Annotated in this window: 46 protein-coding genes and 1 pseudogene; 17 read left to right on the top strand and 30 right to left on the bottom strand. The window is 72.5% G+C overall.

Annotation, left to right across the window (positions count from 1 at the left end):
* Both AB0D67_RS32475 and AB0D67_RS32470 read right to left on the bottom strand, forming a co-directional pair.
* The coding region (locus tag AB0D67_RS32475) for a pyridoxamine 5'-phosphate oxidase family protein (RefSeq protein ID WP_362944502.1) at nucleotides 1–411 on the bottom strand (411 nt) is incomplete at its 3' end.
* 52 nt (nucleotides 412–463) lie between these two features.
* A complete protein-coding gene (locus tag AB0D67_RS32470; protein WP_179828590.1) occupies nucleotides 464–1,105 on the bottom strand; it encodes a response regulator transcription factor in 642 nt (213 codons plus the stop codon).
* 203 nt (nucleotides 1,106–1,308) lie between these two features.
* Between AB0D67_RS32470 and AB0D67_RS32465 the strand changes: the two genes are divergently transcribed.
* The 3 genes from AB0D67_RS32465 to AB0D67_RS32455 all read left to right on the top strand — a co-directional run bounded on the left by AB0D67_RS32465 (nucleotide 1,309) and on the right by AB0D67_RS32455 (nucleotide 3,531).
* Nucleotides 1,309–1,899: a hypothetical protein gene (locus tag AB0D67_RS32465; protein WP_362944500.1), complete on the top strand. Its 591-nt coding sequence runs from the start codon at nucleotides 1,309–1,311 to the stop codon at nucleotides 1,897–1,899.
* Between the two features lie 99 nt (nucleotides 1,900–1,998).
* Nucleotides 1,999–2,214, top strand: a complete 216-nt coding sequence (locus tag AB0D67_RS32460; RefSeq protein ID WP_362944498.1) for a DUF1918 domain-containing protein — start codon at nucleotides 1,999–2,001, stop codon at nucleotides 2,212–2,214.
* 180 nt (nucleotides 2,215–2,394) lie between these two features.
* Nucleotides 2,395–3,531, top strand: coding sequence for a site-2 protease family protein (locus tag AB0D67_RS32455; RefSeq protein WP_362944496.1), 1,137 nt, complete (start codon nucleotides 2,395–2,397; stop codon nucleotides 3,529–3,531).
* A 39-nt stretch (nucleotides 3,532–3,570) separates the two neighbouring features.
* On the opposite strand, the gene AB0D67_RS32450 is transcribed toward AB0D67_RS32455, so the two are convergent.
* Together AB0D67_RS32450 and AB0D67_RS32445 are read right to left on the bottom strand one after the other, a co-directional pair.
* On the bottom strand, nucleotides 3,571–4,230 hold the full coding sequence (locus AB0D67_RS32450) for a response regulator transcription factor (protein ID WP_362944494.1): 660 nt from the start codon (nucleotides 4,228–4,230) through the stop codon (nucleotides 3,571–3,573).
* On the bottom strand, nucleotides 4,227–5,381 hold the full coding sequence (locus AB0D67_RS32445) for a histidine kinase (RefSeq protein WP_362944492.1): 1,155 nt from the start codon (nucleotides 5,379–5,381) through the stop codon (nucleotides 4,227–4,229). The genes AB0D67_RS32450 and AB0D67_RS32445 overlap by 4 nt, the downstream gene beginning before the upstream one ends.
* Nucleotides 5,382–5,589: 208 nt before the next feature.
* Between AB0D67_RS32445 and AB0D67_RS32440 the strand changes: the two genes are divergently transcribed.
* On the top strand, nucleotides 5,590–6,504 hold the full coding sequence (locus AB0D67_RS32440; RefSeq protein WP_362944490.1) for an alpha/beta hydrolase: 915 nt from the start codon (nucleotides 5,590–5,592) through the stop codon (nucleotides 6,502–6,504).
* Between the two features lie 27 nt (nucleotides 6,505–6,531).
* Here AB0D67_RS32440 and AB0D67_RS32435 read toward each other — a convergent pair whose 3' ends face one another.
* On the bottom strand, nucleotides 6,532–9,357 hold the full coding sequence (locus AB0D67_RS32435; protein WP_362944488.1) for an HAD-IC family P-type ATPase: 2,826 nt from the start codon (nucleotides 9,355–9,357) through the stop codon (nucleotides 6,532–6,534).
* A 192-nt stretch (nucleotides 9,358–9,549) separates the two neighbouring features.
* On the opposite strand from AB0D67_RS32435, the gene AB0D67_RS32430 reads away from it, so the two are divergent.
* The gene (locus AB0D67_RS32430; RefSeq protein WP_362944486.1) at nucleotides 9,550–10,038 is read left to right on the top strand and encodes a MarR family transcriptional regulator; all 489 of its coding nucleotides are present in this window, start codon (nucleotides 9,550–9,552) and stop codon (nucleotides 10,036–10,038) included.
* Nucleotides 10,035–11,306, top strand: a complete 1,272-nt coding sequence (locus AB0D67_RS32425; protein WP_362944484.1) for an MFS transporter — start codon at nucleotides 10,035–10,037, stop codon at nucleotides 11,304–11,306. The genes AB0D67_RS32430 and AB0D67_RS32425 overlap by 4 nt, the downstream gene beginning before the upstream one ends.
* Before the next feature lie 82 nt (nucleotides 11,307–11,388).
* Here the strand turns inward: AB0D67_RS32425 and AB0D67_RS32420 are convergent, their stop codons facing one another.
* Complete coding sequence (locus AB0D67_RS32420; RefSeq protein ID WP_362944482.1) at nucleotides 11,389–11,988, bottom strand: YdeI/OmpD-associated family protein; 600 nt, start codon at nucleotides 11,986–11,988, stop codon at nucleotides 11,389–11,391.
* Nucleotides 11,989–12,165: 177 nt separating this feature from the next.
* Nucleotides 12,166–12,615: a carboxymuconolactone decarboxylase family protein gene (locus AB0D67_RS32415; RefSeq protein WP_362944480.1), complete on the bottom strand. Its 450-nt coding sequence runs from the start codon at nucleotides 12,613–12,615 to the stop codon at nucleotides 12,166–12,168.
* A 172-nt stretch (nucleotides 12,616–12,787) separates the two neighbouring features.
* On the opposite strand from AB0D67_RS32415, the gene AB0D67_RS32410 reads away from it, so the two are divergent.
* The 5 genes from AB0D67_RS32410 (at nucleotide 12,788) to AB0D67_RS32390 (ending at nucleotide 17,961) form a co-directional block, all read left to right on the top strand.
* The gene (locus AB0D67_RS32410) at nucleotides 12,788–13,873 is read left to right on the top strand and encodes a YafY family protein (protein ID WP_362944478.1); all 1,086 of its coding nucleotides are present in this window, start codon (nucleotides 12,788–12,790) and stop codon (nucleotides 13,871–13,873) included.
* A 271-nt stretch (nucleotides 13,874–14,144) separates the two neighbouring features.
* Nucleotides 14,145–14,660, top strand: a complete 516-nt coding sequence (locus tag AB0D67_RS32405; protein WP_362944476.1) for an SRPBCC domain-containing protein — start codon at nucleotides 14,145–14,147, stop codon at nucleotides 14,658–14,660.
* A complete protein-coding gene (locus tag AB0D67_RS32400) occupies nucleotides 14,657–16,249 on the top strand; it encodes an MFS transporter (RefSeq protein WP_362944474.1) in 1,593 nt (530 codons plus the stop codon). The genes AB0D67_RS32405 and AB0D67_RS32400 overlap by 4 nt, the downstream gene beginning before the upstream one ends.
* A gap of 119 nt (nucleotides 16,250–16,368) precedes the next feature.
* Nucleotides 16,369–16,719: a YciI family protein gene (locus AB0D67_RS32395; RefSeq protein WP_362944471.1), complete on the top strand. Its 351-nt coding sequence runs from the start codon at nucleotides 16,369–16,371 to the stop codon at nucleotides 16,717–16,719.
* Between the two features lie 6 nt (nucleotides 16,720–16,725).
* On the top strand, nucleotides 16,726–17,961 hold the full coding sequence (locus tag AB0D67_RS32390; protein ID WP_362944469.1) for a sigma-70 family RNA polymerase sigma factor: 1,236 nt from the start codon (nucleotides 16,726–16,728) through the stop codon (nucleotides 17,959–17,961).
* 118 nt (nucleotides 17,962–18,079) lie between these two features.
* On the opposite strand, the gene AB0D67_RS32385 is transcribed toward AB0D67_RS32390, so the two are convergent.
* The 20 genes and pseudogenes from AB0D67_RS32385 to AB0D67_RS32290 all read right to left on the bottom strand — a co-directional run bounded on the left by AB0D67_RS32385 (nucleotide 18,080) and on the right by AB0D67_RS32290 (nucleotide 39,505).
* The gene (locus AB0D67_RS32385) at nucleotides 18,080–18,355 is read right to left on the bottom strand and encodes a helix-turn-helix transcriptional regulator (protein WP_362944467.1); all 276 of its coding nucleotides are present in this window, start codon (nucleotides 18,353–18,355) and stop codon (nucleotides 18,080–18,082) included.
* Nucleotides 18,356–18,503: 148 nt separating this feature from the next.
* Nucleotides 18,504–19,175 carry a pyridoxamine 5'-phosphate oxidase family protein gene (locus AB0D67_RS32380; protein ID WP_362944465.1) on the bottom strand — a complete coding sequence of 224 codons (672 nt, stop codon included), beginning with the start codon at nucleotides 19,173–19,175 and terminating at the stop codon, nucleotides 18,504–18,506.
* A 239-nt stretch (nucleotides 19,176–19,414) separates the two neighbouring features.
* Nucleotides 19,415–19,870 carry an Hsp20/alpha crystallin family protein gene (locus AB0D67_RS32375; RefSeq protein ID WP_362944463.1) on the bottom strand — a complete coding sequence of 152 codons (456 nt, stop codon included), beginning with the start codon at nucleotides 19,868–19,870 and terminating at the stop codon, nucleotides 19,415–19,417.
* A 212-nt stretch (nucleotides 19,871–20,082) separates the two neighbouring features.
* Complete coding sequence (locus AB0D67_RS32370; protein ID WP_362944460.1) at nucleotides 20,083–21,264, bottom strand: site-specific integrase; 1,182 nt, start codon at nucleotides 21,262–21,264, stop codon at nucleotides 20,083–20,085.
* A 162-nt stretch (nucleotides 21,265–21,426) separates the two neighbouring features.
* Nucleotides 21,427–21,666, bottom strand: coding sequence for a hypothetical protein (locus AB0D67_RS32365; protein ID WP_362944458.1), 240 nt, complete (start codon nucleotides 21,664–21,666; stop codon nucleotides 21,427–21,429).
* Nucleotides 21,663–21,959: a type II toxin-antitoxin system Phd/YefM family antitoxin gene (locus tag AB0D67_RS32360; RefSeq protein WP_362944456.1), complete on the bottom strand. Its 297-nt coding sequence runs from the start codon at nucleotides 21,957–21,959 to the stop codon at nucleotides 21,663–21,665. The genes AB0D67_RS32365 and AB0D67_RS32360 overlap by 4 nt, the downstream gene beginning before the upstream one ends.
* A 144-nt stretch (nucleotides 21,960–22,103) precedes the next feature.
* Nucleotides 22,104–22,766, bottom strand: coding sequence for a TrkA family potassium uptake protein (locus tag AB0D67_RS32355; RefSeq protein WP_362944454.1), 663 nt, complete (start codon nucleotides 22,764–22,766; stop codon nucleotides 22,104–22,106).
* Nucleotides 22,759–24,117, bottom strand: a complete 1,359-nt coding sequence (locus tag AB0D67_RS32350; RefSeq protein WP_362944508.1) for a potassium transporter TrkG — start codon at nucleotides 24,115–24,117, stop codon at nucleotides 22,759–22,761. The genes AB0D67_RS32355 and AB0D67_RS32350 overlap by 8 nt, the downstream gene beginning before the upstream one ends.
* Nucleotides 24,114–25,340: a cation:proton antiporter gene (locus AB0D67_RS32345; RefSeq protein WP_362944452.1), complete on the bottom strand. Its 1,227-nt coding sequence runs from the start codon at nucleotides 25,338–25,340 to the stop codon at nucleotides 24,114–24,116. Before AB0D67_RS32345 ends, AB0D67_RS32350 begins: the two co-directional genes overlap by 4 nt.
* Before the next feature lie 406 nt (nucleotides 25,341–25,746).
* Nucleotides 25,747–26,454 (bottom strand): annotated as a pseudogene (efeU, locus tag AB0D67_RS32340) (iron uptake transporter permease EfeU); the annotation flags it as partial.
* A gap of 142 nt (nucleotides 26,455–26,596) precedes the next feature.
* Nucleotides 26,597–28,030 carry an NAD-dependent succinate-semialdehyde dehydrogenase gene (locus AB0D67_RS32335; RefSeq protein ID WP_362944450.1) on the bottom strand — a complete coding sequence of 478 codons (1,434 nt, stop codon included), beginning with the start codon at nucleotides 28,028–28,030 and terminating at the stop codon, nucleotides 26,597–26,599.
* A complete protein-coding gene (locus AB0D67_RS32330; RefSeq protein WP_362944447.1) occupies nucleotides 28,027–30,945 on the bottom strand; it encodes an FAD-binding and (Fe-S)-binding domain-containing protein in 2,919 nt (972 codons plus the stop codon). Before AB0D67_RS32330 ends, AB0D67_RS32335 begins: the two co-directional genes overlap by 4 nt.
* Complete coding sequence (locus AB0D67_RS32325; protein ID WP_362944445.1) at nucleotides 30,942–31,937, bottom strand: hypothetical protein; 996 nt, start codon at nucleotides 31,935–31,937, stop codon at nucleotides 30,942–30,944. The genes AB0D67_RS32330 and AB0D67_RS32325 overlap by 4 nt, the downstream gene beginning before the upstream one ends.
* A gap of 45 nt (nucleotides 31,938–31,982) precedes the next feature.
* Nucleotides 31,983–33,272, bottom strand: coding sequence for an MFS transporter (locus tag AB0D67_RS32320; RefSeq protein WP_362944443.1), 1,290 nt, complete (start codon nucleotides 33,270–33,272; stop codon nucleotides 31,983–31,985).
* A 15-nt stretch (nucleotides 33,273–33,287) separates the two neighbouring features.
* A complete protein-coding gene (locus AB0D67_RS32315; RefSeq protein ID WP_362944441.1) occupies nucleotides 33,288–34,103 on the bottom strand; it encodes an NAD(P)-dependent oxidoreductase in 816 nt (271 codons plus the stop codon).
* Nucleotides 34,100–35,287: a Xaa-Pro peptidase family protein gene (locus AB0D67_RS32310; protein WP_362944439.1), complete on the bottom strand. Its 1,188-nt coding sequence runs from the start codon at nucleotides 35,285–35,287 to the stop codon at nucleotides 34,100–34,102. Before AB0D67_RS32310 ends, AB0D67_RS32315 begins: the two co-directional genes overlap by 4 nt.
* 26 nt (nucleotides 35,288–35,313) lie before the next feature.
* Nucleotides 35,314–36,393: a threonine aldolase family protein gene (locus tag AB0D67_RS32305; RefSeq protein ID WP_362944437.1), complete on the bottom strand. Its 1,080-nt coding sequence runs from the start codon at nucleotides 36,391–36,393 to the stop codon at nucleotides 35,314–35,316.
* Between the two features lie 11 nt (nucleotides 36,394–36,404).
* The gene (locus tag AB0D67_RS32300) at nucleotides 36,405–37,052 is read right to left on the bottom strand and encodes a GntR family transcriptional regulator (protein WP_362944506.1); all 648 of its coding nucleotides are present in this window, start codon (nucleotides 37,050–37,052) and stop codon (nucleotides 36,405–36,407) included.
* Between the two features lie 780 nt (nucleotides 37,053–37,832).
* Entirely contained in the window at nucleotides 37,833–38,465 is a 633-nt protein-coding gene (locus AB0D67_RS32295) for a Tn3 family transposase (RefSeq protein ID WP_362944504.1), read from the bottom strand.
* A gap of 2 nt (nucleotides 38,466–38,467) precedes the next feature.
* Entirely contained in the window at nucleotides 38,468–39,505 is a 1,038-nt protein-coding gene (locus tag AB0D67_RS32290) for a DUF4158 domain-containing protein (RefSeq protein WP_362944435.1), read from the bottom strand.
* 396 nt (nucleotides 39,506–39,901) lie between these two features.
* Here AB0D67_RS32290 and AB0D67_RS32285 point away from each other — a divergent pair, with 396 nt between their 5' ends.
* From AB0D67_RS32285 to AB0D67_RS32265, 5 genes are all read left to right on the top strand, one after another.
* Entirely contained in the window at nucleotides 39,902–40,714 is an 813-nt protein-coding gene (locus tag AB0D67_RS32285; protein WP_362944433.1) for a putative protein N(5)-glutamine methyltransferase, read from the top strand.
* Nucleotides 40,715–40,869: 155 nt separating this feature from the next.
* Nucleotides 40,870–42,066: a cytochrome P450 gene (locus AB0D67_RS32280; RefSeq protein WP_362944431.1), complete on the top strand. Its 1,197-nt coding sequence runs from the start codon at nucleotides 40,870–40,872 to the stop codon at nucleotides 42,064–42,066.
* Complete coding sequence (locus tag AB0D67_RS32275) at nucleotides 42,063–42,278, top strand: (4Fe-4S)-binding protein (protein WP_362944429.1); 216 nt, start codon at nucleotides 42,063–42,065, stop codon at nucleotides 42,276–42,278. The genes AB0D67_RS32280 and AB0D67_RS32275 overlap by 4 nt, the downstream gene beginning before the upstream one ends.
* Nucleotides 42,279–42,369: 91 nt before the next feature.
* Nucleotides 42,370–42,999 (top strand): helix-turn-helix domain-containing protein, encoded by a 630-nt coding sequence (locus AB0D67_RS32270; RefSeq protein WP_362944427.1) that lies wholly within the window; start codon nucleotides 42,370–42,372, stop codon nucleotides 42,997–42,999.
* A gap of 111 nt (nucleotides 43,000–43,110) precedes the next feature.
* Nucleotides 43,111–43,425 carry a DUF6247 family protein gene (locus tag AB0D67_RS32265; protein WP_362944425.1) on the top strand — a complete coding sequence of 105 codons (315 nt, stop codon included), beginning with the start codon at nucleotides 43,111–43,113 and terminating at the stop codon, nucleotides 43,423–43,425.
* Nucleotides 43,426–43,946: 521 nt separating this feature from the next.
* Here the strand turns inward: AB0D67_RS32265 and AB0D67_RS32260 are convergent.
* Nucleotides 43,947–44,834, bottom strand: coding sequence for a hypothetical protein (locus tag AB0D67_RS32260; RefSeq protein WP_362944423.1), 888 nt, complete (start codon nucleotides 44,832–44,834; stop codon nucleotides 43,947–43,949).
* 137 nt (nucleotides 44,835–44,971) lie between these two features.
* Nucleotides 44,972–45,520: a GNAT family N-acetyltransferase gene (locus tag AB0D67_RS32255; protein ID WP_362944421.1), complete on the bottom strand. Its 549-nt coding sequence runs from the start codon at nucleotides 45,518–45,520 to the stop codon at nucleotides 44,972–44,974.
* Nucleotides 45,521–45,873: 353 nt separating this feature from the next.
* On the opposite strand from AB0D67_RS32255, the gene AB0D67_RS32250 reads away from it, so the two are divergent.
* A complete protein-coding gene (locus tag AB0D67_RS32250) occupies nucleotides 45,874–46,440 on the top strand; it encodes a hypothetical protein (protein WP_362944419.1) in 567 nt (188 codons plus the stop codon).
* Nucleotides 46,441–46,464: 24 nt separating this feature from the next.
* Here AB0D67_RS32250 and AB0D67_RS32245 read toward each other — a convergent pair whose 3' ends face one another.
* Nucleotides 46,465–46,896 carry a hypothetical protein gene (locus AB0D67_RS32245; RefSeq protein WP_362944417.1) on the bottom strand — a complete coding sequence of 144 codons (432 nt, stop codon included), beginning with the start codon at nucleotides 46,894–46,896 and terminating at the stop codon, nucleotides 46,465–46,467.
* Nucleotides 46,897–47,178: the final 282 nt, after the last annotated feature.

The following is a 47,178-nucleotide window of genomic DNA, read 5'->3' as shown; positions in this document are numbered from 1 at the left end:
TTCGACCATCTCGGCGTGAACCGCGTCCTGCTCAAGACCGACATCATGAACACCCAGCTCGCGCTGTCCGGGTGCCCAGGGGGTGAGGGGCAGGGCGGCCAGGTGGGTGATCTCGTCGGGGTCGCGGGCGGCGCGGGCGCGGCCGACGGCGGTGACGGACCAGCCGGTGCGGGTGCGGGGGTCGAAGTCGTCGGCTTCGAAGGCGACGACGGTGTGGCGGGTGGCGGCGGCGAGTTTGGAGCCGGCGTTGGTGCGGATGACGATGTCGCCGTGGTGGAGGCAGAAGTTGACGGGCTGGACGGCGGGCAGGGCGCGGTCGGTGAAGACGATCCGGCCGATGGGGGTGGTTGACAGCAGTCGCATGCACTCCTGGCGGGAGAGTACGTGCAGGCCGGCGGAGTCGACTGTCATGGGGTCCAGGGTGCCGATCGTGTGGGGTGTGGAGTAAGGGGCGAAGGTCCTGTCATTCGTGATGGTCGGCCTTGAGGCGGGCGGCGAGGGCGGCGGCCTGGGTGCGGCGTTGCATGTTGAGTTTGGCCAGGAGGTTGGAGACGTAGTTCTTGACGGTCTTCTCGGCGAGGTAGAGGCGTTCTCCGATCTGGCGGTTGGTCATTCCTTCGCCGATGAGTTCGAGGATGTGGCGTTCCTGGTCGGACAGGGCGGCGAGGGGGTCTTTGCGGGCGGCCTGGTCGCGCAGGCGGGCGAGCATGGAGGCGGTGGTCTGGGGGTCGAGGAGGGATTGGCCGGCGGCGACGGTGCGGACGGCGCCGACGAGGTCGGAGCCGTGGATCTGTTTGAGGACGTATCCGGCGGCGCCGGCCATGACGGCGGTGAAGAGGGCTTCGTCGTCGGCGAAGGAGGTGAGCATGAGGCAGGCGAGGTCGGGCATCTTGGAGCGGACTTCGCGGCAGACGTCGATGCCGCTGCCGTCGGGCAGGCGGACGTCGAGGACGGCGACGTCGGGTTTGAGGGCGGGGATGCGGGCGATGGCGGATTCGGCGGTTCCGGCTTCGCCGATCACGTCGATGTCGCCTTCGGATTCGAGCAGGGCGGCGACGCCCCGGCGTACGACTTCGTGGTCGTCTACGAGGAACACGCGGATCATAGGTGCACGGTAGCGGCCGGGCGGCGGGGGTGGTAGGGACGAAGGTCCCGGGTTGGGTGTGGGTGGGGCGGGGGTTGGTCTGGGGGGTCTAAGGTCCCGGGCGGGGGCGTCAAAAGACCCTGGCAGGTGGGGTGTGGCGCACCGAACGCTGGAAATGGGGCGAATGCTGGGGATTGTGAATGTCGGCCGCGGGAGGTGGCCCGATGCGCTGCGTTACTCGGTGGGCGAGGTGTCACCTGAACCTGCACCGGTTCGACGGCAATCCGCTGCGCAGGGGTTCGGACCGGCTGGAGACGGTGGCGTTGCTGGTGGCCGTCGCGTTGTTCGTGGCGTGCCTGTGGCCGGCGATGGCGCTGGGCCGGCAGGTGTACGCCGGGGGGATGCGGGCGGAGCTGAGCGGTCCGGGGCATCGGGTGCCGGTGAGCGCGCAGGTGGTGGATGGGCCTAAGGCGCCGGAGACGGGGCCGCAGTGGCGGTTGCGGACGGTGCGCTGGAGCACGGCCGAGGGGGTGGTGCGCACGGCGCGGGTGACGTTGCCGCCGGATGTGCGGGCCGGGGCGGGCACCCGGGTGTGGCTGGATGCCTCGGGGCGGCCGACGTCGGCGCCGCAGAGTCACGTCAAGACGGTCCTGGACACGGTGTTCGCGGTGGTGACCTTGGTGGGGTGGGCCGCGGCGCTTCTGCTCCTGGGGCTCGCGGGGGCGCGGGGGCTGTTGAACCGGCACCGGGCGGCCGAGTGGGAGCGGGCGTGGGCGTTGGCCGACCAGCGCTGGCGCCGCAGGCGGCAGGCGTGAGGTGCGCGGGGGCGGTGTGGTTCTTCCCGGCCGCCGGCCGGGTTGGCGAGGAGGGGGATCGCCCTTTTCGTGAGGGGGCGCGAGTGGAAAGGGTGTGCGATGAAGGCTCAGGTGGGGGACCGGCTCATCGTTGAGGGGGCCCATACGGGTGAGGGGCGGCGGATCGGGGTGATCGTGGAGTTGCGTCATCCCGGTGGGGAGCCGCCGTATGTGGTGCGCTGGGAGGGCGCCGAGCACGAGAGTCTGGTGTTCCCCGGTCCGGACGCGCATGTGGAGGCCGGGCGGGGACGTGAGGCCGTACTTCCGGCGCCGTGACCGGTGCGCCGGCCGGCGCCGCCTCCTTCGCTCCGTGGGTGGGGTGGCGTCGGCCGGTGGGTTTTCCCCGGGGCGGGGTGGTCCGTCCGCGCGGTGGATGGCGGGTACGGCCCGAAGGTCCCGGTGGGCGGGGGGCGAAGGTCTCTGGACCGGGGCGCGGCGACGGTTCAGGCTTGAGGGGTGAATCCGACGCTGCGTCTGGGACGCGTGGCGGGGGTGCCGGTGGGGGTCCACTGGTCCGCGCTGCTGATCGTCGCGCTGATCGCGATGATCCTGGGTACGGCGGTGCTGCCCGTCTCGGCGCCGGGGCTGGCGCCGCAGCTGTACTGGGTGGCCGCCGCGGTGACGTCGCCGGTGTTCTTCGCCTCGTTGCTGGCGCATGAGCTGGCGCACGCCCTGGTGGCCCGCCGGGCGGGGGTGAGCGTGAAGTCGATCACGCTGTGGCTGCTGGGCGGGGTGACGGAGTTCGAGGGCGAGGTGGGCTCGCCGCGAGCGGAGCTGCGCATCAGCCTGGCGGGGCCGGTGACGAGCGCGGTGGTGGCGCTGGCGGCGCTGGCGGTGTCGGCGGCGGCGCGGGGGGTGCCGCTGGTGTGGTCGGCGCTGGTGTGGCTGGCGACGGTCAACGGGGTGCTGGCGGTCTTCAACATGCTGCCGGGTGCGCCGCTGGACGGTGGCAGGGTGCTGCACGCGGTGCTGTGGCGGCGTTTCGGGGACCGGGGGCGGGCCGACCGGGTGGCGGCGCGGGCCGGGCAGTCGCTGGGTATGGCGCTGATCGCCGCGGGGGTGGTGCAGACGCTGGTGTGGTCGCCGGTCGGCGGGTTGTGGACGGCGCTGGTCGGCTGGTTCCTGTCGGGCAGCGCCCGCGGTGAGGGGATGGCCCGGGCGGCGCAGGCGGGTCTTGAGGGGCTGAGCGTGCGGGAGGTGATGACCGCCGGGGTGGATCAGGCTCCGGCGTGGCTGGAGGTGGGCGCCTTCGCCGAGTCGGTGGCGCTGCGGTCGGCGCAGAGCGTCTTTCCTGTGGTGGACTTCTCCGGCGCGCCGGTCGGCACGGTGTCGCTGGCGGCGTTGTGTGCGGTGCCGGTGGAGCGGCGCGGTGAGGTGCGTGTCTCGCAGGTCATGCGGCCGTTGCCGGCGGGGCGGGTGCTGCAGGCGCAGGATCCGGCGGCGGGTGTGCTGTCGGCCGGTGGTGGGGAGGTGGCCGCGGTGGTGTGCGAGGGTGGGCGGGTGGTCGGCATGGTCACCGCGGCGGACGTGGCGAGGATCATGCTTCAGGCGTCGTTGCGTGCCGGGACGAAGGTGCCGGGCCGTCCTGGTTAGGCGCGTCCCGCCGGTCCGCCACCGGCCGGGCGGGGCGGCTCAGGTCACCAGGCCCCTGCGGTGGGCGTAGACCACCGCCTGCACGCGGTCGCGCAGGTCGAGTTTGGTGAGGATGCGCGACACGTACGTCTTGACGGTCTCCTGGCTGATCACCAGGGTGGCTGCGATCTCGCCGTTGGACAGGCCTTCGGCGATGAGGCGCAGCACCTCCAGCTCGCGCGGGGTCAGCGGGAGGTCGTCCGCCGCGCCCTCGGCGGGGCGGATGCGGGCCGCGTACCGGCCGACGAGCCGGCGGGTCACCTCCGGGGCCAGCAGCGCGGCGCCGGCGGCGACGGTGCGGATGCCGTGCAGGAGTTGCGCGGGCGGGGCGTCTTTGAGCAGGAAGCCGCTCGCTCCGGCGCGCAGCGCCTCGTAGACGTACTCGTCCAGGTTGAACGTCGTCACCACGAGCACCTTGACGGGGTCGGCCACTCCGGCGCCGGCCAGCAGGCGGGTGGCCTCGATGCCGTCGAGCACCGGCATCCGTACGTCCATCACGACCATGTCGGGGTTCAGCCGACGGGCCAGGTCGACCGCGGCGCGGCCGTCGCCGCACTCGCCCACCACCTCCATGTCGGGCTGCGCGCCGATGATCGTCGCGAAGCCGGTGCGGATCAGCGCCTGGTCATCGCAGACCAGGACTCGGACCGGCGTGGTCACGACGGGTCTCCCGCGGGGATGCGGGCCCGTACGGCGAAGCCGCCGTCCGCCCGCCGGGTCGTGCCGAACTCGCCGCCCAGGGCGTCCACCCGCTCGCGGAGCCCGGTCAGGCCCCGTCCGCTCCCGCCGGGGGAGCCGGTCCGCGAGCCGGAGCCGTCGGTGCTCACCGCCACGCTGATCTCCTTGTCCCCGTAGCGCACCTGGACCACGGTGCGGCTGCCGTAGGCGTGTTTGAGCGCGTTCGTCAGGGCTTCCTGCACGACTCTATAGGTCACGAGTTCGGCGCTGCCCGCCGATTCCGCCGGGCCGCCCTCCTCGGTGAACTCCACCGGTTGCCCGGCCTGGCGGGTCTGTTCCACGAGTGTGTGGAGGCCGCCGGCGGAGGACACGCCCGCATCGGGGTCGTGGTCGGCTTTGAGCAGGTCGAGCATGTGCCGCAGGTCGGCGATGGCCCGCCGGCCGGTGCTGGTGACGGCGCTCAGCGTCGCGTCGAGGCGGTCGGGGGAGGCGGTCAGGTAGCGTGCGGCCTCGGCCTGTACGACCATCGCCGTCACGTGGTGCGTCACGACGTCGTGGAGCTCGCGGGCGATGCGGGTGCGTTCGGCGGCGCGGGTGGCCTCGGCGACGTGGCGGCGGTGTTCCGCCTCGGCGGCGCGGGCGGAGCGCAGCCGGGCCCCGACGCCCCACGCCAGGGCCAGGGCCAGGTAGAAGACCACGTATCCTTCCACCCGTTCGGCCGCGCCGAGCCGGTCGAGGGCGAACGCCAGTGCCGCGTACGCCGCCGAGAGCAGGATCGCGGTGAGGCGCCGGTGGCGCTCCAGATGGGCGCCCGCGCTGATGAGCGCGATGGGCATCACGTTGCTCGCGAGCACGTGGTAGGCGCGTAGCTGGTCGAGGGCGAAGCCGAGTGACACCAGGGCCAGGCACACGGCCGGCCACCGCCGGCGCACGGCGAGCGGGAGGCACTCCAGGGCGATCACGGCGAACGCCGCCGCGTCGAAGGGGCGGGCCGGCAGATCGCCGACCTGCGTCCCCTTGCCGTGGAGCGCCGGCAGGAGCGACGCGACGGCCACCAGCACCCCGAACGGCAGGTCCCGGATCACGACGTCGCGCCGCCGCCACAGATCCGTGACCCGCCGCAGTTCGATCATTGGGGGAGCGTAGGGGATCCGGTGGTCCGGGCCCATCCCCCGTGCGAGCTACCTGCGGATGTCCACCGCGCGGGGACGACTCCGGGCCGCCGGATCCCTAGCGTTGCGGCACGGCCACGGCCACGGCGTCGCGTCCGCTTTCGCCGCCGCACCGCCGTACCGCCGTGTGTGTGCCGTCCCGGCGTCGATCCCCTCACTGGAGGACCTCATGCTGTGCAGGACCAAGTCATCCGTTGCGGCCGTGCTGGGCTGCGTCGTGCTCGGCGTGGGGGCCGCCGGCTGCGACGGTGAGGAGCTGGAGAACTGGGATCCCCTCGCCTCCGCCACGCGGACGGCCGGTCCCGCCCCGATCTCCGGGCCCGGGAAGATCACTGTCGGGGGCCGGTCGGTGAACGTGTCCTGTTCGGGTGACCCGGAGGAAGACGGCCCGGTCGTCATCCTGCTGCTCGGGGCGGGCGACGGCCTGGGCAAGATGGCCGCGCTCCAGAGGACGCTGAGCGAGCACGACCGGGTCTGTTCCTACGACCGGCCGGGCTCGGGCGTGAGCGACCGGCCGCAGGGCCCGCAGGACCTCTCCGGCGTCGGTGACACTCTGACCGGGGTGATCGGCCGTGTCGCCGGTGACCGGCCGGTCGTCCTGGCCGGGCACTCACTGGGCGGGCTGATCGCCGCCCGGTACGCCCCCGGCCACCGCGACAGGGTCAAGGGGCTGGTCCTGATGGACGCCACCCTTTCCACCATGGTGGAGGACATCACGAAGGCGATCCCCGCTTCCGCCACCGGTCCGGCGGCCGAGCTGCGCGCGCAGAACCTCGCGGTGTTCAAGGGGGAGAACCCGGAGAGGCTCGTCATCAGCGATGGGAAGGTCCGTTCCGCCGGGAACATTCCGGTGGAGGTGATCCAGCACGGGAAGCGGTACCTCGCGGCCGTTCCCGGATACGGGCCGCGCCTGGAGAAGGCGTGGGCCGCGGGCCAGCGCGGGTGGCTCGCGCTGTCGGGCGCCGCCACGCTGAGCACGGCCGCCGGCAGCGGCCACTACATCTACCTCGACCGGCCTGATGTCGCCGTCCAGGCCGTCGAACGCGTCATCGCGCAGGCCGCACGCCGGGCGGACGGTGAGTGATCGGCCGGGCCGGGCGGCCGTGACGCCTCAGGCCGCCGGCCTCGGTGAGGGATCCGGCGGGGCCGAAGCGGCCGGGGTGGCCGGGGTGGCCCGTGGAGGGACGCGGCGGGGCGGGAGGGCGGCGGTGCTGAATCGGCTGGCACGGCGGTGGACGCGGTGGCCGGGGACGCGGCGGCGCCCGGGGGGCGCCGCCGGCGCCGTGCGGTAGAAGCGGCGTTTGGCCAGCTCGATGAGCGTCAGGTAGGCGGCCGTCATCAGGGCGAGGGCCAGGAAGAACGGCCCCGGCAACGGCTGGAATCCCAGGAGGGCGGCCAGCGGGGTCGCCGGCAGCAGCGCCCCGGCGGTCACCACGCCCAGGGCGGCCAGCAGCAGCGGCACGCTGGGGTGGCTGCGGAAGAACGGGACGCGGCGGGTGCGGACGGCGAAGATCACCAAAGTCTGGGTGGCGAGGGACTCCACGAACCAGCCGGTGCGGAACAGCGGGGGGCCGGCGTGGAAGAGGCCCAGCATCACGGTGAAGGTGACGGCGTCGAAGATCGAGCTGATCGGGCCGAAGAACAGCATGAAACGCCGGATCAGCGGCACGTCCCAGCGGGCGGGCCGCTCCAGCTGCTCGGCGTCGACGTCGTCGGTGGGGATGGCCAGCTGGCTGGTGTCGTACAGCAGGTTGTTGAGCAGGATCTGCGAGGGCAGCATCGGCAGGAAGCCCAGCAGCAGCGAGGCGGCGGCGGCGCTGAACATGTTGCCGAAGTTGCTGGAGGTGCCCATCAGGACGTACTTCATGGTGTTGGCGAAGATGCGGCGGCCCTGCAGCACGCCGTCGGCCAGGATTCCCAGGTCTTTTTCCAGGAGCAGCACGTCGGCGGCGTCTTTGGCGACGTCGGTGGCGGAGTCGACGGAGATGCCGACGTCGGCGGCGTGCAGGGCGGCGGCGTCGTTGACGCCGTCGCCGAGGAAGGCCACGTCCAGGCCGCCGCCGCGGGCCAGGCGCACGATGCGGGACTTGTGCTCGGGGCTGACGCGGGCGAAGACGGTCGTCTGCGTGATCAGGGCGGCCAGGCGGGCGTCGCCGGAGGCGTCGACGTCGGCGCCGGTCAGCACCGGCCCGGCCGCGAGGCCCAGGTCGGCGCAGACCTTGGCGGCCACGACGGGGTTGTCGCCGGTGAGGACCTTGACGGTGACGCCGAGGCCGGCCAGGCGCCGTAGGGCCTGGCCGGCGCCGGCCTTGGGCGGGTCGAGGAACACCAGCAGCCCGGCGAAGGTCAGGTCGCGTTCGTCGGCGGGGGTCAGGGCGGTGGCGGCGGGCGCGTCGCGGACGGCGACCGCGACGACGCGGTTGCCGGCGGTGAACTCCGCCTCCAGTGCGGCGCGGGCCTGCTCGCCGATGGGGGCGCAGCGGAGCAGCACCGCCTCCGGCGCCCCCTTGGTGATGACCGTACGGTGGCCGTCGTGTTCGACCAGGACCGAGGCGGTGCGGCGCCGGTGGTCGAACGGCAGGGTGGCCAGGCGGCGGTGGCCGGCCAGGCGGGCGCGGGCGGGCGCGGCGGCCGGGGAGCGCCACAGCGCGGCGTCCAGGGGGTTGCCGCCCGCGACGTCCGCGCCGGGCCTGGCAGGGTCGGCGGGGTCGGCGGGGGAGCCGGAGGCGGCGGGGCCGGCGGGGGCCGCAGGGGGGGCCGCAGGGGGGGCCGCAGGGGGCGAGGGGGAGGCGGGGGAGTCGACGACGGCCTCGTTGCACAGCAGGCCCAGCTCCAGCGGGCCGGTGGCGGGGCGGCCGTCGGGACCCAGGGCGCGCATGAAGCTGAGACGGCCCTCGGTGAGGGTGCCGGTCTTGTCGGTGAACAGCACCTCGATGTCACCCAGGTCCTCGATGCACACCAGGCGTTTTACCAGGACCTTGCAGCGGGCCAGCCGGGAGGCGCCGGCGGCCAGGCCGGTGGTGACGACGGCCGGCAGCAGCTGCGGGGAGATGCCGACCGCGATCGCCAGGGAGAACAGCAGGGCGTCGATGACGGGCCGGTGCAGCGCCACGTTCACGATGAAGATCACCGCGGTGAGCGCGGCGGCGACGCGGACCAGCAGCATGGAGAACCGGCGCAGCCCCGCCTGGAAGGCGGTCTCGGGGTGGGCGTGGCCCAGTTCCAGGGCGATGCGGCCGAAGCGGGTCCGGCCGCCGGTGGCCACGACCAGGCCGGTGCCCGAGCCGGCGTGCACCACGGTGCCCATCAGCGCGCAGCAGGCCAGCTCGGCCGGCGCCGTTCCGGGCGGGAGGGGGCCGGTGGACTTGGCCACCGGCAGCGACTCGCCGGTCAGGGCCGACTCCTCGCACTCCAGGCCGGTGACGGTGACCAGCCGCAGGTCGGCCGGGACCACCTCGCCCAGCCGGATCTCCACCAGGTCGCCCGGGACCAGTTCGGTCACCTCGGCGAGGCGGGGGTGGCCGTCGCGCCAGACGGTGCAGCGGTGGCGGATCTGCGCGTGCAGCGTCTCGGCGGCCTTCTCGGCGCGGTACTCGTTGGCGAAGCCCAGCCCCACCGACGCGGTCAGGATCACCCCGATGATGAGGGCGTCGGCGGGTTCGCCGAGGAAGAACGACGCGGCCGCGGTCAGGGCGAGCAGGATCAGCAGCGGTGAGCGCAGCTGACGCAGCAGGACGGCCATGCGGCGGGCCCGGTGGGTGCGCACCGCGTTCGGCCCGGCCCGGGCCAGGCGGTCGCGGGCCTCGGCGGCGCCGAGGCCGTCGTCGCCGGTGCGCAGCAGGTCGCGCACCCGCCGCACCGGCAGGGCTGCGGCGTCGGCGACGTCCAGCCCGTCCGCCGCGGCCTGCTCCGCGGACCCGGTCGCCTGCACGAGCATGTGACCATCCCCCCGGATTCGGTGGTCTGCGCCGATTGTGCCGACCGGCGGGACGGCGGCGGTAGGGGCCTTACGGGTGCGGCGGCAGGGGCCAAAGTCCCCACCGCGTCCCAGGCGCCCAGGCCAGCAGGGCCCGGCCGGCTCGCGGCCGATCGCGGGCCCAATTTATCGCAGCGCTGTTATATTAGCGCTGTGACATCTTTGGACCCCACAGCGCTCCCCGACCCCTGGCACGCACTGCACGAGCTTCTGGCGGCCATGGACGCCGAGATCGAGCAGGTCTACGTCGAGCGTGGCATCGAGGGGGTACGGCCCCGGTTCGCCTATCCGCTGATCAGGCTCGCCCACACCGGGCCCCTGACCATCCGCGAGCTCGCGAAGTCCCTGAACCGCTCGCACTCCGCGATCAGCCAGACCATCGCCGCCATGCGCAAGGAGGGGCTGGTCACCTCCGAGCCGGGCCCCGACGCCCGCACCCGGCGGATCGACCTGACCGAGCGAGGCCGGGCGCTGGTGCCGTTCCTGGAGGCGGAGTGGCGCGCCACCCACGCGACGGTCGCCGAACTGGACCGCGAGATCCCGTACCCGATGACCGCCGTCGTCGAGGAGGTACGGCGGGCGCTGGAGCGACGGCCGATGCGGCGGCGGATCCTCCACCATCTCGTCGAGCCGCCGCGATGAGGGGGCGGATCCGTCTCCGGTTCCTCGACACCCGCCCCCTGCGCGGCAGCCGGCCGTTCCGCGACCTGTGGATCGGCACCGCGGCATCCCAGCTCGGCGGGCAGATGGCCACCGTGGCGGTGCTGGCGCAGGTCTGGGACCTGACCGGCAGCCCGGTGGGCACCGGCGCCATCGGGCTCGCCACCGGCCTGCCGATGGTGCTGTTCGGGCTGCTCGGCGGCACGCTGGCAGACGCCGTCGACCGCCGTGCGGTGGTGCGGGCCACCACCGCGGGCCAGCTGCTGGCCGCCGCCGGGCTGTGCGCCCAGGCCCTGGCGGGCAACCGGGACGTGGTGCTGCTGCTCGCCCTGGTCGCCGTGGGGACGGGCTGCAACGCCCTCGGTGCTCCCGCCCGGCGCGCCCTCCCGGTCCGGCTGCTGCCGGACGACCAGGTGGCGGGCGGTCTCGCGCTGACCAACGTCTCCTTCCAGGCGGCGATGCTGGCCGGGCCCGCGACGGCCGGGCTGATCATCGCCCGCTGGGACCTCCCCGCCGCGTACGCCGCCCAGGCCGTGGCCACGGCGGTCTCGATGCTCGCGGTGATCCGCCTGCCCGCCATGCGGCCCGAAGGCGCCGGCGCGGCAGGCGGCGGGCGCCGGCCCGAGCGCGGCGGCCGGCGGATCGTCCTGCGCCGCCCGACGCTGTGGGGCTCGATGGCCACCGACCTGTCCGCGACACTGCTCGCCATGCCCGTCGCGCTCTTCCCGCTGGTCAACGAGATCCGCTTCGGGGGGAATCCGCAGACCCTCGGCCTGTTCCTCTCGGCCGTCGCGGTCGGGGGGATCACGGCCGGTCTGCTCTCCGGCACGGTGACGCGCTGGCGCCGTGGCGGCCTGGTGCAGCTGTCCGCGGCCGGCGTCTGGGGCCTGGCGCTGGCCTGCTTCGGCCTGGCGGGGCCGTTGTGGCTGGCACTCGGCTGCCTGGCCGTGGCGGGCGCCGCCGACACCGTGTCCGTCGTCACCCGCGGAGCCCTGGTCCAGCTGGAGACCCCGGACGCGTACCGGGGGCGGGTCTCCTCGGTGGAACACGTCATCGGTGTCGCGGGCCCCGAGCTCGGCAACTTCCGCGGCGGCCTGCTGGCGTCGGTCACCTCCGCCCCCTTCTCCCTGGTCTTCGGCGGGCTGTCCGCCCTCCTGGCGGTCGCCGCCGTGGCCGCGGCCAACGCCCCCCTGCGGGCCTACCGCACGCCGTCCGCCGCCGGGCGGCCGGCCGCCGGTCAGGCGTCCTGACCCGTCTCGGGCCCTGACGCCCGGCGAGCCGCCATGTGCGCGGGCTCGGGGGAGCGAGGCGGGAAGAGGAGCGGGCCCGCGTTCAACCGCCGAGGGCACGCTTCTGCGGGTGGATCGCCTCGCCGCGGGCGAGCATGTCGACGAACCGGGCGATACGGCGGGCTCGGGTCTCGGCGCGTTTGGCGTCCGCGATCCGATAGAGAACGGCGTAGCGGTTCTGGGAGGTGAGAATGTCGAACATGGCCTGTGCCCGGGGCTCCGCGGCCAATGCGGCGGCCAGGTCGGCCGGCACCTCGATGCCCGCTTGTCCCGCGTAGGCCGCCTCCCAGCGGCCGTCGGCCTTGGCGCGTTCGACCTCGGTCATCCCGGCCGCATGCATCCGGCCCTCGCCGATCAGACGGGTGACGATGGAAACGTTCCGCGCCGACCAGGGACTCCGTCTTCCGCGAGGGGTGAAGCGCCGGCAGAAAGTGATCTCATCGCGCCGTCGCAGCCGACCGTCGATCCAGCCGTGGCACAGGGCTTCGTCGAGTGCCTGGTCATAGGTCAGGCTGGTGGGCCGGGTCGTGTTCCGCTTGGCGAGGACCAGCCACACCCCTGCCGAGCCGTCGTGGTGCCTGCTGAGCCACTCCCGCCAGGCTCGGGCATCGGCAACGGTCAGTTCCAGTGGTTCGTCGCTCATCGTCATTGTGCCCCTGATGATCGTCAAAGGGATGGTTGTCGGCGGTCACCCGGAGGTGGGAGCCCAGGACGGGGGCCTGCCGGCAGTGGCGCTGGATCGGCCGGCGGTGGAGCCGGCCGATCTCGTCCTTCGCCACGTCGCCACCGCGTCCTCTGGACGGATGACACCCGCCCGCCTTCACCAGGCCTTGCCGGCCTGCTCCCGGATCGTATGGTTGATTCGGTTGAAGAAGTTGGTGAGTGCGATGTTCAGGATGATCGCGGACAGCTGCTTCTCGTCGAAGTGGGTGGCGGCGGCGTCCCAGATCTCGTCGGTCACGCCCGGCGCGCCGTCCTGGATCCGGGTGGCGGCCTCGGCCAGCGCGAGCGCCGCCCGTTCCTCCTCGGTGAAGAACGGAGCCTCACGCCAGGCGACCACGTTGTGCAGCCGCTCCTCGGTCTCTCCGTGCTTCTTCGCCGACCGGACGCCGGCGAACACGCAGGGGCTGCAGCCGTTGATCTGGCTGGCCCGCAGATGCACCAGCTCGAGCACGAGCGGGTCGACGCCACCGGCGTGAATCGCCTTGTGGAGATGCTGGATCCCGGTGATCAGGTCGGGACTCGCCACGCTCTTCATGCGTGCTTCCATGGGTCCTGCTCCTCTTCGGTCACGTGCGCCCGCCCGGGCCCGTCATCTGACGTGCCTCGGCGGAGCCCGGCGTCGTAGTGGACGTTCCGGCCGAGGAGTTCTCGGCCGCGCCGGCGACGTTACGGTATGACCCGGTCAGAAACGGTCCTGGTCATCGAGCAGACTGTCGGCCGTGGTCAACACCTCGGCACGGCTGCTGCGGCTGCTGTCTCTGCTGTCGACGCGGCGGTCCTGGACGTGCGCCGATCTCTCCGCCCGGCTGGAGGTCACCGAACGGACGGTCCGCCGGGACGTCGCCCGGCTGCGTGAACTCGGCTACGGCATCGAATCGGAGATGGGCCCCTGGGGCGGCTACCACCTCGGGCCCGGAACCGGCATTCCGCCACTGATCCTTGACGAGGAGGAGGCCCTCGCGGTCGCTGTCGGGCTGCGCACCGCCGCCTTCAGCGGAGTCTCCGGCAGTGACCAGGCGGCCCTGTCGGCGCTGCTGAAACTACGCCAGGTGCTGCCGGCCAGGATCGCCGACCGGCTCGGCGAGCTGGACGCCGCGTTCACCCACACCGCACGGCCCGACGACGGCCAGATCTCTCCCGCGCTGCTGCTCGACCTGGCCACCGCGTGCCGGCGAGGCGAACGCGTCCGGCTGACCTACCGCGACCAGGCCGGAACGACGTCCACCCGCCGAGTGGACCCCTACCGGCTCATCTACACCGGCTGCCGCTGGTATCTCCTCGCCCACGATCTGACGCGGCAGGACTGGCGCACCTTCCGCGCCGATCGCATCGTCGACGCCACGGCCACCGGGCAGGCCGCCGCCCCGCCCGACCCGCCGGATCCGGCACAGACGGTCGGCACGGGCGTGGCACTGAGGCCCTACCCGGTGCGGGTGACCATCCGCCTGGCCGTACCGGCCGATGAGGCCCGCAGGCTGGTACCGCTGACGGTCGGCGTCCACCACCCGGACGGCGATGACGCCACGATCATCGACATCGGCGGGCCGGACGCCGACGGCCTGGCCCGCTACCTGCTCAGCCTCGGGCGACCGCTCCGGATCCTGCACCCGGAAGAGGTCCGCCAGGCGTTCCTCGCCCGCACCCGGCGACTCCTCGAGGACAACCAGGGGCACGAGCACCCTTCGATGGCCGACACGGCCGCCTGCGGTGACGGACGCCGCCGGCAGGACCACCGGGACCCCGCCACGGGTGGCGTCCCACCGATCGAGCCCGAAGCCCCGGACCTCCCGGCAGCCGGCCGGTGACGGCCGCGGAAGGCGCCGCCGTCACAGAAGCCCAGGTCGAATCGCCGCTGGACGCCACCAGGGCTCAGCGCGGGTTTCCGTTCCGGGGTTCCCGGCCCTTCGGCCGCCTCCCGGAGACGCCACGATGCCGACAACTATGATGTTCTTGACAAAAAAAATTTTCGGTGAGAGGGTGAAGGCACCCCGGAAGAACGGGGCGGCCGGGGACACCCGCGGGCCCGCCCCGGCCGCGCGGGCCTTCCCCTCCAGGACACCGACCAAGGACGAGGCGATGACCACCACTTCGACCGCACCGGACGCCGGCACCGACGGACGGTGCGAGTACACCATCACCCGTGTCTTCGACGCGCCGCGTGAGGCGGTCTTCGCCGCCTGGACCGAGCCGGAGCGCTTCGCCCGCTGGTTCGGCCCGCGCGAGTTCACCGTCGTCCCCGAGCAGATCACGATGCACGCCGAGCCGGGCGGGGCCTGGCAGGTGCGCCTGCTCTCCCCCGAGGGCGGCGAGCACCCCCTGGGCGGCCGCTACCTGGAGGTCTGCGCCCCCGGCCGGCTGGTGTTCACCACCGGAGACCCCGGAAACCGCGACGGCGCGCCGGCCTCGGTGGTGACCGTCGAACTCGGCGGCGTCGCCGACGTCGCCGGCGGCACCCGGATGAGCATGCACCAGGCCGGCGTCAACACCGACCCCGCGCACGCCCGCGCCGCCCGCGACGGCTGGCTGCTGTTCTTCGACCGGCTGGCCGAGCACCTGGCCGGGCACCCGGCCGGCGAGGAGACCGGACGATGACCGCCACCGCCCTCCCCGCACCCGGAGCGCGGGCCACGCGCCGGGAGTGGACCGCGCTGGCCGTACTGGCCCTGCCCACGCTGCTGCTGTCGCTGGACGTCAGCATCCTGTACCTGGCCCTGCCGCACCTGAGCGCCGGGCTGGGGGCCGACGCCACCCAGCAGCTGTGGATCCTGGACATCTACTCGTTCATGCTCGCCGGGTTCCTGGTCACGATGGGCACGCTCGGCGACCGGATCGGCCGCCGCAGGCTGCTCCTGATCGGCGCGGTCGTCTTCGCGGCCGCCGCGGTGCTGGCCGCCTTCTCCACCACCCCGGCGATGCTGATCGCCGCGCGCGCCCTGCTGGGCGTGTCCGGGGCGACGATGATGCCCTCCACCATGGCCCTGATCCGGAACATGTTCGCCGACCCGCGCCAGATGCAGCTGGCGGTCAGCGTGTGGTTCAGCTGCTTCATGGGCGGCATGGCCCTGGGCCCGCTGGTCGGCGGGCTGATGCTGCAGCACTTCTGGTGGGGCTCGGTGTTCCTGCCGGCCGTCCCGGTGATGGCGCTGCTGCTGGCCGCGGGCCCCCGCCTGCTGCCCGAGTACCGCGCCCCCGGCGCCGGCCGGGTGGACCTGACGAGCGTCGCGCTGTCACTGGCGGCGATCCTGCCGGTCATCTACGGCCTCAAGGAGGCGGCCCGCGGCGGCTGGCAGCCGCTGCCCGCCGCGGCCGTCGCCACCGGGGCGGTCTTCACCGTGTTGTTCGTCCGCCGCCAGCGGCGCCTGGCCGACCCGCTGCTGGACCTGCGCCTGCTGTCCAGCCGCTCCTTCAGCACGGCGCTGGGCGTCATGCTGCTGGCCGGGATCGTCATGGCCGGGGTGACGCTGATGTCCACCACCTACCTGCAGGCCGTCGAAGGGCTGTCGCCGCTGGAAGCGGGGCTGTGGCTGGTGCCGCAGAACATCGCGATGATCGCCGGTTCCCTGCTGTCGCCGCTGCTGGCCCGCAGGATCCGCCCGGCGTACGTGATGTCGGCCGGGCTGGCCACGGCGGCGTGCGGGCTGGTGCTGCACACCCAGATCTCCGGCACCGGCGGGCTGTACCTGCTGGTGGCGGGCCTCATCCTGGCCTCCGGCGGCGTCGCGCTGCCCATGCCGATGACGATGAACCTGATGCTGGGCTCGGCCCCGCCGCAGAAGGCCGGCGCGGCGGCCGCGCTGTCGGAGGCCAGCGGCGAGTTCGGCGTGGCCCTGGGGGTCGCCACCCTGGGCAGCCTGGCGGCGTTCGTCTACCGCGACCGGCTGGCCGAGGCCCTGCCGGGCGGCGTCCCCGCCGGCGCCGCGGGCGAGAGCGTCGCCGGCGCGGTGGCCGCGGCCGGCCGGCTGCCCGCCGCGGCGGGCGCCGAGCTGCTGGAGGGCGCCCGCACCGCCTTCGCCGGTGGGCTGACCACCGTCGCCTGGCTCGGGGCCGCCGTCTTCACCGTCCTGGCGGTCGTCTCCGCGCTGGCCTTCCGCCGCGGCGGAGCCCCGGCCCCGGACCCCGCCGGGACCACCGCCGGCACGACGGCCGAGGGGGCGGCCGTGCCCCAGCCCGCGGCCGGGTGAGGGCGGCGCCCGATTCCGGCGGCCGTACCTGTCGATTCCGGCGCGGCCGGTTCGTGTAGAGGATGAGGGGGCCGGCCCGGAGAAGTGGCCGGCCCTGGACTCCCGAGGAGGAAGACCGGATGAGGCGATACCTGATCAGCATGTACCAGCCGGAGGGCACCCCGCCACCGGAGGTGCTGGAGCCGGTCATGCGGGAGGTGGACGCGCTGGGCGAGGAGCTGCGGGCCGCCGGGGCCTGGGTGTTCGCCGCCGGCCTGCACCCGCCGGCCACCGCCACCGTGGTGCGCGTCACCGACGGTGAGACCCTGCTCAGCGACGGCCCCTTCGCCGAGGCCAAGGAGCACTTCGGCGGGTTCACCGTCATCCGGGCCCCCGACCTGGACACCGCCCTGGAGTGGGGCCGCCGCTACGCCCGGGCCACCACCCTGCCGGTGGAGGTACGGCCGCTGCTCGACGAGCCCGCCGGCTGACCGCCCGTGACCGGCCCCGTCCTCAGTGAGCTGGAGCGGACCTTCCGCGCCGAGCACGGCCGCGCGGTGGCCGTGCTGACCGGCCTGTTCGGTGACCTGGACGTCGCCGAGGAGGCCGTGCAGGAGGCGTTCACCGCCGCGGCGCGGCGCTGGCCGTCGGCCGGGGTGCCGCCCAGCCCCGCCGGGTGGATCATCACCACGGCCCGCAACCGGGCGATCGACCGGCTGCGCCGGGAGGCCCTGCGCGCCGACCGGCACGCCCAGGCGGCCCTGCTGCACGCCCGCGGGCCCCGGCAGGAGGCGCCCTGGGACGAGGACGGGGTGCTCGACGACCGGCTGCGGCTGATCTTCACCTGCTGCCATCCGGCGCTGGCCACCGGCGCGCAGGTGGCGCTGACGCTGCGGCTGCTGGGCGGGCTGACCACCGCCGAGATCGCCCGCGCCTTCCTGGTGTCGGAGCAGACCATGGCCCAGCGGCTGGTACGGGCCAAGGCCAAGATCCGCCACGCCGGGATCGCCTACCGCGTCCCGCCCGCCGCCGAGCTGCCCGGCCGGCTGCGGGCGGTGCTGGCGGTGATCTACCTGATCTTCAACGAGGGTTACGCCGCCAGCGGCGGCGAGCTGCTCGTCCGCTCCGGGCTCTGCGCCGAGGCGGTACGGCTGGGCCGGCTGCTGGCCGGCCTGATGCCGCACGAGCCGGAGGCGGCGGGGCTGCTGGCGCTGATGCTGCTGGCCGAGTCGCGGCGCGAGGCGCGTACCACGCCCGGCGGCGACCTGGTGGTGCTGGCCGAACAGGACCGCACCCGATGGGACCGCACCCTGATCGCCGAGGGACAGGACATCGTCCGCCGGTGCCTGCGGCTGGGCCGGCCCGGCCCGTACCAGATCCAGGCGGCGATCCAGGCGGTCCACGGCGACGCCCGGGAGGCGCAGGACACCGACTGGCGCCAGATCCTCGCCCTGTACGACCAGCTCCTGGCGGTGGCGCCGACGCCGGTGGTGGCGCTCAACCGGGCGGTCGCCGTCGCCGAGGTCGAAGGGCCGCGGGCGGCGCTGACGCTGGTGGACGGCCTGGGCCTGGACGGCTACCACCTGTGGCACGCCGTACGGGCCGCCCTGCTGGAGCGGCTGGAGCGGGGGGAGGAGGCCGCGACGGCGTACGAGGCGGCGATCGCCCGGTGCGGCAACGCCGCCGAGGTGCGGTTCCTGCGGCGGGACCGGCGGCCGCCCGGCGCCGGCTGAGCCGCCGCTCTCCGCCGCCGCTCAGCAGGCGCGGCCCGGTAGGCGCGGCCCGGTAGGGACGGCCCGGCCCGGGGCGCGCCCGTCCTCCCGTGCCCGGGGCGTACGCCCGGTGACGGGGTCAGGCCGACAGGGCCCGTCCCTCCTCTCCGGTGCCGGACGCGCAGGCGGCGGCCAGCTCGTCCAGGGACATTCCCAGGGCCGCGGCCAGCGCCGCGACGGTGAAGAAGGCCGGGGTCGGCGCCCGGCCGGTCTCGATCTTGCGCAGCGTCTCCGCCGACACCCCGGCGGCCGCGGCGACCTCCACCATGCTGCGGCCGCCGCGGGCGCGGCGCAGTATCGCGCCGAAGCGTTCCCCGCGCTGCCGCTCCCACGGGGTCAATGGGGTTCTCACCATGCCTGCGATACTAATCCCGGCTATGCCGGGATACTAATACCGGTGCGGAGATCGAGGCCGCCGGCGGGGCGCGCGGGCGGACGCGCCCCGGCCTCCCCGGCGCGGCCCGCGTCCGCGGGCACGCGGGTCGTCCACGCGGCGCGGCGCCTCAGGAGGCGTGCCGGATGCGCCGCCCGCTGATCTCGGTGGGGGAGATCCTGACGAACAGCTCGCGCTCGCCGCCCGCCCACGGCCGGACGTCCACCGCGGCGACCGCCGCCCGCTCCTCGTCGGAGACGTGGTGGGCGCCGCCGCGCACCAGCACGCTCCAGCCCTCCCGGCCGGCCTCGTCGAGCCGGTCGATCTCGAAGGCGACCTTGAACTCCACACCCCGCACGCCGGTGCGCAGATTGTCGTCCAGCGGGCCGCCGGAGGCGGTCCGGAAGACCACCGAGCCGTCGTGGACCACGTAGTTCACCGGCAGGATCGTCGGGCCGTCGGGCTGGGCGAAGGCCACCCGCCCCACGCCGCCCGGCGCGATCAGCCGCAGGCACTCGGCCGGCTCCAGCTTCTCCAGCACCGGGCGGGGGGCGGGACGGCCGCGGCCGGGCGGCAGGTCCATCGTCCCGCCGAGCAGCTCGTCACTGCTTGTCTCCAGCGCCGCGGCCAGCTTGTTCACCGTCTCGGTGGACGCCGACGCCGCACTCACCTCCAGGTAGTCGAGGTATCCGGGGTCGATCCCCGCCCGGTCGGCCAGCTGCCGGCGGTCCAGACCGAGCTCGCCGCGGCGCTGCGCCACCCGCCGGCCCAGGTCGCCGGGGGCGGCTTGGCGTTCACTCATGTACATCCTCCCAACTGAGGTCCTCCTGCATCCGGCAGCAGACGGCGCCGGTGCGGACGGGCGTCCGCACCGGCGCCCGGTTCCGGCCGGCCCCGCTCCCGCCGGTCCGCCTGCCGCAGGCGGCATACCCCGCTGGAGGTGGATATCCCACTCCGAAGCGGCCGCACGCGCCGGATGCGCCCGCGGGGTGGGCTGCCGCACGGGACGTCCCGGCTCCGGGAGCCGCCTTCCCCGGGTCGTTACTGCTTGCCGGACTGCCTGCCGGTCTGGGCCTTGGCCTGGACCGCCTTCTTGGCGTGGACCGGGATGCGCCTGCTCTTCTCCTCCGGCGCGCCGAGCTTCAGGCTGACCTCGAGGACGCCCTTGTCGTAGATCGCCTCGACGTCCTTCTCGTCGGCCGTGGGCGGCAGGACGATGGACCGGGTGAAGGAGCCGTAGCGGAACTCCGTCCGGTGCCGTTCCTTCTCCTCGACCCGGCGTTCGGCGTGGATCGTCAGCACCCCGTTGTTCACGTCTATCTCGATGTCATCCGGCTCGATGCCCGGCAGCTCGGCCCGCAGCACGTAGCGGTCACCGTGCAGGTAGTCCTCGAAACGTATGCCCTGTCCCTGCGTGCGCATGGTGGCGAACGGGGCGTCCAGCCAGTCGAGCAGCTCGGGGAAGAGACCCCGCTCCTGACGCATCAGCATGCTCATCTGGTCCTCCGTGACTGATCGGGATTTCTCTCATCCCAATTGCACGCCGCCGCGCCCGGTGCGCGCAAAGGCCGGAGGTCCCTAAAGGCCGGGTCCTTCGTCCGCGCCGGCGGCCCGGCCTTCCCGCCTCCGGAAGCCGCGGGGAAGCCGTCAGGAGACCACCCGGGACCCCTCCGTGACCCGGCCGGCGCAGGCCCGCGCCGGCCCGCGCGTCACAGCCCGGCGCGGCCCATCGGGTTGTCCCGCCAGCGGTCGACGGCGCGGATGTAGCCGTGCACGGTCGGCGAGGTCGGCCGCCAGCGCCCCTGCAGGGCGATGCGCGCGGCCGGCACGCCCGCCTCGGCCAGCGTGGTCGCCCCGCCCGCGCGCAGGCTGTGGGCGCTGTAGCGTTCGGCGTCGGCCAGTCCGGCGCGGCGGGCGGCGTCCTTGACGATCTGGTTGAGCGTGGTGCCCGACAGCCTCGGCCCGCCGCGCCCGGCCCAGCCCGGCGTGCCGGCGATCCGGCCGAACCGGTCGACCGGCCGCAGCAGCGGCCCTCCGGTGAGGCCGCGCGCGTGCAGCTCGCCCAGCCACGCCTGCACGGCCCGCACCGGGCAGGTCTGCGGGTGCGAGCCGTAGGGGACCGAGACGGTCGCGCCGGCGGCGTCCTGGTCGGTCTTGGACATGGGGATGAACACCTCCACGCCGCGAGCGCCGAACGTCAGGTGCTCCTGGTCCAGTGCCGACAGCTCCGAGCGGCGGCCCATCAGCGCGAAACCCAGGACCAGCGCCGCCCGGTCCCGCAGCCCCACCGCCGTGTCGGCGGGGGTGTGGTGGACGAGGTCGCGCAGGATCTCCACGGTGATCGGCGGGGCCTGGCGGACCGTGTTGCCCGCCCCCGCCCAGGCGCGGCGGTGGGCGCGCAGCACGTCGCGGGCGGCGGTGGTGTGCGGCCTGGCCAGCCCGGCCCGGCCGTGCGCCGACAGCACGCACGCCAGCGCCTGCTCCACGCTGGCCGGGGCCATGCCGCGCCCGGCCAGGTGCGCCACGAAGCTGGCCAGGGTGGCGGCGCTGGCCGGCAGCGGGGTACGGCCGCTGCCGGCGCACCAGGTGAGGTAGGTCTTCCAGGCGCGGTCGTAGGCGCGCCTGGTGTTGGCCGCCGGGGCGGCCGCCACGAGCCGCGCCGCCTCCTCGGTCAGGACGTCGTCGGCGGGGTTCCCGAGGCCCTCCGGCGTGAACGGCCCGCGCTCCGCCGGGACGGACCCCCGCGCGGCGGGCCCCTGCGGGACGAGCCCGCCCGGGGTGGGCCCGCCGGGCGCAAGGCTCGCCGGCAGGGCGACGCCGTCCAGGACCGGCCCGTCCGCCGCGCCGGTCGTGTCCGCGCCGTCATCGTCGCCTCGATGCTCCCGAGCCATGCAGCCGTCCCGCCCCGTGAATGCGAATCCCAACGAAACCCCGACAGCCCCCGCGGCCCACCCGGCCCGGCGGGCCGGAGGTGACCACGGCGGATGCTACCGCGCCCCGGCTCACATCGGCGTGGGCGGGCCCAGGCGCCGGGAGCGGCGGATTCGCGCCAGTCAGGTGTTGATCCGCAGGACCCACACCGACACGTGGTCGCCGCCCCGGGTGTAGATCAGGCGGAACGTCTCGGCGCGGAGCTCGAAGGCGTCCGGGATGCCGCCGTACGGCCGGGCCCCGATGGGCTCGGGGTCGGCGGTGAGGTCGAGGAGGGTGTCGGCGATCGTGGCGCGCAGGCCCGGCGAGGCATCGCGCAGCAGCTCCCGCACGGCGGGGGCGAGCAGGAGACGGCGCTTCAAGCGTGCTCGCCCGGGGCGGGCAGGCCGAGGTCGGCGTACAGGTCGGCCGCGCTGTCGTAGGCGGCCATGTCCGTCTCGCCGCGGCCGTGGGCGGCGATCGCCGCGGCGACGCCGGCGACTTCCTGTTCCCGGCGCAGGCGCAGCAGTTCTTCGTAGTCCTCTTCGGAGATGAGGACGGCGCGTTCGCCGGCGGAGCGGCGGATGCGGGTGGCCTCGCGGCGATGGGCGGCGCGGGCCACCAGGACACCGAGGTTGTTGCGGGCCTCGACGATGCCCAGTGCGTCGTTCGTCATGGCCCCACCATACATACGAGGTGTACACCCTGCACGGGATGTCCAGGGTGTACACCTTCCTGGTTCTCGTCGGCAAGGATTCGCGGAATTCCGCCGGTGAACCCGCGCCGACGCCCTCGACGCCGGAATCCGTGCCGTCCCGAACTAGGGCAGGTCGGCGAACCGCTCGACCTGGCCGGTCCGGCCCGCGATGACGATGACGTCGCCGTAGGTCAGCACCGTGTCGGCGCCGGCGTAGGTGAACTCCTCACCCGGGCTCTTGACGCACACCACCGTCACCCCGTGTTTGCGGCGCAGGTTGGTCTGCCCCAGCGGCACGCCGACGTACTGGCGCGGCGGGCGGGTCTTGGCCAGCGCGAAGTCGTCGTCGACCTCCATGAAGTCGAGCATCCGCCCGTTGAGCAGGTGGGCCACCCGCTCGCCCATGTCGTGCTCGGGCAGGATCACGTGGTGGGCGCCGACGCGCTGCAGGATGCGCCCGTGCTCGCGGCTGACGGCCTTGGCCCAGATGTCGTCGACCTCCAGCTCGGCCAGCAGGGAGGTGGTCAGGATGCTCGACTCCAGGTGGGTGCCGATGGCCACCACCGCCCGGTGGAAGTCGGCGACGCCGAGCTGGCGCAATGCCTCCAGGTCGGTGGAGTCGGCCGCCACCACGTGGGTGAGGCGGCCGGCCATGGACTGCACGATCTTGGCGCGGCTGTCGATGGCCAGCACCTCGGTGCCTCCGCGGGCCAGCTCCAGGGCCAGCGAGCCGCCGAAGCGGCCCAGGCCGATCACCACCACCGCGTCGTTCCTGCTGTCAGCCAACGATGGTCCTCTCCTCGGGCAGCTCGTAGTGGCGGGTGCGCTCGCGCAGCGCGAGCGCGGAGAACAAGGTCAGCGGCCCCACCCTGCCGATGAACATCAGCAGCGCGATCAGCACCTGGCCGGGCGAGGCCAGCTCCGCGGTGACGCCGGCGGACAGGCCGGCCGTGGCGAACGCCGAGATCGCCTCGAACAGTACGAGCTCCAGGCGGTGGGGGGTGAGCAGCATCAGAAGATACGTCGCTCCCGCCGCCAGCGCCAGCCCCAGCAGCGCCACCGCCAGCGCCTGGCGCTGCACGCCCTCGCCCAGCCGGCGGCGGCCGACGTTGACCCGGCTCTCGCCGCGCAGCTCGGTCCACACGACGAAGGCCAGCACCCCGAAGGTGGTCACCTTGATGCCGCCGGCGGTGCCGGCGCTGCCGCCGCCGATGAACATCAGCACGTCGATGATCAGCAGGCTGGAGGGGTGCAGCTGGGTGATGTCGAGGCTGTTGAACCCGGCGCTGCGCGGCATCGTCCCGGTGAAGAAGCCGGCCAGGAGCCGGTCGTCGCGGTCCAGCGCGCCGAGGGTGGCGGGGTTGGACCACTCGGCGGCGGTGATCGTCAGCGTGCCGAAGACCAGCAGCAACACGGTGATCGTCACGGTCAGGCGGGTCAGCACCGACCAGGTCCGCGGCCGCCGCCAGGAGCGCACCAGTTCGAACACCACCGGGAAACCCAGCCCGCCGACGATGACGGCCGCCGCGACCGGCAGGCAGATCCACGGGTCGGCGGCGAAGCGGACGAGGCTGTCGGGCCACAGGGCGAACCCGGCGTTGTTGAAAGCCGACACCGCGTGGAAGACGCCCAGGTACGCCGCGCGGCCGAACGGCTCGCCGTAGCCGGCGGAGAAACGCGCCGCCAGCACCACGGCGGTGATCACCTCGGCCGTCAGGCTGAACGCCACCACCTGGCCGATCAGGCGGCGCAGCCCGGTCAGCTGCATGGTCTTGGTCTCGGCCTGGGCCAGCATCCGGGCGCGCAGGCCCAGCCGCCCGGTGACCAGCACGGCCAGCAGGGTCGCCAGGGTCATGATGCCCAGCCCGCCGGCCTGCACGAGCACCAGGATGACGACCTCGCCCATGGGCGACCAGTGTTGGGCGGTGTCGACGGTGGCGAGCCCGGTGACGCAGACGGCGGAGGTCGCGGTGAAGAACGCGTCCAGAAGATCGGCGGGTCTGCCGTCGGTGGTGGCGAACGGCGCCGACAGCAGCGCGGTGCCGGTCGCGACGGCGGCGGCGAAGGCGGCGGCGACGACCTGCGCCGGATGCCGGAAGCCGGCCAGGACGGCCCGGGTGAGGCTGGAGCGCGTCATGGGCTCTTCGCTCCGGAGAGGCGGGAGCGGATCCGGCGGGCCGTGCCGTACCAGGCGGGTGTGTCGTGCTCGTCGTCGAACGAGCGGGCCACGACGACGTCGGTGGAGGAGTGCAGCAGGATCGACAGCACGATCGTCACCGCCACCAGCTGGAAGACCTCCTGGGCGGCGGCGATGCCGGAGGCCAGCACGATCAGGCCGTAGACGACCGAGGCGAAGCCCTTGGGCCCGAACCACATCACCGCCGCGACCTCCCGGGTGGTGAGCCGGGAGCCGATGAAGGAGACCCAGATGGCCAGGGGGCGGGCCAGCACCAGGGCCAGGACGGCGAACAGCCAGCCCTGCCAGCCGACCGATCCCAGCAGGGCGGGGGAGATGAGCGCGCCGAAGACCAGCAGCGCCGCCAGCTTGAGCAGTTCGGCGATCAGCTCGCCGAACCGCTCGAAGGACTCGCGCTGCCGCTCGCCGAAGGTGGCCACGGTGATGCCGGCGCAGAACGCCGCCAGGAACAGGTTGCCGTGCGTGACCTTGCCCAGCGCCAGCACCAGCAGCCCGATCGCCACGGCGTTGAGCGGCTCGTAGTGGTGGGAGGCGGCGAACCAGCGGCTGCTTTCCAGCTTGATCGCCAGCCACGGCACGGCGACGCCGATCAGCACGCCGACGCCCAGCTCCATGGACAGCCCGCCCAGGTGCAGGTCGCCGGAGCCCACCGCCACGGCCAGGAACACCATGACGAACGGCAGCGCCAGGCCGTCGTTGACGCCGGACTCGACGTTGAGCAGCTGGCGCAGCCGGGGCGGCACCTTCTCGTTGCCGACGAGGGCGGCGGCGAACACCGGGTCGGTGGGCGCCAGGATCGCGCCGAGGAGCAGTGACTCGATCCAGCCCAGGCCCACCACGTAGTGGGCGGCCAGCGCGGTGACGATCAGGGTGAGCGGCAGGCCCCAGCCCAGCGCCCGGCCGGGCAGCCGCCAGGCGCCGCGCAGATCCTGCCAGCCCACGCGCATGCCGTCGGTGAAGAGCACCGCGAACAGCGCCAGCTCCGCGAGGGTGGACACCACCTCGTCGCCGGCGGCCAGGGGCACCACGCCCAGCACTCCGTCGCCGAGGACGAACCCGGCGACCAGGAACAGCGCGGCCGTCGACAGGATCGTCCGGTTGGCCAGGCTGGAGATCAGGACCGCGAGCAGCAGGAGCGCGGCGAACGCGAGAAGCAGGACCATGAGGTGTCTTCCAGGGGTGGCGGACAGGGTGCAGGCACGCCGACCAGACTTCCCGGCACTCCGCCGCACACCCTAACAACTCAGCCGCCACGGTCACGACATCACCCCGGACCCGCCCGCCCCGGACCGGGCGTGCCGGACTCGATCCCGGAGCGGGCGGACGGCCCGCCCCAGGGACGGCTTCCGCCCGGGGACGACGCGGGTCGCGGGTCGGCGCAGCGGCCGGAAGAAGTCCCGGATGTCGTCGGTGAGCAGGCCGGGGACCTCCATCGCGGCGAAGCGGCAGGCGGCGCCCGGCGTCCTCCCCGGCTCCGGCCGCCGGGGCCGGTGCGGAGGCGGTGGTGCCGCGCAGGAAGAACGTCATCGTGATGACGAGGTAGGCGGCGTAGGCGGCGACCTGCAGCCAGGTCATCTTCGGCGTCAGGGTGAAGGTGCCCTGCACCAGGGTGGCGTACCAGGAGCCGGGGTCGACGGCGAAGGACTCCCCGCCCGGCAGCAGCCCGCTCTCCTGCAGGTCGCGGAAGCCGTAGCCGAGCACGCCTGCGGCGATGACGATGAGGACGACGCCGGTGATGGTGAAGAAACGGGTCAGGTTCAGGCGCAGCACCCGCCGGTACAGGCTCCAGCACAGGGCGGCGGCCGGCAGCAGGCCGATCGCGGCGCCCGTCAGGGGGCCGGCGGACTCGCCGGCGGCCTGCGCGGTCGTCCACAGGAACAGCGCCGTCTCCAGCCCCTCGCGGCCCACGGCCAGGAAGGAGGTGAGGATCAGCACGCCGGAGCTCATGGTCAGCGCGGCGGTCACCTTCTGCTTCAGCTCGCCGGAGAAGCTGCGGGCCGAGCGGCGCATCCAGAAGACCATGATGGTGACGAAGACCACGGCGACGAGGCTCAGCGTCCCGCCGAAGATCTCCTGGGCCTCGCCTGACATGGCGGCGGAGGTGAAGGACAGCACCGCGCCGAAGCCCATCGACATCCCGGCGGCGGCCAGGACTCCGGTCCACACATGCGGCAGCCTGCCGCGTTCACCCGAGCGCACGAGCGTGGCGACGAGGACCGAGACGACCAGCCCCGCCTCCAGGCCCTCCCGCAGGCCGATCAGGAGACCGGCGAACACGTTGTCCCACACGGGGTGCCGTTAACCAACGTGGCACCAGCCGCCATATACGTCCTGAACTGGGAAATCAGCTTCCTGGTTTCAGCTCAGCTCGCCCGTTGGCCGTTCGAGGGGGTTCCTTCGCCGCGGTCTGACGGTGCCATCAGGAACGGGGAATGGCCAGATACTTGCTCTCCAGATACTCCTCGATCCCGGCTCGTCCGCCTTCTCTGCCCAGGCCGGAATGCTTGACGCCACCGAAGGGAGCCCCTGGGTTGGAGACCAGGCCGGTGTTGACGCCCACCATGCCGACGTCCAGCGCCTCGCCGATCCGGAAGGCGCGGTCGAGGTCCGTGGTGAACACGTAGCCGACCAGTCCCCACTCGGTGTCGTTGGCCAGCCGCACGGCCTCCTCCTCGTCGTCGAACGGGATGATCGGCGCCACGGGGCCGAAGATCTCGGTGGACATCAGCGCGGCGTCCGGGGGCACGTCGGCAAGCACCGTGGGGGCGTAGAAGTAGCCGCTGCCGCTGAGCCGCGATCCGCCCACGACGACCGACGCGCCCCTGCCTACCGCGTCGTCCACCAGCTGTTCGACCTTTTCCATCCCGGCCCGGTCGATGAGCGGCCCGACCTCGGCTCCTCGGGCCGCGCCGTCGGCGACCTTGAGCGCCGACAGGCGCTCGCCCAGCTTGGCGCTGAACTCGCCGGCCACGGACCGGTGGACGAAGAACCGGTTGGCGGCCGTGCACGCCTCGCCCATGTTGCGCATCTTCGCGGTCACGGCGCCCTCGACGGCGCGGTCGAGGGCAGCGTCCTCGCAGACGAGGAAGGGCGCGTTGCCGCCCAGCTCCATGGACGAACGCATGACGTTCTCGGCGGCCTGGGCGAGCAGCAGCCTGCCGACGTCGGTGGACCCGGTGAAGCTGATCTTCCGGGCGATGCCGCTGCTCATCCACGGGCCGACCACGCCGCCGGGGTCGGAGGTGGTGACGACGTTCAGCACTCCCGCCGGCAGTCCCGCCTCGGTGAGGATGCGGGTCAGAGCGAGTGAGGTGAGCGGCGTCTGCTCGGCCGGCTTGAACACCATGGTGCAGCCGGCGGCGACGGCCGGGCCGATCTTGCGCGCGCCCATGGCGAGCGGGAAGTTCCACGGGGTCACCAGCACGCACGGCCCGACCGGGCCCTTGGTCACCAGGATGCGGGTGCGTCCGTCTCCGCTGAGAGTGTGGTCGCCCCCGATCCTGACCGCTTCCTCGGCGAACCATCGGAAGAACTCGGCGCCGTACATCACCTCGCCGCGCGCTTCGGCCAGCGGCTTGCCCATCTCGGCGGTGATGAGGGCTGCCAGCTCGTCCGCGCGGTTCATGATGATCTCGTAGGTGCGGCGCAGGATCTCTCCGCGCTCGCGCGGCGCGCTTCGCGACCAGTCGGATTGCCGTGCGCCCGCGGCCTCGATAGCGCGGCGGGCGTCGTCGCCGTCGCCGTCGGCGACCATGGCGATGGTCTCGCCGGTCGCCGGGTTCTCTACGGCGAAGGTCCGCCCGGATGCGGCCGGGCCCCACGTGCCGTCGATGAACAGGCCGTGCGTGGTCATGGGTGGTGCCTTTCTTCTGGAGCGGGGTCGAGCAGCTCGGCCAGGTGCATGGCCGTCCTGCCGGGGTCGAGCTGGCGCACCTGCATGTGGCAGCTGAACCCGTCGGTCAGCACCGGCAGGCCGGGCGTGTCGCGCAGGGCGGGGGCCAGGGACTGCTCGGCGACCCGCATGCTCATCTGGAAGTGCTGGGCCTCGAAGCCGAAGTTGCCGGCCACGCCGCAGCAGCCGGCCGACTCTCGCGCGACTGTGACGCCGGCCACCTGGAGAGCCTGGCGTTGGTGGGCCGCGCCGAGGACCGCGTACTCGTGGCAGTGGGTCTGGACCGCGACGCCGTCCGGCGCCCGGTCGGCGGCGGGCCGGGGCCGCCAGCCTGCCGCGGCCAACTCGGTCACGATCGCCGAGAAGCCGCGCACCCGGGCGGCCACCCTGCGGGCGGCCGGGGTGCCGACGAGCTCGGGCAGGTCCTTGGTCAGAGCCGCCGCGCAGCTCGGTTCGAGCACGATGATGGGCCGGTCGGTGCCGTCGTCGAGGAGCTCGACCGTCCGGCTGAGCCGTTCGGCGGCGGCGCGCAACTGCCCGGTGGAGATCCACGTGAGGCCGCAGCATACGTCGCTCCGGCATTCGACGGAGTCCGCGGCGGTGCGCAGCACCCGCGCCGCCGCACCGGCCACGTGCGGGCGGAAGCCCTTGGTGAAGCTGTCCACGACCAGCACGAGCCCGTCGGGCCCGCCGGACGGGCCCGGCCGGCCGAGGGCGCGGCTCAGCTCTCGCCTTCCGGCGAAGCGGGGCAGGGCCCTGCCGGGCGCCACGCCGCCGAGCCGGGCCAGATGGGGTCCGAGCCGGGTGGCCAGCAGCGCGTTCACCGCCGGCGCGAGCCGTCCGGTGACACGCAGCCACCGCGGGAGCCAGCCGAGGCTGTAGTGGGAGACCGGGCGTGGCCGGCCCTGGTAGTAGTGGTGGAGGAACTCGGCCTTGTAGGTCGCCATGTCGACCCCGGTGGGGCAGTCGCTGGAGCACGCCTTGCAGGACAGGCACAGGTCCAGTGCCTCGCGCGCGTCTTCCGAGCGCCAGCCGCTGTCTCCTCTGAGCATCTCCTGCAGGACCCGTGCCCTGCCGCGGGTGGAGTCCTTCTCGTCTCGGGTGGCGCGGTAGCTCGGGCACATGAAACCCCCGCCGGTGGTACGGCAGCGGCCCACGCCCACGCAACTCTGGACCGCATGGGCGAAGGGGGCGACGCTGTGGACGGGAGCGAAGTCGAAGGCCGTCTCCCAGCCCCGGTCCGGCACCTCGGCGAGTGCGAGCTCGCCGGTCGGGCTGCCCGCGCGCACGATGGTGCCCGGGTTGAGCAGGCCGTCGGGGTCCCAGAGGTCCTTGAACTCCTCGAAGGCGGTGATCATCTCAGCGGAGTACATGAGCGGCAGCAGCTCGGATCGGGCCTGTCCGTCGCCGTGCTCACCGGACAGGGAGCCGCCGTGGGAGACGACGAGCTCGGCCGCGGCGCGCAGGAAGTCGCGCATCACGCGCCTGCCCTGGCTCGTGCGCTGGTCAAAGGTGACCCGCATGTGGACGCAGCCGGCCCCGAAGTGCCCGTACATCACCCCTCGCAGCCCGTGCGCGGACAGCAACTCGCGCAGGTCGGCGAGGTAGGCCGCCAGGCGTTCCGGTGCGACGGCCGAATCCTCCCAGCCCGGCCATGACTCCTCACCGGGCCACGACTCATCCCTCGACGACTCATCCAGAGCCTGCGGTGGCAGCCGGCTGGACAGCCCGGCGCCGTCCTCGCGCACCCGCCACAGCGAGGCGCGATCGTCGGCGCTGTCGACCACCCGCCCGTCGACCAGCCGTCCCGCCACGACCAGGCGGCGCATCAGGTCGGCGGCGGAGTCGTCGACGGCGGCGAGGTGATCGCCGTCGAGTTCGACATACAACCACGCCTCGCCCTCCGGCAGCCCGCTGACCGACTCGTGCCCGCGCCGCCGCCGCATCGTGTCGACGATCACCCGGTCCATGCCCTCCACGGCGGTTGGCCGAAACTGCAAGATCGTCTCGACGTCCATGGCCGCCTCGACCACGTCCCGGTAGCCCAGGCACAGCAGTCGTGTCGCGGGCGCCACCGGGACCAGCCGGACCGTGGCGGCGACCACCAGCGCGCACGCTCCCTCGCTGCCGACCAGGGAGCGCGCCACGTCGAAGCCGTTCTCCGGCAGCAGGTGCCCCAGGTGGAAGCCGGACACCTGGCGCGGGATCCTGCTCAGCTCGGTGCGTAGGGCGGCCAGGTGGTGGCGGGCCAGATCGCCGAGCCCGGCCGACAGCTCGGCGGCCCTGCGGGCGGACGCCGTGTCGCCGGGGTCGGTCGCGGTCAGGCCGCCGCGGTGCGCGGTCAGGCGCAGGCCGTCGGCGGTCACCACGTCCAGCGAGAGCACGTGGTCGGACGTCCTGCCGTGCCGCACGGAGCGGTTGCCGCAGGCGTCGTTGCCGACGGCACCGCCGATGGTCGCCCTGGTCCTGGAGGAGGGATCGGGCGCGAACGTGAGCCTCCCGCAGGTGGCGGCCTCCGTTTCGCGCGCCAGGTCGCTGAGTACGACACCGGCCTCCACGCGCGCGGTCGCCTGCTGTTCGTCGATCTCCAGGATTCTGTTCAGGTACCGGGAGAAGTCGATGACGAGCCCGGGGCCGATCGCGTTGCCCGCCATGGACGTGCCGCCGCCGCGGCCGGTCAGGGGCAGGTTCGCCGCGTGGCACCGCTGTGCGATCAGGGTCACCTCGCCGGCGTCGCGGGGGAAGGCGACCGCGGCGGGCCGCACGCGGTAGTTGGACGCGTCGTAGGAGTACTCCGCGATCCGCCGCTTGTCCGTCTCGACCTGGACCCCGTTCTCCCGCAGCGCGGAGACGGCGGTTGTGACGGCGTCCGTCATGTGCCCGCCAGCGCGCGGCGTGGGTTGTCGATCATGAGCTGGTCGAACTCCTCTTCCTCCAGGCCCGCGGCGACCAGGTGCCCTCTGACGGTGGTGAGCAGGTGGGTGAGCCCGACCCCGCCCTCGTCCGGCCAGTCGGCGGTGGTGCACAGGTCGTGCGAGAGCAGCAGCCGATCCAGCCGTCCTGCCCTGGCGAAGCCCAGGACGCGGGAGGCCAGGTGGTCGAGGTCCTGCGGGCGGCGTGAGCGCAGGTTGTCGAACTGCACCCAGGCTCCCCTGGCGGCCAGATCGAGCGCGTATTCCAGGGGCGCCTTCACCGTGTCGACGTGACCGATGATCACCCGCTCCGGCGGCACCCCCTCTTCCCCGCACAGCAGGTCGAGCTGGACCAGGCCCACCGGCCACCGCGCGGCGTGCGTGGTCACCGGGACACCGGTACGGCGGTGCGCCCGGGCCGCGGCGCGGAAGGAACGTTCCTCGGCGGCCGACAGATACCACTTGTCGGCGCCGATCTCGCCGATGATGCCGGCGCGTACCCCCCCGGTCCCAGGGATGCCCTCCCGGATGTCCCGGACGAGCTCGTCGGCGATGCTGTCGGCGCAGTGCCGGTCGAACCAGTCGCGGTCCAGGTAGGGGTCGCGATAATGGCCCGTTCCCAGCACCAGGCGGACGCCGGTCCTGGCCGCGACCTGGGCCAGCGCGGTCACGTTCGCGAGGGGGCGGGCGCTGCCGGACGAGCAGCCGGTGCCCGCCTCCTCACGCGTGTGGCAGCCCGCCGGGTCGGGGGCGGCGCCGTCGGCCAGCTCCGCCACGGTCAGCTCGACGATGGTGCCGCCACCCGCACCGGCGAACCTGCCGACCTCACCTACGATCATGTCCAGGTCGTTGACGAGCCCTGCTCGCCGCTGTTCTCGCATCTGGTTGATGAACAGGTGCTCGTGCATGAGGGTGACGCCGAGCTCGGCGGCGGGAACGGGGCCACCGATCGTCATGACCGTCTCACCGGCCGGTGATCCGGATGTCATGGCAGGCCTTTCCTAGTCTTCGAGCCGGGCGAACCGGGTCTCACGGGTAGTGAGCGCGGTGACGAGGGTGATGACCGCCGCCACGACGCCGAACAGGGCGGGCGCGAGGCTGGAGCCCATCGCCTGTCGCAGCCAGGCGACCACGAAGCCGGCGGTGCCGCCGAAGATGGCCACCGCGAAGCCGTAGCTGACCGCCAGAGCCGTGTATCGGGTGCGTCTGGACATCAGCTCGGTGATGACGGTGGTGAAGGCGCCGGCGTAGACGGCGATCGCCACCGCCATGAGCATCAGCCCGGCGAGGATCAGGCCGGTGGAGCCCGAGGAGATGAGCAGGAAGCTCGGGTAGGTGACCACGACCATCAGCGCCGCGCCCGCGACGAGGACGGGCTTGCGGCCGACGCGGTCGGACAGGCGGCCGAACAGGCCGATCATCCCGAGCTGGACGAGCAGCGAGAGGCTGTAGAGCGCCACCGCCGTGCCCTGCGACAGGTCGGAGACGGTGACGATGTAGGACTGCATGTTGACGTAGGTGTAGCTCATGATGGTGAACCCGACGACCAGGCCCATCCCGCGCAGGACGGCGCGGCCGTCGCTCCGCAGCGCCTCGATGAAGGGTGAGCGGGGGATGTCGTCCTGCTTCTTGGCCCCCTCCATGACCGGGGTGTCACCCAGGCGGCGGCGGATGTAGAGACCGGCGAAGGCCGCGACGGCCCCGATCACGAACGGCACCCGCCATCCCCAGGTCTCCATCTGCGCTTGGGTGAGGGAGAAACTCAGCCCCGCCACGATGCCGGCGCCGACCAGGTTGCCGCCGATGAGCGCCATGTAGTGGATGGCGCCGTAGAAGCCCCGGCGGCCCTCCGGCGCGTGCTCGATGAGGAAGGAGGCGCCGCCCGCGAACTCGCCGCCGCCGGAGAAGCCTTGCCCGCAGCGGGCCACGACCAGCACAACGGGGCCGAGGATGCCGGCGGTCGCGTGGGTGGGGGCGACGGCCAGCAGGGCGGTGGAGACGCCCATCACGATGATGGTCAGCGCGAGCGCCTCCTTGCGCCCGATCCGGTCGCCGATGTGGCCGAAGGCCACGGCGCCGAGCGGGCGGAACAGGAAGCCGACGCCGAACACCGCCAGGGCGCTCAACAGAGAGACGCCAGGAGTGTCGGCGGGGAAGAAAGCGGCCGCGATCCAGGTCGCCAGCGCCGCGTAGACGGAGAAGTCGTACCACTCCAGCATGGTGCCGACCGCAGCCGCGGCGATCACCCGCGATTTACGCGTGGCAGTGGGTTGGGCGGGGGGTGTGAGCATGGTGCGATCCTTCGATCAGAGAGTGGAGTCGGCGCCCGGTCTGGCGGCCCAGCCTCCGTACTCGTAGTGCGTGTACTGACCCCCCTGGTAACGCTCGGCATACGGCTGCAGGAGGTGCGCGAAGCGCTCCGCGTCGTCCTGCGGCTCGTAGCCGAGCGCTCTCGCGGCCGCGTTCTGCGACCACCATGAGCGCGTGTTGCGTGAGACCCCGTAGATCACGATGTGGCCGAACCCAGCCGGCGCCGCCAGACACGCCTCGTAGAGCCTGGCCGCGTCGGCGGGGCTGAACCAGGTGCGCAGGTGACGCGGTTCGGACGGCCGCTCCTCGAAGGAACCGATGCGGACCGAGACGACGTCGAGGCCGAACCGGTCGGCGTACAGGCTCGCCAGCGCCTCCCCGAACGCCTTGGTCGCGCCGTACAGGCCGTCGGGGCGGACGGCTTCCGTCCCGTCGAGTGTCCGGTCCACGGGGTGGAAGCCGGTGACCCGGTTGGAGCTGGCGTTGATCACCCGTGGCACCCGCTCCAGCCGGCAGGCCTCGAACACGTTGCGGACGCCTTCGAGGTTAGGGCCCTTGAGTGCGGCGAAACCGGTCTCATCGGCGACGCCGCCGAGGTGGATGACCGCGTCCATGCCGCGGACGGCCGCCCTGACCTGGTCGAGGTCGGTGAGGTCGGCCTGGAGGAACTCCTCGTGGGCCGCTGTCGCGCCGAGGGGACGGAGGTCCGAGAGGCGGAGGTGAGCGATCCGGCGGAGCGCGGTTTCGCGCAATGAGGTGCCGATGGTGCCCGCCGCTCCGGTGAGCAGGACCCTGGATGGCAGGGCGCTCACGGCGTCCACGTGCTCGGGCCGGAGGTGAGGAACTCGGGGCCGTTCGCGGTGACGACCACCGTGTCCTCCAGTTGGAGTCCGCCGATGCCGACGGCGTAGAAGGGCACTTCGAGGTTGATGACCTCGCCCTCGATCAGGGTGTGGCGTTCGCCGCCCGGCCGGGGGCTCAGGATGGGGTGCTCGTACATCTCCAGGCCGATTCCGTGCCCGACGTGGTGACGCCGGAATTCGGGGAGCCCCGCCCGTCGGACGGCCTCGATGCCCGCCGCCGCCAGTTCCGAGACGACCACGCCCGGCCTGACCAGTTCGGCCAGGGTCTCCATGCCGGCTCGCGTCGCGTCCAGCGCCTTGACCAGTGCGCTCGGCACGTCGCCGACGAAGGAGTTGCGTCCGGTGTCGGCCCAGTAGCCGCGCAACCGTCCGCCGCAGTCGGACCTGATCGCCACCCCTTCACGCACCCTGACGTCGGGGTCGGGTGGGAAACAGCCGCCCGCGCGCTCGCCGATGTTGGTCTCGCAGTGTCCCGGCTCGATGCCGCGTTCCAGCGCCGCGTGCCGGAAGCGGCGGACCAGTTCCGGCTCGGAGTCGCCGACGCGCGCACTCTCCAGCATGGAGCGCATCGCGCCCTCGGTGGCGCGCGCCACCTCGCGCAGGCGCTCGATCTCGGTCGCGGTCTTGACCCGCCGTACGGCGCGCATCAGCGTGTTGCCGTCGACCTCGGAGACCGCTGAGAGGCTTTCGGCCAGCCGGGCCCGCGCTCCCGCGCTCATGGCCTGGCCGTCGATGCTCACTCGCCGGCCGGCCACGCCCAGGTCGCGCAAGGCTCGGGCGAGTGCGAGGGCGGCCGTGTCGTCGTGTGGTGGCTCCTGCCTGACGGCCATCAGCGCCCGGTCCACCGTCGAGAGCTCCTCGAAGGGGGCGGATGCCACGAAGAAGTCGCCGTAGGTGTACAGGTCGCAGTCGTCGGGCGGGCACATGGCGAGGTATTCGCCCGCGTTGCGGGGGGCGATCAGGGCGCGGCGCCCATCGGCCCGCACCACGGCGAAGACGTCGTGCTCCCGGAAGACGTGCAGCGGCCAGTGTTCATAGCCGGTGAGGTAGATGACGTTCTCCACGCTGGAGGCCACCAGCGCGTCCACTCCCGCCTGCGCGAACAGCGCGGACAGGCGAGGCAGGTTCGCCACCGGATCCGGCCTCGGGGCCGTGTGCATCATCGTCGTTCTCCCATGACTTTCCTGGCCGCCGCGATCGCGGCGGCGATGTCGTCCGCCGTGATGTCGAGGTGGGTGACGGCCCTGACGCGGCGGCGTCCCTTGGCTCCGACGAGCACGCCATGCGCGGCGAGCCCGGCCTCGAAGGCGGGGGCGTCGTCGACCTCGAAGTAGACGATGTTCGTCTCCGCATGTGCCGGGTCGATGTCGATGCCGTCGATGCCGGCCAGCCCCTCGGCCAGTGCCTTGGCATTGGCGTGATCCACGGACAGCCGCTCGACATGGTGGTCGAGCGCGTACAGGGCCGCCGCGGCGAGCATGCCCGACTGGCGAAGCGCGCCGCCCCACATCTGCTTGTAGCGCCATGCCTGCTCGATCAGGCTCGCGCTGCCCACGAGCACTGCCCCCACCGGCGCGCCCAGACCTTTGGAGAAGTCGATCCAGGCGGTGTCGAAGAGGCTCGCGTAGCTCCGCGGCTCGACCCCGCCGGCGACCGAGGCGTTCAGCAGGCGCGCACCGTCCAGGTGGGTGGCGATCTCGCGTTCCCTCGCGATCTCGGCGACCTCCCGGATGGCGTCCAGCGGCCAGACGCGCCCGCCACCGGCGTTGGCGGTCTGCTCGACGGACACCAGCCGGGTGACCGGCGTGTACCGGTTGCCCGGCGGCCGGATCATGCTCGCCAGCCGGTCACCGGTGAAGACACCACGTTCGCCCTGGATGGGAGTGAGCACCGCGCCCGAGAGCACGGCGGGACCGCCGGCCTCAGCGTTGATCAGGTGGGACGACGCCTCGGCCAGGACCTCGTCACCCGCATGACCCACGTGCAGCCGCACCGCGATCTCATTGCACATGGTGCCCGAGGGCAGGAAGATGGCCGCCTCATGGCCGAGCAGGTCGGCGACCCGTTCCTCCAGGGCCAGAGTCGTCGGGTCGGAGCGTGTCTGCTCGTCTCCGACTACCGCCTGCGCGATGGCCTGCCGCATGCCGCCGGTCGGCCTGGTCTGGGTGTCGGAGGAGAGGTTGACGGCATCGGGGTCGGTGCGGTGATCGGCCCGCAGGTCCTCCACGATCCTGTTCACCGAGCGAACCATCATGCCTCCTCCCCGCCGAGGCGAAGCCCCCGCAGATAGTTGCTGCTCGTAGCGCTGGCCGCTGCTGCCGAGTCACGGTCGAGAACGGCCTGGATGATCTCGGCATGCTCGTGGGCGGACTGTCCATCAGGTCCGCGGTTGCGGAAATACAGCGACATGACGCGGCTGGTGTGCATCTCCAGCGAGTCGATGCAGGAGGTGAGGAACCGGTTGTCCGCCCTGCTCACCAGCACCCGATGAAAGGCCATGTCCGCCAGGCGCGCCCGGACGATGTCCCCGTCCTCGATCGCCTGCAGCAGCTCGTCGTTGTGGCCGCGCATGGCGGCCACGTCGTCGTCGGTCGCGTGCGGCGCGGCGAGCTGAGCGGCCAGCGCCTGCAGCGTGCCGAGCGGCGCGATGATCGACACCAGGTCGTCCGGCTGGGCCTCGGCGACCTTGGGCCTGCGACGCGGCGCGGCGGTCACCATGCCTTCGCGCTCCAGCTGGATGAGCGCCTCTCGGACCGGAGTCCTGCTGATGGAGATCTCCTGAGCGATCGTGGCGTCGTCAAGGATTTCCCCGGGGCGGAGGCGCCCCTCCACGAGCCCGCTGCGGAGGTACGCATACGCCGCGTCCCGCGCTGACGTGACTGAGTGCTCCAGATGCATAGACAATATATTGTATGAAGTACATCAGAGCGTCAACGGTGGCTGGCATCCCATTTGCCGGTTGTTTTCCGCCGGCCTGGCGCCAGGCCGCTCACCGCCCCTGAGAAAGGCTCTGCCATGGACGACACAGAGTTCTCGGCCGACTCCGACGGCGTCTTCGCCCAGGCGTTCACGCCCCGCTTCTACGAGATCGACGGTCAGGGCGTCATGTTCGACATGTGGTACCTGGCCCTATGCCGACGAGGCGGTGACCGGCTTCTTCGTCCATCGTGGCCTGCCGTACGGCCAGTGGCCCGACATGGGGTTCGACGTACGTGTCGTGCACGCCGAACTCGACTGGAAGGAGGGCATCGACGGTGCTGAACGACCTGAGGTGCTGATCAGCATCTCACGCATCGGAGGCAAGAGTTTCACCTTGGACTTCGCCTTCCGGCGGGACGGGAGACCGACGTGTACGGGCTGCGTCGTCTACGTCACGGTGGGGGCGGCGGCTCAGCCGCCATTCCGCTGCCTCCCGCCCTGGTCAAGGCGCTGGGTGCGATCGTCCCGCTGCGATAGGGCCGACAGACCCGAACCCTGCGCCGACGTCGGCTTCGAGGCCGACCAGGAGCGTCAGCAGCGCGGGGCAGCCGGAACCGCCAGATGCGAATTGTGGGTGCGGACGAGCTCGATGGAGCGCCCAGGTTGACCGCGTACCCCTCGATCGCACGGGAACGATCGTTCTCGATGACGGTCAGCCAGGACCGGGCCGGTTCACCGGACGGGGCGATCTCCCACAGGTCAAACTGCGTGTGGTCGGCCAGCCAGATCTGGTGGGCTGGCTCGCCTCCCGGCGATGCACCAGCTCATACCGCTCCCGATAACCGCGCGTGCCATCCTGAGCCAACGTGCCAGGGCGGGATCCAAGGCAGAGACCACCGCGTAGGTGGTGGCGTATCTGGGGGTCGGCCAGCCCTGCTCGGCGGCCACGACGGCGCCCTGGCGGTGGATGGTGGCGATGCTCGGCGGCAGGTGTTGCAGCCCCAGCCCCTCGATCAGCAGTTGCATGTCCCGAGGCCTGCGCCGTCGCCCGGCGTCGCGTCGCGGCCGACGCGCGAGCCCGGTCAAGCCGTCCCGGCGGCAGTCGGCCAGCCAGCGCTGCAGCGTCCGGTACGGGCCGATCTCCAGCATCGCCTGGTAGGCCGGGTGCGAGGCGGTGCGGGTGGAGCGAGACAGAATGGCCTCGGTGGAGGAGGTGCGGATGCGGATCGCGGTGGCGTACTTGACGACCTGGTCGTGGTTCTTGGCGATGATGTCCCAGCGGACCGGCCTGGTCATCGCCGGCGCCAGGTTCGCGTACCGGGCCAGGTCTCCGTAGCCGGCGTGGTGGAGCTTGACCCGGTTGATCTGCTTGATGCGCGGCAGCAGGTCCATGTTCAGCAACCGGGTGATGCCGAAGCCGGGTTCCGACTCCCCATGCGAGTCCACGTAGTTGCCCCCAGTCCTTGAGCGTGCCCTTGTGCTCGGGCGTGGTCTCGCCGAACGGGTAGTAGGTGGTGTTGCCGGCCTTGGCGTAGCGCTTGACCAGCTTGAGCGCGTCGATGACGGGCTGGTGGGCGGTGTTGTTGGAGCGAGACTCCAGCACCTCCAGCAGCTCGATCAGGCCGCGCCGGTAGTGGTTGGTGTAGGAGGCCTTCAGCGTGGTCTGCACGGTGCGCCGGTAGACCGGGCCCTTGGTCTTGAACTCGTGCACCAGCTCGCGCAGCGTCTGCTCGCCGCCCCGCACCGCCGGAAGACGACCTCGCGCACCGTGCCGTCCGGCGCGGCCATCGAGGCATCGCCTTGATCAAGGACAGGACCGAACCCTCATCCTCGTCCAGATCGTCATCGCTCTCCTCGGTCTCCACCGCAGTATTGTCGGCGGCCACCAGGGCAAGCACCCGGGCCACCGTCATCGCATCCAGCCGCGCCGCGATCCGGTGGAACCATGTCTGCTCCGCGTTGTGCAGTGCCGACCGTACGATCCGAGTGATCCGCCCCGGTGAGGGCGGCTCGATCCGTTCGGCCCGGCACTGCTTGAGCAGCTCCTCGCGGACCCGGTCGGGCTGCCGTTCGGCGTGCGCGACGTTCACGGCCAGCCAGTTGGTCAGCTTGTCGGCGTCGGCGACGGAGCAATCCCGGAAGCCGAGATGGTCGCGGATCTCGCTGCGATGACGCTCGATCGTCCGGCCTGACCAGTCGTACAAGCCCAGGCTGCCGGCCGACGTCTTGGTCTGCTTCGCGACGTAGTCGACCACCTCGTCGGGAAACTCCGCCCGCCCGCGTGGGAAGCGCCCGTGCTGCGTGAAGTACTTCAGCAACGGCGCGAAGGCCAGACGAGTGCCTTCCTGCTTTGCACTGACCAGGCCGACCTCATCGCTCAGCACAGTCCAGTGCTCGATGAGCTCATCCATGCCAAGCGGCGGACGTTCCATGCCCATAGATCCGCGCCGGGCCCTTCGGCATTACAGAAGGTCAGGCTTGGGATCTTCGAGGTTCGGCGGCCTATGACACGTTGGTTAACGGCACCCCCACACCGCTGTGCAACTCCTCCCGGCGGAGTCGTTCTCCACCACGCGCAGTTAGTTTGGGTATGCCTAACTAGGTGTCGATGCGCGGGTCGAACCAAGAAGGCGTCCGGGAGTCGTCAGACGCCGCCCGGCCTCCGCGCGGGCGGCGTCTGGTACGGTGACCGTCCCCGGTGATGATCGACCGAAGGAGGTGAGCCCCATTCCGCTGTTGCAGGCCGGGTGCTCCCTCCGCACGCCGTACGGTCCCTCCGAACCGAGGTGACGGCGGGAGCGCCCATCGGCGTTCCGAAAGGCTGTCCCGTGTCGGTTTCCCCGTCATCCTTCTCTTCCTCCTCTTCCTCGCCGTCCCGCTCCGCCGTCGCCGGCAGGCTCCGCTCGGCCGGCTGCGTCTTCGCCGAGGACGAGGCGGACCTGCTCATCTCCGCCGCCCGCACCCCGGACGACCTGGCCGCCATGGTGGAGCGGCGCGTCTCAGGGCTGCCGCTGGAACACGTCCTGGGCTGGGCGGAGTTCTGCGGCCTGCGTCTCGCCGTGGAGCCGGGGGTCTTCGTGCCGCGTCCGCGCTCGGAGTTCCTCATCCGCCAGGCCTCCGCCCTGGCCCGTCCCGGGGCGGTCGTGGTGGACCTGTGTTGCGGCTCCGGCGCGCTGGGGGCCGCGCTGGCCGCGGCGCTGGGCCGGGCCGAGCTGCACGCCGTCGACGTCGAGCCCGCCGCAGTGCGCTGCGCCCGCCGCAACCTCGCCCCGCTCGGCGGCCGGGTCCACGAGGGCGACCTGTACGGGCCGCTGCCGGACGATCTGCGCGGCCGCGTCGATGTGGTGATCGCCAGCCCGCCGTACGTGCCCACCGCCTCGATCGGGCTGCTGCCGCCGGAGGCCCGGCTGCACGAGCCGGCGGTGGCGCTGGACGGCGGCGCCGACGGGCTCGACGTCGCGCGGCGGGTGGCCGCCGCCGCGCCGGGGTGGCTGGCCCCGGGCGGATGTCTGCTGATCGAGACCGGTGAGCTGCAGGCCGCGTCCGCCGCCGAGGCCGTCACCGCCGCCGGGCTGGCCGCCCGGGTGGCCCACTGCGACGACCTCGACGCCACCGCCGTCATCGGCACCCTCCCCGCCTGAGCCCGGACCCGCGCCGGACCCGGGATGGAGCTGCGCCGGACCCGCGCGCCGGATTCCGCTCCGGCGCGCGGGTTCCGCATATCCTGGAGAGGTAAACGATAGGTTGCTATCGTTTACGGCGGATGATCACTCGCGACGAGTCCCGGGGAGATGGCATGAGCGAGTCCATGACGTTGCCGCTGCACATGCGGCGGGCGGAGTTCGACCCCGCCCCCGAGCTGGCGGCGATCCGCGACGAGGAGGGCGTGCGGAAGATCAAGACGATCTTCGGCGTCGACGGCTGGCTCATCACCCGCTTCGCCGACGCGCGCGCGGTGCTGGGTGACGCCGAGCGGTTCAGCAACGCCCAGCAGGTGGTCTTCCGCATGCCCGGCATGCCGCAGCGCACCGACGAGGAGATCGCCGAGCTGCGGGCGGGCAACCTGCTGGCCTTCGACCCGCCCGAGCACACCCGGCTGCGGCGCATGCTGACGCCGGAGTTCACCGTCCGCCGGATGCGCAGGCTGGAGCCGCGCATCCACGAGATCGTCACCGAGCACCTGGACGCCATGGAGCGCACCGGCCCGCCCGCGGACCTGGTCACCGACTTCGCGCTGCCGATCCCGTCGCTGGTCATCTGCGAGCTGCTGGGCGTGCCGTACGACGACCGGTCCGACTTCCAGCGGCGCAGCGGCCGGATGCTGGACCTGTCGCTGTCCCCGCAGGAGCGGGCGGCGGCGTCGCTGGAGTCACGGGCCTACATCGGCGAGCTCGTCTCCCGGGCCAAGGCCGACCCCGGCGACGACCTGATCGGCATGCTGATACGCGAGCACGGCGACGACCTGACGGACTCCGAGCTCGCCGGCATCGGCAGCCTGCTGCTGCTCGCCGGCCACGAGACCACCTCCAACATGCTCTCCCTCGGCACGCTGGCCCTGCTGCGCCACCCCGCCCAGCTGGAGCTGCTGCGCAAGGAGCCCGAGCGGATCGACGCCGCGGTGGAGGAACTGCTGCGCTGGCTCAGCATCGTGCACTCCGGCATGACCAAGGTGACCACCACCGACGTCGAGGTGGCCGGGCAGCGCATCCCCGCGGGTGAGATCGTGATCTGCGCCCTGCCCGCCGCCAACCGCGACCCCGCCCTGGCCGCCGACCCCGACCGGCTCGACATCGGCCGCGACAGCCTGGGGCACGTCGCCTTCGGCCACGGCGTGCACCACTGCCTGGGGGCGCCGCTGGCGCGCATGGAGATGCGCATCGCCTTCCCCGCCCTGCTGGAACGCTTCCCCGGCCTGCGGGAGGCCGGCCCCGAGCCCGCCTTCCGGTCCTTCAACGTCGTCTACGGCCTCAGCTCTTTTAAGGTGGCCTGGTGAGCGAAGAAAACAAGCCCGTCCGCATCCGGGCCGACCGCGAGGTGTGCATCGGAGCCGGCATGTGCGTCATGACCGCCGAGAAGCTCTTCGACCAGGACGACGACGGCGTGGTGGTGCTGCTGGAGCCGGAGCCCCCGGCGCAGTACGCCGACCTCGCCCGCCGGGCGGTGCGCGCCTGCCCCTCCGGCGCGTTGTCCCTGGTGGAGGACTGACCGCTTTTCCAGGCGGTGGCCGGGGCCCGCGCTCCGGCCACCGCCCGGCCGTACTGCCGGCGACGACATGAACACTGCTAGCGTTCGGGATGTGCGAGGGCAGGGACGCCGGGCCGATGCGCTCCGCAACTCCGACAGGATCGTCCGCGCCGCGATCGCGGCGCTGTGCGAGACCGGCTCCGCGGCGCCGCTGGAAGAGATCGCCCGGCGGGCCGGAGTCGGGATCGCGACCGTCTATCGCCGCTTCGGCGACCGCGAGGGCGTGATACGGGCCGCGTTCCACACCTACTTCGCCGAAGAGGTCGAACCGCTCGCGCTGGCCGCACGCCGGGCCGCCGACCCCCGGCGGGGGCTGGCCGACGCCCTGGCCGCCACGGTGGACACCCTGGCCGCCCACCGGCCCCTGCTCGCCGCGGCCCACGAGACCGGCGCGTTCTCCGTCGGCATCGCCGAGCGGTTCATGGGCCCCCTCGGCGACGTGCTGGCCGACGCCCAGCGGCGCGACCTGGTCCGCTCCGACCTGATGGTCCGCGACCTCGCGGCGATGGTGGTGATGGTGCTGGCCACCGTGCACGCCGACGACGCCGGCCACGCCGACCCCCGCCGCTACCTCGCCCTGCTGCTGGCCGGCACGCAGCCCTCGGCCGACCCGCTCCCCGGCCCCGCCCCCACCGGCCTGCTCGACTCCTCGCTGAAGCGCTCCGGCCCCTGCGAGCACTGAGACCCGTCCCGGCCCGGGTGCCGTCACGCCACCACGCCCACCGCCGAAGTGGACGCGGATTCTCCTCCCTGCTCGGTAAGCTGTCAGGAACAGGAGGAAGGAGCCGCCACCATGACCGCCCAGCCGCATGCGGACCACTCCGGCCCGGCGATCGAGCGCACCTTCATCGCGGTACGGGCGGCGCTGCCCGCCCCGAACGTGAGCGCGTTCGACGCCGAACTCGCGGCGATCACTCACGCGGACGTGGTGGACCTGGCAGCCCTGGACGACTTCCTCACCGGCTGGTGGCACATCGCGATACGGGCGGCCGGTGACCCCGACGATTGGCGGCGGATGCACACCGAGGCCGAGCAGATCCGATCCGGGCGGCGGTCTGCGGGCCCGTCGCTGGCCGAGGTCCTCGCCCGACGGGGAGCACGCCGGTAGGTGTACGACATCGCCATGGGCAGCCCGATCGCTGAAGCCCAGCTCGACGCCCTGTCCGACCCGGAGATCGACGTCCTGCTGGAGATCTACGAGGTCCTCCGCTGACACCGGGCAATGGCCGCCGACTCACCACGACCGGTGACATGTACGTCTGGGATCACAGGGGAATCTCGGTGACCTACCTCCTGATGGACGCACCTCAGCGTGAGGTCGTGGTGCTGCGCGTGGATCGCCACCCCATGTAGGGCGGGTACCGGAAGCAGATCTCCAGCGAGATGATCTTGAATCATGGCGCGTAGGGATCCGACAACCGCACAGTGGGCCCGGCTGGAACCACCGCCGCCCGGAGCCAGGAAGCCGCGAGGCCCGCCGTGTAGTCCGTATCAGCAGGCATAGCGTATGGCCGGCTGATCGATCGGCTCTCGCGGGGAAGCCCCTCCGTCGTCCTCTGGAAAGCCCCGGGCCGCCGTCGCCCTCAACTGCTGACAGCGGCTCCGCACCGCAGCCGGGAGTGCCGAAGATCAGGAGCGGCGCGGGTCGTGGTTCCGGAACTCGGCCAGGCGGACCCCGCTGCGCGGCAGCAGGGGAATCCCGCTACCGGAGTCCAGCACCACCCGGCGGCCCAGGGGCTCGCGCAGTGTCACGCCGATCAGGTCGGTCTTCCCCACCGCGGGACAGATCTCCACGTCGTCGGGCCGGACGTCGACGTCCACGACCACCACCTCGGGCGTCTCGTGGACGCGCGCACCGTACGTCGTGTCGCAGACGCCGTGCAGGTAGCTCAGCCGGAGCTCGGTCGGTGCGCGGACCTCGTAGGCGCTCACCTCCTGGATCCCGCCGTCCAGCGGCCGGGGCGGCCCGCCCATCGCGGCCGGGTCCACCGCCACCCGCCGGAACGGCTCCGGCACGCCTTCCACGGTGAATTCCCACGTCGGCACCTGTACGTCCCCCCGGCTGCTGGGCATGGTGGCCTCGCCCCGCGCCACCGCGACCACGCGCAGCGGCCGGCAGCCTTCGGCCGGGCACTTCTCGTCGGCGAAGGACTTGGGCTTGCTGAGCCCGGCGTAGGCGGCTGCGGCCGTCAGGACCGGCACGCTCAGCGTGCCCCCGTCGGCCCAGCGCAGCTCGGCCGGGGCGGGCGCCTCGGCCGGGAGCGCGGTCTCCAGCTTCCAGGCGCTGTTGACAGCGCTCCGTCCGACCCAGTGGGGCGTGTGCTTCCAGTCGGGCTCCAGGGTCAGGTTCCGCAGCGGGACGAATCCCGCGGTCCAGGGCCCGCGCTCCGCCGAACGCCGCCAGTGGTCGGCGACCTCACGGGCGCGGTCGATGAACTCCTCGGCGGTGACCGGTGCTCGGGCGGAACCGCAGGCCGTCGTGAGCAGGACAAGCACCGCGGCCGCACGCATCCTCATGATCGGTAGACGTGCCGGCGGGTGGCCCGGTTCACTCTGCAGAACTACGTACGGCACACGATCGGCTCATCGCTCCGCACTGGTCGCCCGCGCCTGTACATGACGACCGCTCTCGGGGCGTCTTTGCTCGGGACGACTCAGGCCTCCGCGGGAGAAGGCACCCCGGGGGACCGCTGGAGGTCGATCCGGTAACGCCGCACGGCGCCGAGCCCGGTGTCCCGGATGGCTTCGAGGACGCCGCCGCAGCGCTCGATCGTCCTCGCCGAGGCGGCGTTGCCGGCCGCGCAGACGATGAGCACCTCGCCTATGCCGAGCGTCCGCGCCTCATCGAGCATCCTGCCCAGTGCCCAGGTGGCCAGCCCGCGCCGGCGCGCCGACGGGCGGATGCCGTAGCCGATGTGGCCGAGCCGCCGCACCACCTCGCCGCCCCCGTGCCGCAATGCGATCCCGCCGAGCACCCGGTCGCCTTCGACGATCCACCGGTACGCGCAGGCCACCCTGCCGGCATCCGCCTGGTCCGACTCGCCGGTCAGCCGCGCCACCCAGGCCGCGAACCCGGCCGGTGAGCCGACCTCGTCGGCCGGCAGCAGTCCGAAACCGTCCTCGTGGACGCCGGGTCCCCACTCGGCATGCGCCTCAAGCCAGGCGGCGTGGAGCCGGGTGGTGGGCGCGATCAGCTCGGGCACATGGCGACAATACCGATCCAGGTCGTGCATCGGCGCGGTCGAGGGTAGGCCGTCGATCTTCGGCCAGCCGGGTGACTTTTGAGAAGATCGGGGTGCTCCGAACAGCGGACTCGGTACTCGCACGATTGCCGGAGTCGCTGCACGCAATCGCGCTGAGACACCTTGGGCTGCTGAAGTTCACGGTGGCGGGTGGAACGGCGTTCTCGGTCGACAACGCGGTGCTCTATAGGTTGAAGCCGACCGTCTTGCGGCCACTGCATGATCTTTGATTGTCGTCACGACACTCGATGGTCGCGGTGGCCGCACGCGTCTGTGCACTCGCTCACCGGAATGTCTTTGAAGGAGGACGTCACATGCGTTGGCTGGACGTGCGCCGGCACAGCCTGACCAAGAAAGGACCGGCGCGTGGCCGCGGGTCGCATCTGTCGGCTGACGGCATCGCCCTGGCCCGCTTCATCGGCTCTGGAGCCGGCCCCTACGAGCGGGTCGTCACCAGTTCGTCTCCTCGGGCCGTGGAGACCGCTGTCGCGATGGGTTTCGCCGTTGACGACACCGTGGAGATGCCGTCGGGTTATGTGTCTGGCGAAATCCCCCGGCACGCGCAATGGGGCTGGACCGACCCCTACCGGCGGCTCGCGGGGATCGTCCGGGAGGGCGGGGCTGCGGCGGCCGTGGCCGAGACTCTCCGAGCGATCTGGGTGGACACGGTCGGTGACGTCGCGGAGGACCGCTCGGCGCTCCTGGTCGGGCATGGAGGGGCGATCGAACTGGCATTGGTGGCGTGCTTTCCGGATGCTTCACACGATTCCTGGGGGACGCCGTTCGCGCACTGCGATGGTGCGCGCCTCGGCTTCGCCGACGGTCATTTCGTGAGCATCGAATTCCACCGGGCACCGCAGAGTCCCATCCCACCGAGCTGAAGTTCGCTGACCGCGGCTGGAGCGTTAGGCGGGAATTTCGTCCCGCTGATGTGGGCACAGGCCGACGATGGCGACCCTGGCTATGTATTCAGACGTCTCCAGATCGAACCCGCTGGTACCAAGGGCCGCAGCCTCAGCGAACCCCTTTCCTTCCTCCAGCACCTTGCATATTTTCCAGCCGAGCACTCCCAGCTTGTAGGAGTCGGCGTCCTTCAACGCTTTCCGCTGCTTCACCGAAGCGACGAACTTCGCTTCGCGTGCCAGCGCCGACGGGTCGGATACCGGCGTCGGCTCCATACTCGGTCCGGCGTCATCGACCGGGGGAAACGTCACCGCAGGCGTCGGCGTCAACGTCGACGCCTGCGGCCTCGCCATGGGCTTCTCGGCATCGTCGTCCGGCGAAGCGGCCAGATAGCCCAGCAGGCCGAGGACGGCTGTCACCGTGATGACCGCCACGCCCTTGCCTCTTCTCCTGGGCGGCGGAGGTGAGCCCGGCCCCTGCCCGGATGGCGGGTCCATGGAGGGAGGCTGATGTGGAGAACGCATTCGCGCACCATACATCCCATACTTAGTGGTTCAGCTGGAAACACCAGAAATGAAAACCCTAAAAGGATCATCGGAGCGACCTGAATCCCACATGGTCAACCACCGCTGGTCACGTCCAGCGAAGTGGTGTATGAGCTGCCCTTCGCGTGATCCTGTTTCTGCAGGTTAAGCGGTGAGTGTCTGCGGGAGGGG

Source organism: Streptosporangium sp. NPDC048047 (assembly GCF_040653115.1).
Lineage (GTDB): Bacteria > Actinomycetota > Actinomycetes > Streptosporangiales > Streptosporangiaceae > Streptosporangium.
This window is presented reverse-complemented; position numbering and strand designations above follow the sequence as displayed.

Coding starts and splice junctions, on each gene's coding strand:
- AB0D67_RS32470 (WP_179828590.1), bottom strand. CDS start 1,105: ATGATCCGCGTGTTCCTCGTAGACGACCACGAAGTCGTACGCCGGGGC.
- AB0D67_RS32465 (WP_362944500.1), top strand. CDS start 1,309: ATGCGCTGCGTTACTCGGTGGGCGAGGTGTCACCTGAACCTGCACCGG.
- AB0D67_RS32460 (WP_362944498.1), top strand. CDS start 1,999: ATGAAGGCTCAGGTGGGGGACCGGCTCATCGTTGAGGGGGCCCATACG.
- AB0D67_RS32445 (WP_362944492.1), bottom strand. CDS start 5,381: ATGATCGAACTGCGGCGGGTCACGGATCTGTGGCGGCGGCGCGACGTC.
- AB0D67_RS32440 (WP_362944490.1), top strand. CDS start 5,590: ATGCTGTGCAGGACCAAGTCATCCGTTGCGGCCGTGCTGGGCTGCGTC.
- AB0D67_RS32435 (WP_362944488.1), bottom strand. CDS start 9,357: ATGCTCGTGCAGGCGACCGGGTCCGCGGAGCAGGCCGCGGCGGACGGG.
- AB0D67_RS32425 (WP_362944484.1), top strand. CDS start 10,035: ATGAGGGGGCGGATCCGTCTCCGGTTCCTCGACACCCGCCCCCTGCGC.
- AB0D67_RS32420 (WP_362944482.1), bottom strand. CDS start 11,988: ATGAGCGACGAACCACTGGAACTGACCGTTGCCGATGCCCGAGCCTGG.
- AB0D67_RS32415 (WP_362944480.1), bottom strand. CDS start 12,615: ATGGAAGCACGCATGAAGAGCGTGGCGAGTCCCGACCTGATCACCGGG.
- AB0D67_RS32405 (WP_362944476.1), top strand. CDS start 14,145: ATGACCACCACTTCGACCGCACCGGACGCCGGCACCGACGGACGGTGC.
- AB0D67_RS32400 (WP_362944474.1), top strand. CDS start 14,657: ATGACCGCCACCGCCCTCCCCGCACCCGGAGCGCGGGCCACGCGCCGG.
- AB0D67_RS32395 (WP_362944471.1), top strand. CDS start 16,369: ATGAGGCGATACCTGATCAGCATGTACCAGCCGGAGGGCACCCCGCCA.
- AB0D67_RS32385 (WP_362944467.1), bottom strand. CDS start 18,355: ATGGTGAGAACCCCATTGACCCCGTGGGAGCGGCAGCGCGGGGAACGC.
- AB0D67_RS32380 (WP_362944465.1), bottom strand. CDS start 19,175: ATGAGTGAACGCCAAGCCGCCCCCGGCGACCTGGGCCGGCGGGTGGCG.
- AB0D67_RS32375 (WP_362944463.1), bottom strand. CDS start 19,870: ATGAGCATGCTGATGCGTCAGGAGCGGGGTCTCTTCCCCGAGCTGCTC.
- AB0D67_RS32370 (WP_362944460.1), bottom strand. CDS start 21,264: ATGGCTCGGGAGCATCGAGGCGACGATGACGGCGCGGACACGACCGGC.
- AB0D67_RS32360 (WP_362944456.1), bottom strand. CDS start 21,959: ATGACGAACGACGCACTGGGCATCGTCGAGGCCCGCAACAACCTCGGT.
- AB0D67_RS32350 (WP_362944508.1), bottom strand. CDS start 24,117: ATGACGCGCTCCAGCCTCACCCGGGCCGTCCTGGCCGGCTTCCGGCAT.
- AB0D67_RS32345 (WP_362944452.1), bottom strand. CDS start 25,340: ATGGTCCTGCTTCTCGCGTTCGCCGCGCTCCTGCTGCTCGCGGTCCTG.
- AB0D67_RS32335 (WP_362944450.1), bottom strand. CDS start 28,030: ATGACCACGCACGGCCTGTTCATCGACGGCACGTGGGGCCCGGCCGCA.
- AB0D67_RS32330 (WP_362944447.1), bottom strand. CDS start 30,945: ATGACGGACGCCGTCACAACCGCCGTCTCCGCGCTGCGGGAGAACGGG.
- AB0D67_RS32325 (WP_362944445.1), bottom strand. CDS start 31,937: ATGACGATCGGTGGCCCCGTTCCCGCCGCCGAGCTCGGCGTCACCCTC.
- AB0D67_RS32320 (WP_362944443.1), bottom strand. CDS start 33,272: ATGCTCACACCCCCCGCCCAACCCACTGCCACGCGTAAATCGCGGGTG.
- AB0D67_RS32300 (WP_362944506.1), bottom strand. CDS start 37,052: ATGCATCTGGAGCACTCAGTCACGTCAGCGCGGGACGCGGCGTATGCG.
- AB0D67_RS32295 (WP_362944504.1), bottom strand. CDS start 38,465: ATGGACCTGCTGCCGCGCATCAAGCAGATCAACCGGGTCAAGCTCCAC.
- AB0D67_RS32290 (WP_362944435.1), bottom strand. CDS start 39,505: ATGGAACGTCCGCCGCTTGGCATGGATGAGCTCATCGAGCACTGGACT.
- AB0D67_RS32280 (WP_362944431.1), top strand. CDS start 40,870: ATGAGCGAGTCCATGACGTTGCCGCTGCACATGCGGCGGGCGGAGTTC.
- AB0D67_RS32265 (WP_362944425.1), top strand. CDS start 43,111: ATGACCGCCCAGCCGCATGCGGACCACTCCGGCCCGGCGATCGAGCGC.
- AB0D67_RS32260 (WP_362944423.1), bottom strand. CDS start 44,834: ATGAGGATGCGTGCGGCCGCGGTGCTTGTCCTGCTCACGACGGCCTGC.
- AB0D67_RS32250 (WP_362944419.1), top strand. CDS start 45,874: ATGCGTTGGCTGGACGTGCGCCGGCACAGCCTGACCAAGAAAGGACCG.